Source organism: Bordetella tumulicola, from assembly GCF_054779135.1.
In genome coordinates this window covers 976372-1032494 of sequence record NZ_BAAGYU010000007.1, presented here as the reverse complement: position 1 = coordinate 1032494, position 56123 = coordinate 976372, and the positions used below count along the sequence as shown (strand labels likewise).

The 56123-nt window shown below is 58.6% G+C and carries 57 protein-coding genes and 1 pseudogene (2 of these 58 only partly in view); 22 read left to right on the top strand and 36 right to left on the bottom strand.

Annotated features, from left to right (window positions below):
- Positions 1-802 carry the 5' portion of a LysR family transcriptional regulator gene (locus ACYVDM_RS13140; protein WP_415785099.1) on the bottom strand. The gene continues 143 nt to the left of window position 1, outside the view, so only the first 802 of its 945 coding nucleotides appear in the window; its start codon is at positions 800-802; its stop codon lies beyond the left edge, outside the window.
- A gap of 144 nt (positions 803-946) precedes the next feature.
- Between ACYVDM_RS13140 and ACYVDM_RS13135 the strand changes: the two genes are divergently transcribed.
- Positions 947-3067, top strand: coding sequence for a hydantoinase/oxoprolinase family protein (locus tag ACYVDM_RS13135; RefSeq protein ID WP_415785101.1), 2121 nt, complete (start codon positions 947-949; stop codon positions 3065-3067).
- Positions 3064-4632 (top strand): hydantoinase B/oxoprolinase family protein, encoded by a 1569-nt coding sequence (locus tag ACYVDM_RS13130; RefSeq protein WP_415785103.1) that lies wholly within the window; start codon positions 3064-3066, stop codon positions 4630-4632. The genes ACYVDM_RS13135 and ACYVDM_RS13130 overlap by 4 nt, the downstream gene beginning before the upstream one ends.
- Positions 4633-4747: 115 nt before the next feature.
- On the opposite strand, the gene ACYVDM_RS13125 is transcribed toward ACYVDM_RS13130, so the two are convergent.
- The 8 genes from ACYVDM_RS13125 to ACYVDM_RS13090 form a co-directional block, all read right to left on the bottom strand.
- A complete protein-coding gene (locus ACYVDM_RS13125) occupies positions 4748-5980 on the bottom strand; it encodes an alpha/beta fold hydrolase (RefSeq protein WP_415785105.1) in 1233 nt (410 codons plus the stop codon).
- Positions 5925-6668, bottom strand: a complete 744-nt coding sequence (locus ACYVDM_RS13120; protein WP_415785107.1) for a GntR family transcriptional regulator — start codon at positions 6666-6668, stop codon at positions 5925-5927. The genes ACYVDM_RS13125 and ACYVDM_RS13120 overlap by 56 nt, the downstream gene beginning before the upstream one ends.
- Before the next feature lie 119 nt (positions 6669-6787).
- Positions 6788-7501, bottom strand: coding sequence for an ABC transporter ATP-binding protein (locus ACYVDM_RS13115; protein WP_415785109.1), 714 nt, complete (start codon positions 7499-7501; stop codon positions 6788-6790).
- A complete protein-coding gene (locus ACYVDM_RS13110; protein WP_415785111.1) occupies positions 7498-8238 on the bottom strand; it encodes an ABC transporter ATP-binding protein in 741 nt (246 codons plus the stop codon). The genes ACYVDM_RS13115 and ACYVDM_RS13110 overlap by 4 nt, the downstream gene beginning before the upstream one ends.
- The gene (locus ACYVDM_RS13105) at positions 8231-9205 is read right to left on the bottom strand and encodes a branched-chain amino acid ABC transporter permease (protein WP_415785113.1); all 975 of its coding nucleotides are present in this window, start codon (positions 9203-9205) and stop codon (positions 8231-8233) included. Before ACYVDM_RS13105 ends, ACYVDM_RS13110 begins: the two co-directional genes overlap by 8 nt.
- The gene (locus ACYVDM_RS13100; protein WP_415785115.1) at positions 9202-10065 is read right to left on the bottom strand and encodes a branched-chain amino acid ABC transporter permease; all 864 of its coding nucleotides are present in this window, start codon (positions 10063-10065) and stop codon (positions 9202-9204) included. Before ACYVDM_RS13100 ends, ACYVDM_RS13105 begins: the two co-directional genes overlap by 4 nt.
- A 31-nt stretch (positions 10066-10096) precedes the next feature.
- Positions 10097-11317: an ABC transporter substrate-binding protein gene (locus ACYVDM_RS13095; RefSeq protein WP_415785117.1), complete on the bottom strand. Its 1221-nt coding sequence runs from the start codon at positions 11315-11317 to the stop codon at positions 10097-10099.
- A gap of 234 nt (positions 11318-11551) precedes the next feature.
- Positions 11552-12391: a metallophosphoesterase gene (locus tag ACYVDM_RS13090; RefSeq protein WP_415785119.1), complete on the bottom strand. Its 840-nt coding sequence runs from the start codon at positions 12389-12391 to the stop codon at positions 11552-11554.
- A gap of 411 nt (positions 12392-12802) precedes the next feature.
- Here ACYVDM_RS13090 and ACYVDM_RS13085 point away from each other — a divergent pair, with 411 nt between their 5' ends.
- Positions 12803-13489, top strand: coding sequence for a dienelactone hydrolase family protein (locus ACYVDM_RS13085; protein WP_415786989.1), 687 nt, complete (start codon positions 12803-12805; stop codon positions 13487-13489).
- 77 nt (positions 13490-13566) lie between these two features.
- Here the strand turns inward: ACYVDM_RS13085 and ACYVDM_RS13080 are convergent.
- Positions 13567-13752, bottom strand: a pseudogene (locus ACYVDM_RS13080) (arsenical resistance protein ArsH); the annotation flags it as partial.
- Between the two features lie 9 nt (positions 13753-13761).
- A complete protein-coding gene (locus tag ACYVDM_RS13075) occupies positions 13762-14472 on the bottom strand; it encodes a GntR family transcriptional regulator (protein WP_415785121.1) in 711 nt (236 codons plus the stop codon).
- Positions 14473-14721: 249 nt separating this feature from the next.
- Between ACYVDM_RS13075 and ACYVDM_RS13070 the strand changes: the two genes are divergently transcribed.
- Genes ACYVDM_RS13070 through ACYVDM_RS13055 form a run of 4 tightly spaced genes read left to right on the top strand, consistent with a single transcriptional unit; the run spans position 14722 to position 18607 of the window.
- Positions 14722-15264 carry a TRAP transporter small permease gene (locus ACYVDM_RS13070; RefSeq protein ID WP_415785123.1) on the top strand — a complete coding sequence of 181 codons (543 nt, stop codon included), beginning with the start codon at positions 14722-14724 and terminating at the stop codon, positions 15262-15264.
- Positions 15261-16550, top strand: coding sequence for a TRAP transporter large permease (locus ACYVDM_RS13065; protein ID WP_415785125.1), 1290 nt, complete (start codon positions 15261-15263; stop codon positions 16548-16550). Before ACYVDM_RS13070 ends, ACYVDM_RS13065 begins: the two co-directional genes overlap by 4 nt.
- A gap of 26 nt (positions 16551-16576) precedes the next feature.
- Positions 16577-17602: a type 2 periplasmic-binding domain-containing protein gene (locus ACYVDM_RS13060; protein ID WP_460475397.1), complete on the top strand. Its 1026-nt coding sequence runs from the start codon at positions 16577-16579 to the stop codon at positions 17600-17602.
- A gap of 12 nt (positions 17603-17614) precedes the next feature.
- On the top strand, positions 17615-18607 hold the full coding sequence (locus ACYVDM_RS13055) for a C-terminal binding protein (protein WP_415785127.1): 993 nt from the start codon (positions 17615-17617) through the stop codon (positions 18605-18607).
- Between the two features lie 217 nt (positions 18608-18824).
- On the opposite strand, the gene ACYVDM_RS13050 is transcribed toward ACYVDM_RS13055, so the two are convergent.
- From ACYVDM_RS13050 to ACYVDM_RS13025, 6 genes are all read right to left on the bottom strand, one after another.
- Positions 18825-19511 (bottom strand): HAD family hydrolase, encoded by a 687-nt coding sequence (locus tag ACYVDM_RS13050; protein ID WP_415785129.1) that lies wholly within the window; start codon positions 19509-19511, stop codon positions 18825-18827.
- Positions 19512-19700: 189 nt separating this feature from the next.
- On the bottom strand, positions 19701-20165 hold the full coding sequence (locus ACYVDM_RS13045) for a DUF6644 family protein (protein WP_415785131.1): 465 nt from the start codon (positions 20163-20165) through the stop codon (positions 19701-19703).
- Positions 20165-20548 (bottom strand): DUF6152 family protein, encoded by a 384-nt coding sequence (locus ACYVDM_RS13040; protein ID WP_415785133.1) that lies wholly within the window; start codon positions 20546-20548, stop codon positions 20165-20167. The genes ACYVDM_RS13045 and ACYVDM_RS13040 overlap by 1 nt, the downstream gene beginning before the upstream one ends.
- Positions 20549-20643: 95 nt before the next feature.
- Positions 20644-21714 (bottom strand): RpnC/YadD family protein, encoded by a 1071-nt coding sequence (locus ACYVDM_RS13035; RefSeq protein ID WP_415785135.1) that lies wholly within the window; start codon positions 21712-21714, stop codon positions 20644-20646.
- A 205-nt stretch (positions 21715-21919) separates the two neighbouring features.
- Positions 21920-22555 carry a Vgb family protein gene (locus ACYVDM_RS13030; protein WP_415785137.1) on the bottom strand — a complete coding sequence of 212 codons (636 nt, stop codon included), beginning with the start codon at positions 22553-22555 and terminating at the stop codon, positions 21920-21922.
- An 80-nt stretch (positions 22556-22635) separates the two neighbouring features.
- Complete coding sequence (locus ACYVDM_RS13025) at positions 22636-23856, bottom strand: helix-turn-helix domain-containing protein (RefSeq protein ID WP_415785139.1); 1221 nt, start codon at positions 23854-23856, stop codon at positions 22636-22638.
- Between the two features lie 123 nt (positions 23857-23979).
- On the opposite strand from ACYVDM_RS13025, the gene ACYVDM_RS13020 reads away from it, so the two are divergent.
- Both ACYVDM_RS13020 and ACYVDM_RS13015 read left to right on the top strand, forming a co-directional pair.
- On the top strand, positions 23980-24837 hold the full coding sequence (locus tag ACYVDM_RS13020) for a DUF899 domain-containing protein (protein ID WP_415785141.1): 858 nt from the start codon (positions 23980-23982) through the stop codon (positions 24835-24837).
- The gene (locus tag ACYVDM_RS13015) at positions 24834-25109 is read left to right on the top strand and encodes a hypothetical protein (protein ID WP_415785143.1); all 276 of its coding nucleotides are present in this window, start codon (positions 24834-24836) and stop codon (positions 25107-25109) included. Before ACYVDM_RS13020 ends, ACYVDM_RS13015 begins: the two co-directional genes overlap by 4 nt.
- Positions 25110-25135: 26 nt before the next feature.
- On the opposite strand, the gene ACYVDM_RS13010 is transcribed toward ACYVDM_RS13015, so the two are convergent.
- The gene (locus ACYVDM_RS13010) at positions 25136-26338 is read right to left on the bottom strand and encodes a M20 aminoacylase family protein (RefSeq protein ID WP_415785145.1); all 1203 of its coding nucleotides are present in this window, start codon (positions 26336-26338) and stop codon (positions 25136-25138) included.
- A gap of 221 nt (positions 26339-26559) precedes the next feature.
- Here ACYVDM_RS13010 and ACYVDM_RS13005 point away from each other — a divergent pair, with 221 nt between their 5' ends.
- Positions 26560-27681, top strand: coding sequence for an NADH:flavin oxidoreductase/NADH oxidase (locus tag ACYVDM_RS13005; protein ID WP_415785147.1), 1122 nt, complete (start codon positions 26560-26562; stop codon positions 27679-27681).
- A gap of 80 nt (positions 27682-27761) precedes the next feature.
- Here ACYVDM_RS13005 and ACYVDM_RS13000 read toward each other — a convergent pair whose 3' ends face one another.
- From ACYVDM_RS13000 to ACYVDM_RS12985, 4 genes are read right to left on the bottom strand one after another with little or no spacing between them, the layout of a single operon-like run.
- On the bottom strand, positions 27762-28778 hold the full coding sequence (locus tag ACYVDM_RS13000) for a Bug family tripartite tricarboxylate transporter substrate binding protein (protein WP_415785149.1): 1017 nt from the start codon (positions 28776-28778) through the stop codon (positions 27762-27764).
- An 18-nt stretch (positions 28779-28796) separates the two neighbouring features.
- Positions 28797-29714, bottom strand: a complete 918-nt coding sequence (locus ACYVDM_RS12995) for a polysaccharide deacetylase family protein (protein ID WP_415785151.1) — start codon at positions 29712-29714, stop codon at positions 28797-28799.
- A gap of 18 nt (positions 29715-29732) precedes the next feature.
- Complete coding sequence (locus tag ACYVDM_RS12990) at positions 29733-30473, bottom strand: SDR family NAD(P)-dependent oxidoreductase (RefSeq protein ID WP_415785153.1); 741 nt, start codon at positions 30471-30473, stop codon at positions 29733-29735.
- The gene (locus tag ACYVDM_RS12985; protein WP_415785155.1) at positions 30470-31498 is read right to left on the bottom strand and encodes a ketopantoate reductase family protein; all 1029 of its coding nucleotides are present in this window, start codon (positions 31496-31498) and stop codon (positions 30470-30472) included. The genes ACYVDM_RS12990 and ACYVDM_RS12985 overlap by 4 nt, the downstream gene beginning before the upstream one ends.
- Before the next feature lie 141 nt (positions 31499-31639).
- On the opposite strand from ACYVDM_RS12985, the gene ACYVDM_RS12980 reads away from it, so the two are divergent.
- Positions 31640-32560, top strand: coding sequence for a LysR family transcriptional regulator (locus ACYVDM_RS12980; protein WP_415785157.1), 921 nt, complete (start codon positions 31640-31642; stop codon positions 32558-32560).
- A gap of 237 nt (positions 32561-32797) precedes the next feature.
- Here the strand turns inward: ACYVDM_RS12980 and ACYVDM_RS12975 are convergent, their stop codons facing one another.
- Together ACYVDM_RS12975 and ACYVDM_RS12970 are read right to left on the bottom strand one after the other, a co-directional pair.
- Complete coding sequence (locus ACYVDM_RS12975) at positions 32798-33094, bottom strand: putative quinol monooxygenase (RefSeq protein ID WP_415785159.1); 297 nt, start codon at positions 33092-33094, stop codon at positions 32798-32800.
- A 71-nt stretch (positions 33095-33165) separates the two neighbouring features.
- Positions 33166-33819 carry a hydrolase gene (locus ACYVDM_RS12970; protein ID WP_415785161.1) on the bottom strand — a complete coding sequence of 218 codons (654 nt, stop codon included), beginning with the start codon at positions 33817-33819 and terminating at the stop codon, positions 33166-33168.
- A gap of 230 nt (positions 33820-34049) precedes the next feature.
- Between ACYVDM_RS12970 and ACYVDM_RS12965 the strand changes: the two genes are divergently transcribed.
- Positions 34050-35069 (top strand): helix-turn-helix domain-containing protein, encoded by a 1020-nt coding sequence (locus tag ACYVDM_RS12965; RefSeq protein WP_460475396.1) that lies wholly within the window; start codon positions 34050-34052, stop codon positions 35067-35069.
- Positions 35070-35105: 36 nt separating this feature from the next.
- Here the strand turns inward: ACYVDM_RS12965 and ACYVDM_RS12960 are convergent, their stop codons facing one another.
- Positions 35106-35837, bottom strand: coding sequence for a class I SAM-dependent methyltransferase (locus ACYVDM_RS12960; protein WP_415785163.1), 732 nt, complete (start codon positions 35835-35837; stop codon positions 35106-35108).
- Between the two features lie 260 nt (positions 35838-36097).
- Here ACYVDM_RS12960 and ACYVDM_RS12955 point away from each other — a divergent pair, with 260 nt between their 5' ends.
- From ACYVDM_RS12955 to ACYVDM_RS12935, 5 genes are all read left to right on the top strand, one after another.
- Positions 36098-36286 carry a hypothetical protein gene (locus ACYVDM_RS12955; RefSeq protein WP_415785165.1) on the top strand — a complete coding sequence of 63 codons (189 nt, stop codon included), beginning with the start codon at positions 36098-36100 and terminating at the stop codon, positions 36284-36286.
- 46 nt (positions 36287-36332) lie between these two features.
- Complete coding sequence (locus ACYVDM_RS12950) at positions 36333-37682, top strand: citrate/2-methylcitrate synthase (RefSeq protein WP_415785167.1); 1350 nt, start codon at positions 36333-36335, stop codon at positions 37680-37682.
- Between the two features lie 345 nt (positions 37683-38027).
- Positions 38028-38864 (top strand): tripartite tricarboxylate transporter substrate binding protein, encoded by an 837-nt coding sequence (locus ACYVDM_RS12945; protein WP_415785169.1) that lies wholly within the window; start codon positions 38028-38030, stop codon positions 38862-38864.
- Positions 38865-38959: 95 nt separating this feature from the next.
- Complete coding sequence (locus tag ACYVDM_RS12940; RefSeq protein ID WP_415785171.1) at positions 38960-40741, top strand: thiamine pyrophosphate-binding protein; 1782 nt, start codon at positions 38960-38962, stop codon at positions 40739-40741.
- A gap of 30 nt (positions 40742-40771) precedes the next feature.
- On the top strand, positions 40772-42244 hold the full coding sequence (locus ACYVDM_RS12935; protein WP_415785173.1) for an aldehyde dehydrogenase family protein: 1473 nt from the start codon (positions 40772-40774) through the stop codon (positions 42242-42244).
- Between the two features lie 70 nt (positions 42245-42314).
- Here the strand turns inward: ACYVDM_RS12935 and ACYVDM_RS12930 are convergent, their stop codons facing one another.
- Complete coding sequence (locus ACYVDM_RS12930; protein ID WP_415785175.1) at positions 42315-42578, bottom strand: hypothetical protein; 264 nt, start codon at positions 42576-42578, stop codon at positions 42315-42317.
- Positions 42579-42679: 101 nt separating this feature from the next.
- Here ACYVDM_RS12930 and ACYVDM_RS12925 point away from each other — a divergent pair, with 101 nt between their 5' ends.
- Positions 42680-43462, top strand: a complete 783-nt coding sequence (locus ACYVDM_RS12925; RefSeq protein ID WP_415785177.1) for an AraC family transcriptional regulator — start codon at positions 42680-42682, stop codon at positions 43460-43462.
- A 54-nt stretch (positions 43463-43516) separates the two neighbouring features.
- On the opposite strand, the gene ACYVDM_RS12920 is transcribed toward ACYVDM_RS12925, so the two are convergent.
- A complete protein-coding gene (locus ACYVDM_RS12920; RefSeq protein WP_415785179.1) occupies positions 43517-44398 on the bottom strand; it encodes an EamA family transporter in 882 nt (293 codons plus the stop codon).
- Between the two features lie 76 nt (positions 44399-44474).
- On the opposite strand from ACYVDM_RS12920, the gene ACYVDM_RS12915 reads away from it, so the two are divergent.
- Positions 44475-44996, top strand: coding sequence for a MarR family winged helix-turn-helix transcriptional regulator (locus ACYVDM_RS12915; protein WP_415785181.1), 522 nt, complete (start codon positions 44475-44477; stop codon positions 44994-44996).
- 37 nt (positions 44997-45033) lie between these two features.
- Here the strand turns inward: ACYVDM_RS12915 and ACYVDM_RS12910 are convergent, their stop codons facing one another.
- The 3 genes from ACYVDM_RS12910 to ACYVDM_RS12900 are packed head-to-tail and all read right to left on the bottom strand — an operon-like array spanning position 45034 to position 47729.
- Positions 45034-46251 (bottom strand): NAD(P)/FAD-dependent oxidoreductase, encoded by a 1218-nt coding sequence (locus tag ACYVDM_RS12910; RefSeq protein ID WP_415785183.1) that lies wholly within the window; start codon positions 46249-46251, stop codon positions 45034-45036.
- Between the two features lie 12 nt (positions 46252-46263).
- Positions 46264-46590: a non-heme iron oxygenase ferredoxin subunit gene (locus ACYVDM_RS12905; protein WP_415785185.1), complete on the bottom strand. Its 327-nt coding sequence runs from the start codon at positions 46588-46590 to the stop codon at positions 46264-46266.
- Positions 46587-47729 carry an aromatic ring-hydroxylating oxygenase subunit alpha gene (locus ACYVDM_RS12900; RefSeq protein ID WP_415785187.1) on the bottom strand — a complete coding sequence of 381 codons (1143 nt, stop codon included), beginning with the start codon at positions 47727-47729 and terminating at the stop codon, positions 46587-46589. The genes ACYVDM_RS12905 and ACYVDM_RS12900 overlap by 4 nt, the downstream gene beginning before the upstream one ends.
- A gap of 126 nt (positions 47730-47855) precedes the next feature.
- Between ACYVDM_RS12900 and ACYVDM_RS12895 the strand changes: the two genes are divergently transcribed.
- Positions 47856-49166: a citrate/2-methylcitrate synthase gene (locus tag ACYVDM_RS12895; protein WP_415785189.1), complete on the top strand. Its 1311-nt coding sequence runs from the start codon at positions 47856-47858 to the stop codon at positions 49164-49166.
- Here the strand turns inward: ACYVDM_RS12895 and ACYVDM_RS12890 are convergent.
- Positions 49158-50048: a LysR family transcriptional regulator gene (locus tag ACYVDM_RS12890; RefSeq protein ID WP_415785191.1), complete on the bottom strand. Its 891-nt coding sequence runs from the start codon at positions 50046-50048 to the stop codon at positions 49158-49160. The two genes, ACYVDM_RS12895 and ACYVDM_RS12890, sit on opposite strands and share 9 nt — an antisense overlap.
- Before the next feature lie 97 nt (positions 50049-50145).
- On the opposite strand from ACYVDM_RS12890, the gene ACYVDM_RS12885 reads away from it, so the two are divergent.
- Both ACYVDM_RS12885 and ACYVDM_RS12880 read left to right on the top strand, forming a co-directional pair.
- Positions 50146-51777, top strand: a complete 1632-nt coding sequence (locus ACYVDM_RS12885) for an FAD-dependent monooxygenase (protein WP_415785193.1) — start codon at positions 50146-50148, stop codon at positions 51775-51777.
- Positions 51778-51815: 38 nt separating this feature from the next.
- Positions 51816-52814: a Bug family tripartite tricarboxylate transporter substrate binding protein gene (locus ACYVDM_RS12880; protein ID WP_460475395.1), complete on the top strand. Its 999-nt coding sequence runs from the start codon at positions 51816-51818 to the stop codon at positions 52812-52814.
- A gap of 20 nt (positions 52815-52834) precedes the next feature.
- Here ACYVDM_RS12880 and ACYVDM_RS12875 read toward each other — a convergent pair whose 3' ends face one another.
- The 5 genes in view from ACYVDM_RS12875 to ACYVDM_RS12855 are tightly spaced (at most 15 nt apart) and all read right to left on the bottom strand, a layout consistent with a single transcriptional unit that may run on beyond the window.
- Positions 52835-53992, bottom strand: coding sequence for a thiolase (locus ACYVDM_RS12875; RefSeq protein ID WP_415785197.1), 1158 nt, complete (start codon positions 53990-53992; stop codon positions 52835-52837).
- Positions 53989-54393: a Zn-ribbon domain-containing OB-fold protein gene (locus ACYVDM_RS12870; protein ID WP_415785199.1), complete on the bottom strand. Its 405-nt coding sequence runs from the start codon at positions 54391-54393 to the stop codon at positions 53989-53991. The genes ACYVDM_RS12875 and ACYVDM_RS12870 overlap by 4 nt, the downstream gene beginning before the upstream one ends.
- Positions 54393-54857 (bottom strand): MaoC family dehydratase, encoded by a 465-nt coding sequence (locus tag ACYVDM_RS12865; protein ID WP_415785201.1) that lies wholly within the window; start codon positions 54855-54857, stop codon positions 54393-54395. The genes ACYVDM_RS12870 and ACYVDM_RS12865 overlap by 1 nt, the downstream gene beginning before the upstream one ends.
- A 15-nt stretch (positions 54858-54872) precedes the next feature.
- Entirely contained in the window at positions 54873-55841 is a 969-nt protein-coding gene (locus ACYVDM_RS12860; protein WP_415785203.1) for an NAD(P)H-dependent flavin oxidoreductase, read from the bottom strand.
- A 1-nt stretch (position 55842) separates the two neighbouring features.
- Positions 55843-56123, bottom strand: partial view of a 3-oxoacid CoA-transferase subunit B gene (locus ACYVDM_RS12855; protein ID WP_415785205.1) — the 3' end only. The gene runs 403 nt beyond the window's last position; 281 of the gene's 684 nt are visible here — the last part of the coding sequence; its start codon lies beyond the right edge, outside the window; the stop codon is at positions 55843-55845.

Sequence of the window (56123 nt, the reverse complement as noted above, 5' to 3'; positions counted from 1 at the left end):
CGGGTTCGGCCAGGGGCTGAAAGGGCAGCGTTTCCAACTGATGCGTCTTGGCGGTGAGCGTGGGTAGGACGCACAGGCGCTGGCCCAGTTGCAACATGGGATGCAGGGTGGCGGAACTGGACACCTCTTCGCGGTATTGCGTCAGTTGGTATTCCTGCAACGTGCGCCGGTGCATGCTGCCAACCAGCGTGTCGGAGGCCAGACCGACCAGGTCGTCCCGATGCGCGGACACCTGCGACCAGTGCAGCGGTCCTCGGAGCGCAGCCAGCGGATGGTCCTTGCTGCATACCACGCCATAGCGGTCTTTCAAGAGCGGGGTGTAGGTCAGCTCGGCGTAATCGGCCAGACGGCTCGTGATGGCGAAATCGACCTCGCCGTCGCGCACGCGCCGTTCGATCTCGGCCGATCCCGCCTCGCGTACCGACAGCGTGACGTTGGGGTAGTTTGCCTGAAAGCGCGGCAATGCGGGGATCAGCAGCCAGGCCACGATGGACGGCGCGGCGGCAATGCGCAGGTGACCATGCTGTTGCAGTGCCACGGCCTTCAGATCGCTCACGATGGCATCGAACTGCAGCAGCAGCGCCGCGGCCTGCTGGTGCAAATGGCGCGCGGTGGGCGTCAGGCTCACGCTACGCGTCGTGCGCTCGAAGAGCTTGACGCCCACGTCTTCTTCAAGCTGGCGAATGGTTGCGCTTAGCGACGATTGCGTCAGGAATAGGCGCTCGGCGGCGCGAGTGAATGACTCGGTATCGGCAACAGCGACAAAGCTGCGCAAGTGACGCAACGTAATGATGGTGGACATGGCGTGAGCTCCGGCAGCGACCGCGCAGCGCCAAGAATATATTGGTGCTACGAATGAATCAACCGGAATGTTTCATTTGTAGTGGTTAATAGACTTTTCTATCATTTTCTACATCCTCATCACCCAGAAAAAGCGAGCGGGATCTTGAAAAACACCTCTGAAACACAGCCATCCTCGGGGCTGCGCATCGCGGTCGATATTGGCGGCACGTTCACCGATGGCGTGGCTACGCGCCAGGCCGACGGCCGCATCTGGGTCGGCAAGGCGCTGACCACGCCCGACGATCCGGGCCGTGCGGTCTCCACCGTTGCCGAGGACCTGCTGCGCCAGGTGCGCGAAAGCGGCCAGGGCGCCTTGGGGCTGGACGAAGTGGTGCACGGCACCACGTTGGTCACCAACACGCTGATCGAACGCAAGGGCGTGCACACGGCCTTGGTGACGACCGAGGGCATGCGCGACGTACTCGACATCGGTCGTGAATGGCGCTACGACCTATACGACCTGGAACTGGCGTTGCCGCAGCCGTTGATCGCGGCGAAAGACCGCGTGGAGCTGCGCGAGCGTCTGGGCGCTAGCGGCCAGGTGCTCACGCCACTGGAGGCGGACGCGCTGGCCGGTGTGGCCGACGCCTTGCGCGCGCTTGGTGTGCGCTCCGTCGCGGTGTCGTTGCTGCACTCCTACGTCAACGATGCGCACGAGCGCGCTGTGAGCGCCTACCTGGGCGAAGCGTTGCCGGGCGTGGAGATATCGCTGTCCGCGGATCTGGCGCGCGAGGTCAAGGAGTTCGAACGCACCTCCACCGTGGCGGCCAACGCCTACGTCAAGCCCATCGTGGCCGACTATCTGCGTCAGTTGGAGTCGCGCATCGCGTCGCTGGGCGCGGACATTCCCTTGCGCGTCATGGTGTCGAGCGGCGGCTTCACCTCCGCGTCGGCCGCTGCGCATACGCCGATCTTCCTACTGGAGTCGGGTCCGGCCGCCGGCGTGCTGTCGGCGCTTAACACCGCGCGGGCCCAAGGCCTGACGCGCGTGCTGGCCTTCGACATGGGCGGCACCACCGCGAAAGCCTGTGTGGTGGCAGATGGCGAGCCGCCGGTGGCTTACAGCTTCGAGTGCGCTCGCGTGCACCGATTCAAGCGCGGCTCGGGGTTGCCCATTCTGATTCCCAGCATCGACCTGATCGAGATCGGCGCAGGTGGCGGTTCCATCGCCCATGTCAGCCGCTTGGGGCTGCTGAATATCGGCCCGGAGTCTGCCGGGTCCGTGCCGGGGCCGGCCTGCTATGGCACGGGCGGCACCGAGGTGACAGTAACGGACGCGGATCTGGTGCTGGGTTACCTGAATCCCGACAATTTCCTGGGCGGCGAGATGCGCTTGCAAAAGGAGGCCGCCATGGCCGGCCTGCAACGCCTGGCTGACCAACTGGGCATGGCCGCGCTGGATGTGGCCTGGGGCATTCACGACATGGTCAACGAGAACATGGCCAGCGCGGCGCGTATTCACATCGCGGAAAAAGGCCATGACCCACGCGACTTCACGTTTGTTGCGACCGGCGGCGCCGGACCCGTGCACGCGGCGGAAGTGGCACGAAAGCTGCGTATCCCTCGTCTGCTGACGTCCATCGCCGCGGGTGCTGGTTCCTGCCTGGGCATGCTGGCCGCGCCAGCGCGCGCCGACCGTTCCTGGTCGCAGCCGGCGCTGCTGGACGAAGTGCAATGGAACGAGGTGAACGCGCGTTTCGCCGCGCTGCGCACCGAGGCCCAGGCCGAACTGGACGCGGCGGGTGCGTCGCAGACGGCGCTGGAATGGGTGATCGGCGCCGAGATGCGGTACGACGGCCAGGGCGAGAACGTGCCTGTTTCCGTACCGATGCAGGTTTTCGGGACCGACGCACAATCCCTGATGCTGGACGCTTTCGAGGCTCGCTACCGCGAACTCTACGGCCATCTGGTGCCGGGCGCGCGTCCTCAGGTGTTGACCTGGCGGTTGACCGGTAGGTCCGTGAGCGAGGCGCACGGTTTCAACTGGGGCGAATCCCGCGAAAAGGCGGTCACCGCAGCGAGCCAGCGCGACATTTATCTGCCGCTCAAGCGTGCCTTTGGCCCGGTCAATGTCTACGAGCGCTACAGCTTGCCGGCCGGCACGCGGCTGCAAGGCCCGCTGGTGCTGGAAGAGCGCGAGTCAACACTGGTCGTGCCCGTGGCGGCCGACGTAGAGATACTGCCCGACCTGACGGTCTCCGTGACGATCAAGGAATTCGAATGACGCAAGCTTGCACTTCCCCCGCCGCCAAGTCCGTGGCCTGCCGTTTTGACCCCATTGAGCTGGAGATCCTCTGGCGGCGGTTGATCAGCATTGTCGACGAAGCCTCCACGGCATTCGTGCGCACCTGCTTCTCGACCTTGGTGCGCGACGCCAATGACTTCGCCGTGGTGCTGACGGATGCGCAAGGCCGCTCGCTAGCGCAGTCCACCATGAGCATCCCGTCGTTCATCGGCAGTCTGCCGGCCACTGTGAAGCACTTCCTGAAAAAATTCCCAGCTGACACGCTGCGCCCAGGCGACGTGCTGGTCACCAACGACCCCTGGATGGGCACGGGCCACATCCACGATGTCAACACCGTCATGCCGTTGTTCTTTCGGGGCAAGCTGGTCGCGTTCGCCGCGCTCGTGTCACATCTGCCGGACATAGGCGGGCGGCTGCGCAGCAATGCCAACCGGGAAATCTATGAAGAGGGGCTGCAGATCCCGATGCTCAAGCTGTTGGACGCGGGGCGAATCAATGAAACGCTGGTCGACATGATTCGCCAGAACATCCGCGTACCGGAGCAAGGCCTGGGTGATATCTGGGCGCAGGTCAGCGCATGCCGCATGATGGAAGAGCGCTTGGGGCCGCTGTTGGAGTCGGTCGATCTGGACGCGCTGGGCGCAGCCATTCGTCACCGCTCCGAAGCCGCTATGCGTCAGGCTATCTCCGGACTACCCGACGGCGTGTACGAATCGGAGGTCTACCACGATGGCTTCGAGGAGCCCATCCGCATCTGCTGCAAGCTGATCGTCAAGGGCGATGCGATCGCTATCGACTACGCCGGCTCCAGCCCGCAGCAACCGCGGGCGGTAAACGTGGTGCCGATCTACGCCTTCGCCTACTCAGCCTATCCGATCAAGGCCTTGCTGTGCCCGGATGTGCCGAACAACGAGGGCGGTTTTCTGCCGATCACCACAGACGCGCCACTGGGCTCGATCCTGAACCCGACGTATCCGGCGGCCTCGGGGGGCCGGGGTGCTATCGGGCATATGTTGTCGCCCGCCATTTTCATGGCCCTGTCCAAAGTGCTGCCCGACCGTGTCTGGGCCAGCGGCTCAGCCAATTCGTCGGTGACCATGTTCGGCCGCTATCGCGATCGTCCCTTCAACGTGGTGAATTTCATTAATGGCGGGCAGGGCGCGACCGCCAGGCGCAATGGTTTTTCGGCCTTGTCTTTTCCGGCCAACCTCGGCAACACGCCCGTCGAGATGATGGAGGCGCTAGCGCCGATTCTGGTGCATCGACGCGAGATCCGGCGCGGCAGCGGCGGCGCGGGCCGTCAGCGTGGCGGCGAGGGTCTGACCTTCGAGTTCGAGATCACGCAAGAAGCCTCGAGCGTGGCGACCTCATTTCTGATGACGCGGCTGAAGTTTCCTCCGCCAGGCCTGAATGGAGGGCAGGACGGCGCGCGAGGAAAACTGCTGATCAACGGCGAGCCCAGCGATCCTACCGAGCAACGCATTCTGAAACCGGGCGACCGGATCGTGATGGAGAGCGCGGGCGGCGGCGGCTATGGCCGGTGACGTCATCGACGGGCGGTAGTCCAGAGGGATTGAACAGCGAGCCATCAATGTTCGGCAGATCGACCTGACAGTCAGACAGGGCCGTCCCGCCTATGGGCCACGATACCCAACGTCTCTAACCCGTCGACCGGGCAGCGAGAATGAGATCGAGCTCGGGCTTCAAGTAGTGCATCAGGCGTTGCGGATTTTCAACCATGGGAAAGTGGCCCAGATCGGGCATGGTAGTGAAACGGGCGCCGGGAATCATCGCGGCGACGCGACGTGAATCTTCCGGGCTAGCCGAATAGTCGTACGCGCCCGTCAGCAGCGACACGCCGAACGTGCTGGTGTCCAAGCCGCTCAGGTGTTTGCCTGCGTCGAAGTCTTCGCTATAGAACCAGAGATCATTGGCATACACGTTGAATCCGCCTTGCGCGTAGATCCAGGCCGCCTCGCGGCGTGCTTGTAGCATGGACGACGGACCCATCAGCCCACGCACGTAAGCGGGGTTGTGAGCAGCCTGGTTGACCTGGGGATGGCACAGCATCGGGGTGCGTCGGCCGGTCGCCTTGAAAGGTGCCTCCAGTGCTACGACACCGGTCACGTCCGCGGGGTGGGTGGTGGCGATGACCAACGCCATCGCCGCGCCCATTGAGCAGCCCAGCAGAGCGGTGGGCGCGCCCACCACTTGGTGTATGACTGCGAGGCAAGTCTGCAGATAGGTGTCGCGGGTCAGCCCGGTTTCGGTCCAGGCCTGGCCGGGTAATGGCATGCTGCGGCCGTGGGCGGGCATGTCGAAGGCGATCATGCGCCATCGGCGGCGCAGGTCCGGGTCCGCCATCAGCGCGTGATACTGGCGGGAATCGGCGCCCGCGGTGTGCAGCATTAAAAGCGGCGGACCGTCGGCAAGGCCGCTGGTCTCGTAGTACAGAGAGGCCTGCGTCGTTCCGAGATCCAACGTGGCGTATTGGCCGGTAATCGCACTGCGGTCGAGCAAGGCGGGCGCGGCGTCGACTTGCCCGCGCAAGAGCTCAAATAGCCGTTCCAGGGCGTGTAGGGCCTGGGCGATGGACAAGGCGTCGCCCTTGACCTGCAAGCCTTGCGCATAGCGGTGTGCCGCAGTGAATGAGTGGTAGCCGACAGGAGGATTCGGATCCAGTAGCTTGCGCCATGTGTCAGGGGAGGCCATGATGACGATACGTTGCGAGGGCGCCGCGGGTTGGCCGACCCACGCACTGACTTTCTCGTTTGGGTCGGTGCCAACCTGCAGCCAAATGGCGCACGGCAGGCCTCTGGCCGCGGATTTGAATTCGCTATCCTGGTGCGCCAGGGTCACGCCGGCTTTCAGTTCCTGCACGATCGTGTTCACTTGTGGAGGTCTCCTCTTGTTGGCGTCTGAGCACATCGAGGGCGGTGCGTTGCGCGTTGACGATGTGACTCTGGGCAGCCGCTTGGGCGCCTTGTGGGTCCCGATTCAGGATGCGTTCGAAGATGTGATCGATCTCGGCCATACTTTCGGGCAGCCGCTCAGGCCGCGCAAAAGAGGTGGCGCGCAGCAAGTTGATGCGCGACAGCAGGCCGGGCAACATATCTTTGACCAGGTCGTTTTCGCAGCCCGATAACAGTACATCGTAGAAGTCGCGCTTGGCTGCGAGCAGGGCGGATTTATTGCTGCCCTTGGCCTGGCGGTTCAGGGCTTGAACGGCCTTTCGAAGCCGTTCGACGTCCGAGTCGCTGGCCAGCCGAGCGAATTCATGCGCGGCGAAACCTTCGAGCAGCGCACGCAGGGCGTACAGGTCGCGCGCCGCTTTCTCCGTGATGCGCACGACCGTCGGTCCACGGTGTGGTTCGATGGAGATCAGCCGTTCGGCTTCCAGTGTGCGCAGCGCCTCGCGCAACGTGCTGCGGCTGATGTTCAGTTGATCGCAGAGTTCAATTTCACGCAGGCGTTCACCGCCTTTGATACGGCCGTCCATGATGGACGCGCGCAGGAACTCCTCGACGCGAGTGCGCAACGTGGAAGGTTTCTCGAAGATTGCGCCGGTGCGGCTGGGCATGATGGGTGTTTCTCGCTTAGCTTGGCGGCGGGCTCAAACAGCCGTTCAGGCTTCTGCTTGGCCAGTGCAAACCGCCGGTTCAACGTAAAGACGCAATATATCTCGCCGGCGGATCATGTTCACAATCCCAGGTAAGCGGCACGCACTCGGCTGTCTTCCAGCAACTCGCCGCTGGGGCCCGACAGCACCATCGAACCAGACTGCAGCACATAAGCGTGTTCGGCTACCGATAGCGCCAGCCGTGTATTTTGCTCCACCAGCAATATCGTCAGCCCACTGCGATGGATGTCGATCATGGCCTGGTGCATTTCTTCGACCACCATGGGCGCCAAGCCGTGGCTGGGTTCATCCAGCAACAGCAGCCTGGGCTTGAGCATCAGTGCGCGACCAAAGGCCACCATTTGTTGTTCACCGCCAGACAGCGTGCCCGCTTGCTGCCGGCGGCGTTCCAGCAGTCGGGGAAACAGGGCATAGACCTGATCGAGGCCGTGCTTGAGGGCCGCGGCGTCCCGACGGCGGGTGTATCCGCCAATGGTGAGATTCTCCTCAACGGTCATCTCGGGGAAAACATGGCGGCCTTCTGGCACGTGGGCGATTCCCAGCTCTGGAATCCGGTGCGGCGGCAGACGCAGAATGTCCTGGCCATCGAAGACGATATTGCCGTCGACCTTGTCCAGCAGGCCCGATATACAGCGCAACAGCGTGCTCTTGCCCGCAGTGTTGGCGCCGACGACAGTGACGAAGCCGCCTTCTGGCACCTCTAGCGATACGTCATGAAGTACCGGGCTGCGGTCATAAGAAGCCGTCAACGCCCGAATCTGCAACAGACTCATGTCGTGGCCTCCGCCTGCTCCATCGATTTGCCGAGGTAGACCTCGATCACCGTGGGGTTCGCAGCGATTTCGGCGGGGCTGCCTTCGGCGATTTTCTGGCCGAATGAGAGCACCAGGATGCGATTGCACAGCCGCATGATGGCACGCATGTGATGCTCCACTACGATGAACGTGATGTCCGACTCATCGCGCAGCGCGCGGATCAGGTCTAGCAGCGCATCCATTTCGGATTCGTTCAGCGCTGCCATCACTTCGTCCAGCAGAAACACTTTAGGGTCGGTACATAGCGCGCGTGCCAACTCCACTCGCGCCTGCTCGGGAAACGATAGTTCGCCGGCCGGTTTGGCCGCGATGGCGGACAGGCCGACGCGATCCAGGTTGTCGCGGGCGATCTGACGGGCGCGCGACACATTATGGCGCAGCAGGCCGCCGACCAGCACGTTGTCCAGTACGGTCATTTCGGGAAACAGCGCCACGTTCTGGAAGGTCTTTGTCATGCCCAGTGCCGCGATCTGATGGGGCCGCAGCCCTCTGACGTCGCGGCCTTCGAGTTCGATGCTTCCGCCTTGGCTGGTATACAGGCCCACCAGCAGGTTGAACAGCGTCGTCTTGCCCGCGCCGTTGGGACCGATCAATCCCAGGATGTCGCCCCGAGCCACACTGAACGACACGTTGTCTACGGCCTTCAAGCCGCCGAAACGGCGTTGGATATTCGATACCGTCAGGATGTCAGGCATGCTGGCCCCGCGTCAGGTTGCGCAGCCGTGTCCACAGTGCCGACAGGCCACGTGGCTCGATCAGAATGATGGCGATCAGGATCAGGCCAAATGCCAGTTGGGACACGCCCGCCGTATGGCCCGATAGCAAGTCGTTAAACGCCTCTTCCAACAGAATGATGACCAGTGCACCGATCAACGGACCCGCCACCGTACCCACGCCGCCAATGATGCAAATCAGCGCCACGCGCACCGATATGCCCACCAGCGAGAACACCGTGTCCGGATCAAAGAAGTAGATGAACTGCGCATACAGCGTGCCGCAGGCGCCCATCAGCGCGGCTGAGATCACCGCGGCCAGGATGCGCGTTTGCGCGGTGTTCACGCCGATGACTTCCGCCGCTTGCGGGTTGGCTTTTACGGCACGTAGCCGGTAGCCCAGGCGCGAATGGCTGATCAGCGCGAACACGACCGATGTGACCAGCGCGGCGCCCAGCATCAGGTAGTAATACGGGATGCTGGACTTGAACTGCATCTGTGCAAAGCCTTCCGAGAACGGGATGGACAGGCCGACCGGCCCACCCGTGACCGACGCCCAGGTGTTAGCAATGGCGCGCAGCACTTCGCCGAACGCCAGCGTGGCAAGGGCGAAGTAATGCCCGCGCAGTCGCATGGTGGGCAGGCTGAGCAGCGCGCCCGCCACGGCCGCCACCGCCATCGCGGCCACGATACCCAGCCACGGCGAAATACCGTAGCGCATCAGCAGCAGGGTAGAGGTATAGGCGCCCAGCCCAAAAAAAGCAGCATGACCGAGCGAGATCTGATTAGCCAAACCACCGACGATGTTCCAGGACTGGCCCATCGCTGCGAACAACAGCACCAGCGTCAGGACACGGATGCCATAGCCTTGATCTTCCAGCATCCAAGGCGCGGCCAAGGCGATCATCAGCAGTATTACCCACGGAAGAGATTGCCGAGCCCACGTCATGATGCTGCCCTTTTCAAGAGACCTTCCGGGCGCACTGCCAGGACAAGAATAAAGATGACGAATAGGACCAGGTTCTGAAGTTGCATGGGCAGCACCAGCGAGGACAGCGACTGGATCACGCCGACAGCCACGCCGCCCACGACCGCGCCCATCACGCTACCCAGTCCGCCCAGCACCACTGCCGTGAACATCAACACACTGAATTGCGCACCGACGGTGGTCGATGCGGTGAGATAGGGCAAGATGATGCCACCGCCCAACGCGGTCAGACCGACACCCAGCCCGAAGGCTAGTTGGTGCACGCGATGAGTCGAGATACCCGATAGCCGGGCGGCCATCGGGTCTTGCGCGGTGGCTCGCACCGCCATGCCCCACCAGGTTTTCTTCAGTACCCACCACAGCGTCAGTCCAGCCACCGCCGCCACCACGAATGCCAGTAAATACGGCGCGCTCAACAAGAGTGGACCGACCTGGAAAGCCATCATCTGATAGGGCGTTTGCACCGAGCGGAACTCCGATCCGAATAGAATCAGCGCCAGGTTCTCCATGACGATGAGCAGCCCCACCGTCAGGAAAATTTGCGCCACCGCTGGCGCCTTCAGCACCCGATTGATCAGGAATTTCTGCGTCAGCACCCCAAGCACGAAGGCCACGGCGAACGACAGTAACGACCCCAGCAACGGGTCCAGCCCCAGCAATTTCCAAGCGAAGTACGCCACGAACATGCCCACCATCAGGAATTCGGCCTGGGCGAAATTGATAATGGAGATCACCCCGAAGACGAGCGTCAGCCCGATCGAAATGACCGCGTAAACTCCGCCCAGCAAAATGCCGTCCACCAGTGCCTGCAAGAATTGCATCACAGTCCTCCGTATCGCACGCGTGGCACGCTCAGCTAGCGGTGATGACGGGGCCCTTGGCCAGCGCCTTCGGCCACACCGAGACCAGTTCGTTGTTCTGCCACTGGACCATGATGGGCTGAGCCAAAGTGTTCAGGCCACTGGCGTCGAAATGCACGCCGCCGCCGGACATCACACTAGACCAGCCCTGGTCGTACTTCTGCGCGCGTAGCGCCGTGGTTACCGCCTCGGGTTTATCCGATGCTGCGACTTCAAGGGCCTGGGCCAGCACGCCCAGGCAGACGGCGTGCTCTAGCGCCTCGTGCGGCATGAAGGTGCCAAAACGTTTGCGGTAGCGTTCGGTATATTCCGGCGCCTGGTCGTAATTGGCCGGCGCGATTGACAGCACGGCTTCGGCATACTGGCCCAGTGCCTTGGCAAAGTCGGGAATCACATAGCCCGCCGCGCCGCCCACCACGGGTACGGTCAACTTCTGCTGACGCATCACACGGATAATCAGCAAGCTGTCGTTCAGATACGAGATCGGGAATACGATCTGCGCGTCCGAGCCGCGTAGCTTGCTGATCAGCGGCGTGACGTCGGTGATACCCAGCGGATAAGCTTCATCCAGCACGATCTGGGCCCCCGCGGCCTTGGCGGCGTTGCGCACACCCACGGCCTGCGAGGTCCCGTAGGCCGTATCCTCGTACAGCAGCGCTATCTTCTTGATGTCAGATGCGCCCGCCACGACCGAGGCCGCGTAGTTGTATTGCGCCTTGCCCAGCACGGAGCCCTTGGACACCACCTGGAAGATATGTTTGAAGCCACGTTCGGTCAGCACGTCCGAGAACGACATGGTAAGCAAGGGGATGCCGCGGCGTTCGGTCACCTCAGAGACAGCGAGCGTCAGCGACGACGCATAAGCCCCGATGATGGCCACGCAGCGATTTTGCGTAATCAGTCGTTGTGCCACCGTGGCAGCCGTCGTCGGTTGCGAGGTGGCGTCCGCGATGATCAGCTTGAGTTTGGCGCCGCCCAGCGACTTGATGCCCCCCGCAGCGTTGATCTCGTCGGCGGCCAATTCCAGCCCCTGGCGCGAATTGATGCCGAATTGCGCATTGGCGCCAGACAGCGGCAAGATAACGCCGACATTGAGCTCCGCCGGGGCGGCGAGTACGCGAGCGGGTAGGGAAGCCGCCAGCGCGACTGTGCCCAGTCCCGCAACAAATTCCCGACGCCCGTGGCGTACGACCTGTTTGGATTGTTTTTCCATGCTTGTCTCCTGGCTTTTGTGGGTGTGGGCGCACGGCAGCCAGCCCGGCGCTTTGCGGCATTATTGTGCTCAAGTTTTTAATCCGTCAAGCATATTGTCTGACAAACAGATTGTTGGCGATTCGCAAGCTACCACTCGACAATCGGACGAACGACAGCCAGCGGCTTAGGCGCCTTCAAAGTGGTCAGTCAAGTGCTGGAACACGAGGGTTACGTACTGGAAGAAGAGGGGCCTTCAAGAAGCCACTTCCACCACGAATCCTTCGCGGAAGGTTTCTTGCTCGCCTTTGCTGTCGTACCCCAGTGGGTTCGCGACGATCCTGCATGCAAAATCCTGCCCTTGCGCGACGCCGTGCACCGTATAGTCGTTGATGCAATGCAGATGACCGTGCATCCACACCTGCGCGTGGGGTAGCAAATCGTCCAGGTCATTGCAGAAGCCCGCCGTTCCTGGCGTCAGCCCATAGCGGGGATCGGCGCTTCGCAGCGTTGGCGCGAAATGCGTCACAGCGACGGTTGTCCCATCAAAGGGTGTGGCCAGCGCATCACGCAACCATTCCTGACATTCCTGAAACAGGTCCCGAATGGTTTGGGCGAGCATCGGCTCGCCTTGACGGAGGGTGGTGTTCTTGCGCAGGTAGAAGTTGGCAGCTCGATAGGCCTTATCCCTTTGCCGCATCTGCTTCGTGAGATTGGGCTCAATCCGGGCAAGTGCTTCGAAGTCACTCCACAACGTGGTGCCAACAAACCGAACCGTACCCAACGTGACGGTCTGCCGTTCCAACCACGTGATCCCCAGGCGGGCACACACATCCTGCAACCGCCGGTACGCCACCTCGTACTCCAATGAGTCAAATTCATGATTGCCGGGAACATAAAGGACCGTTGGCCAGGGAGCGCCGGGTTTCAGCGGTGAAAACCGCGCGAGGCCGAAGTCGTCATCGACCAGCCTTGAGCCGGATTGGTATGAGCCGATGTCTCCTGCCAGGACCAGTACATCCACATTGCTTGCGGCTCTGGGTTGGAAGTCAGGGTGTTGCTCAAGATGAAGATCGGAAAGGAGCTGTATGCGCATGGAGTCTACATAGAAGAGCAGGGCAGGCGTACGCCCATCCCGCTACCACCGGCAATGACAAGGGCAACTTTATCTGCTGTCATGGTGACTCCGTTCAACTTCGTGTGGCGTTGATCCTAGACTAAAAACGGATATCGTTGTGGGAAGGCGTGCGGATTGACATGGTTTCCTATGCTTGAACGTCACGCGGATTGCCGTCAAGCGTTCCTGATGTGCCAGGTGCAAGAAGGGCTGCCGCACCAGGAGACCGCGTCGCGCCTGGGCATCTCGCGCACGATATGATGGGATACTGATTATGCTGTGGTTGGCCCCCTGGGCACTGGCTTGTCATACGCGCAGTGCCGCTGTTATGCGTATCCGTTTGGGGTGAGCCGACATCGAATTTCTCAAGAGGAGTCATTGATGGGAACTATGATCGAATTCAAACGTCCAGACGGGCAAACGCTTCAGGGCTACCTGGCCGAACCCGCCGCAGGGCCAAGTACGGCCGCAATCGTCGTGATCCAGGAATGGTGGGGGCTGAACGGGCAAATCCGTGGTGTCGCGGATCGTCTTGCGCAAGCGGGCTACCTTGTCCTGGTGCCGGACCTTTACCGGGGACAGTCGACTGTCGAACAAGAAGAGGCGAGCCACCTCATGAACGGACTCGATTTCGCTGACGCATCCAACGAGGACATCCGTGGAGCCATTCAATTCTTGAAGTCACGCTCGGCGAAGGTTGGCTGCGTCGGATTCTGCATGGGCGGAGCGCTGACGCTGCTGACCGCGGCAAACAACCCGGATCTGGACGCCGCCGTCACGTTCTATGGGTTTCCGCCTCTGGACTACCTCGACGTGGCGAACATCGCGACGCCGCTGCAAGGCCACTGGGCGACGCAGGATCCGCATTTTGACATCAACGTTGTCGATGAATTAGAAAAGCGTCTCGTTGATGCAGGTACGGCATTCAAGTTCTATCGGTACCTCGCGCTGCATGGATTTGCCAACGAGGACGCGACCGGGCCAAATCGTTTGCCGACCACGCAATACGATCCGATATGGGCACAGCAGGCTTGGGACCGCACGTTGACATTCTTTGGTCGGCATCTCGTGGCCTGATGCCGAATCCGCGATCAGCATCGTTGACCCATTGTCGATCAACTGCGTGCGTTGCCGTATCGCTATAAATCGAGTGCTCAGATGGATTGTTGATTCAGTCGCTTTGAGAGCTCATTGGGGGTTCCGTTACGCTCGCTATAACGGTCCAACAAATACGGCTCGATATTGCGTGTGAGCAAGGTGAACTTCATCAATTCCTCCACGACCTCGACGATCCGGTCATAGTACGGGGACGGCTTCATCCGCCCGGTGTCATCGAACTCTTTATGACATTACCGAGTATCGGTAAAGTTCAATAGCCGCTGCGGATTATCGGGATCTAGATGCTCCCAATACGAGCCTTCCTTGCGGGCGATATGACTCACCAGCACGCGTGTCGCTTTACTCAGATCACGTTCCCGAATGGCATTGGCGATCTCGATGTGTTCGCGTTTCGATTTTTTCATGTGATGGGGATCTCGCCCCAAACGATTGCGCAATGCGGCCATCTTGGCACTAATGAGTGCATAGGCGCTGGTGATATAGGGATTGTTTGCCGCCGCGATAATCGTCTCGTGGAACTCTGTGTCGAGCGCCAGATAGTCCTGCACGCGATTCTCCGAATGGGCCGTCTCCATCTTTTTCACGATAGTGGCCAGGCTGGCTGCCAATCCCGATTGCGGATCGTCCAACGCCAATTGAATCGCAGCCGGCTCCAACGCGAAACGTAGTTCACAAAGCTGCTCCAACTCTCCTGGTTGCAGCTCAAAAACGTAAGTCCCCGACTGGGGTTGAACCGTGACCAGGCCTTCCTTTCTGAGCAAGGCAATCGCTTCTCGCACGGGGGTAGTGGAAACCCCTAGTTCATTGGCCAGGGCATTTTCCGACAGCCGTTCGCCCGGTAGCACGCGCCCCTCGACGATCATCCCGCGAATCGCACGTATGACTTCATCGACGAGCAGCTTGGGACGCGCGATACGGTTGACGCCTTTTGCGTTCTGCATAGTTGTTTTCATCCTCGACGACGAATGCTCCGTTGATCCCATCGCACACCCTTTACAACGCCGGCCAAAATGCTATTCTAATCTCATTGATGCCTAAGGTAGCAGTTTGGCATCAGGAGAGGAAGACATTTCCCGTAAGGGAAAACATTAAAAAATCAAGACGGTATAGGCGGCTATCGGCGCAATGCCTGGTTTGGCACTGCATAGTGGTCGTCCCGACGATAAGGTCCGTCTGGAGGAGACACTTGCATGCTTGCGCGAATCGATAGCGCTTTAATCTGGCTGAATAAATTCATCCTTGGCACGCTAGTGCTAGGGATGACTCTGCTGGTGTTTGCCAACGTGGTGCTACGTTACTTGGGCGGCTCTTCGCTGTCCTGGGTCGAAGAGCTCACTCGCTACATGATGATCTGGTGCGTGTATCTGGGAGCCGGCTTAGCGTTACGCAACGGCTCTCATGTCGCGGTCGAGCTCTTGCAGGACGCACTGCCCAAGCGCGCAATGCACGCGCTACGGGTTGCCGTAGCAATGGCCATTTTGGCGTTTCTGTTGACCATCGCCTGGTACGGATTCGCGTACTCAAGCAGGACCATGATGCAATCCTCAGCCGTCATGAGTCTGCCACTGGGCCTGGTTTATCTCGCTGTGCCGGTGGGCTGTGTGCTGTCGACCGTGCACCTGTTGTTCGGATTTCGCCGCTACGTCACCCGTCAGTTTGATTCGGAGACCCCAGACGAGACGGTAGACGGCCCCGTGCCGCTGATGACCGCGCCAGAAGGTGGTCGGCCATGACTGCAATACTGGTATTGGTCTTTGCTGCCACGCTCGTGGCCGGCGTGCCGGTGGCCATGTCGATGGGTGGGGCAGGGCTCGCCGCCCTGCTATGGGGCGGCACGACGTCTCCCATGTTGGTTGCACAGCGACTGTTCAGCGGTCTGGACAGCTTTCCCATGATGGCCATTCCGTTTTTTATCTTGGCTGCGGAATTGATGACAGGCGGGCGCCTGACCGATCTGCTGGTCAAGTTCGCCTGCCAATTGATTGGTAACGTACGTGGCGGGCTAGGCTACGCCAACGTCGGCATGGCGATTTTCATGGCGGGTCTCAGCGGGTCGGCGCTGGCCGACGCTGCCGGCCCCGGGTCCGTCGTGATTCGGATGATGCGACAAGCAGGCTATCCACTGAGCTACGCAGCCGGGTTGACCGCGGCTGGCGCCATCATCGCACCCATCATTCCACCATCTATCATCATGGTGATTTATGCGTTGACGGATAACAGCGTCAGCGTCATGGGCTTGTTCATGGCCGGCATCGTGCCGGGGATAATGCTCGGCGCGTCGTTGCTCATTCTGAATTGGTGGATCGCCAAGCGCGAAAACTTCACCTTCCCGCTGCCGCGTCCCTCGTGGGGAATCTTTCTGTTGTCATCATGGAAAGTACTCCCAGCCGCGCTGATGCCGATCATTATTCTCGGCGGCATCCATGGCGGCCTGTTTACCCCTACCGAGGCCGCCGCCGTGGCTGCTGTGTATGCGTTCATCGTGGGGCGCTTCATTATCGGCACGCTAACAGTGAAACAGATTCCACGGATCCTCGTGACAACGGCGTTGATGTCCTCGGTTGTCTTGCTTGTCATCTCGATGGCGACCGTGTTTGCCTACATGCTGACCGTGCTGCAGATTCCACAGTCGGTGAGCCAGGCGATTGTGGGCTTGGGCCTGCCACCTTTGGGTTTGCTGATCGCAGTGTCATTGTTCTTGCTCGCCTGCGGCTTGTTCCTCGATACGCTACCCGCAGTCATTATTCTGGTACCGATCTTGGCGCCCGTCGCCCAGGCCGCTGGCATCGATCCACTGCATTTCGCCATGGTCGTCATTCTGAATCTAACGATAGGGATGATCACGCCGCCAGTAGGGGGCGTGCTGTTCGTCGTCTCGGTCATTACGAAGCTGCCATTGTTCACACTGGCGCGCGCCATCATGCCCATGTTGATCGTGGAGCTGATCGTTTTCGCATTAATTGTTCTATTCCCAGGGCTGAGCACTTGGTTGCCTAATCTTGCCGGATACACCCACTGACTTCGCGCACAAATGAAGGACAAAAAATGGAGAAGAGACATATGTTCGGAAAGTTTCTACTGGCTGCGTCGACCGTTCTCTCGCTAGGCAGCGCGCCGGCGATGGCCGCCCCAAAGGTAATGAAGTACGCGCATTTCCAGCCCGCTCGCGAAGACCAACCCATGCATGCGGCCGCGCTGAAGTTCAAGGCGTGTATGGAGCAAGCCACCAGTGGCTCCGTCACGGTACAAATCTTTCCGGCAGGGCAGTTAGGCAGCGCGACCAACGCGTTAGAGGGACTGAAATTCGGCACTGTCGAAATGGTCGTCTCGCACGACGGGGGCATATCGAGCGTTTATCGTCCGTTCGATGTCTTTGCGATACCGTATTTGTTTCCCGACCATGCGACCGCCTACAAAGTGCTGGACGGCAAATTTGGAAAGGATTTCGCCGATGAGATGCTGAAACAAACCGGGATACGGTTACTGGCCTATGCAGACAATGGCATCCGCCATTTCACCAACAGCAAGCACCCGATCAAGACCCCCGCAGACCTCAAGGGATTAAAAATCCGCGTACAGCCGGCACCTGTCTTTTTGACCATGATAGAGGCATTAGGGGGGAGCGCCTCTGCGATAGATTGGGGCGAACTACCGGCCGCGCTTTCACAGGGTACGGTAGATGGGCAGGAAAACAGCGTCACCAACATCATGGCGGGCAGCCTTTATCAGAGCCAGAAATATGCGACCCTGGACGGACACGTATATAGCCTGCATGCCTATCTGGTCAGCGACACTTTTTACCAGTCGCTGACCGACACCGAGAAAAAGGCAATTGACGATTGCGTGATCCCAGCTCGCGACATACACCGGGATATGACGCGTGCACAGGACCTCTCTGCACAAAAGGTGCTCACAGGCGTTGGCATGGAAGTTTATGTCCCCACTGCTGCAGAAATAGAACAATTCCGCTCGGCTGCTCAGCCCACTGTCGTATCGCAACTCAAAAAGTCCGCGGGCGAAAAATGGGTCGACGGACTGCTACAGGCGGTTAAAGAAGCGAAAGGGCAATAGTTGATGCGTGTCATGAATACCGTCGCGAAGCAGCCTCTATCGACGTCCCCGCGCGTTGTCATCCTGGACGAAGGATATGGTGGGACCGATGTCGAAGCACGTACGCTGGCGTCGTTTGGCGCACAGGTTATCGAGATGCCCTGTAGAGGTTCTGCCGACGTCGTTCGTCGGGCGGTGGTGAACGCGGATGCGGTCTTAGTGCGCGAAAGCCCCGTCGACGCCGTCGCGATAGACGCCATGCCGAATTGTCGTGCCATCGTGCGCTACGGCGTGGGGGTAGACAATATCGATCGCGTTCATGCCGCAGCTTGTGGCGTCTATGTGGCCAACGTGCCAGATTACGGGGTAGAAGAGGTTAGCGACCATGCGCTGGCGTTGCTTTTCGCCGTCGCGCGTCGCATCGTGACGCGCGACAACGCCGTGCGGCAGGGGGCCTGGAACGTAGCGCGCACAGAGCCGATGTATCGCATGCGCGGTGGAACCCTGGGATTGATCGGCTACGGCCGCATTGCCCGCGCCTTGCATCGCAAGGCCCAAGGTCTCGGTTACGGGCGATGCTTGATTTTCGATCCGTATTTGCAGGCAATCCCAGAGGGTGCCGAGCAGGTTGACCTGACGCGTCTAGCGGCCGAGTCAGACGTCGTGTCGGTGCATGCGCCGCTTACGCCCGATACGCACCGCATCGTGGACGCTGAGTTTGTTTCCCGTATGAAGCCGACCGCCATTCTCATCAATACGTCTCGCGGCGGCCTCGTTGATAGCGTGGCATTGGCAAGCGCGTTGCATGACAACCGGATTTTCGGTGCCGGCCTGGACGTTTTTGAACATGAACCTCCAGGCACTGACAATCCGTTCTTTTCTCTCGATAATGTCGTCGTCAGCGACCACACCGGTTGGTATTCGGAGCAATCCGTTGAGGACCTGCGACGCAAAGCCAGCGAGGAAATCGCGCGCGTATTCTCTGGGCAGGCGCCGCTCAATTGGGTGAATCGCTGGGGCGATTAGTGCATTTTTAGTGCCCCCATAGTCCCGCGGAGCGGGCGGGCTGAATCCTGGCCATGCCAGCGACGCAGGGTGCCCAACAGAACCGGTCAGGTTGGCAAGGCTGGTGAACGTCAATCCATTACTTTACATAATACACATTATGCGGTTATTTAAAGTATCAGGCTGCCCCCCTGTGGCCATATGAAATGATCCGCTAATGCGTCGTCATGGCCCGGTATCAAGAACTGAACGTTGCGTCGTGCACGGTTAGCAACTCGGCATAATCATCAAACGCCAAGGCCTGAGGATGCTCGTGCACCAACTCGCCACCATAACCTGCCCGGAACCACACGAACGGCACGCCGGCGTTGTGGGCGCTGATCGCATCCACGTGCGTGTCGCCGACGTACGCGCCCTGCGCGGGGGCCACGCCCATCGCCTCAAAGGCCTTCAGTAATGGCTCGGCGTCAGGCTTGGGCCGGCTGACCGAATCACTGCCCAACACAACCGAAAAATACGGCATCAGGCCTTTTTGCTCCAGTGCCTTTAGCGCCGAGGCGTGCAATTTATTGGTGCAAACGGCCAGTTTCACCCCCCGGGATTGGCAATCCTCTAGGAAGTCCACCACACCAGGATACGGTTGCGAATTGCGGTGAGCCAAGTGCGCATAATGCTTCGCATAGGCCTTTATCACCGCATCCAACACGGACAACGGTACGTTCCGGTCCTGCATGACGGCCACCAGCACGGCGGGAAATGCCCCATGCAGATTGGGCATGCGATAGTCCTCGGGCAATTCGCCGTAGCCACAATCGCGTAGCGCCACACTGACGGATGCGCGAATGTCTTGCATCGTATCGAGCAACGTGCCGTCCAGGTCGAAAGCAATGGCTTTGCAGTCAGCGAGCAGAAAAGGTGCAGTCATGGTCGGGATATTCAGGCAAATGAAAGTTAAACGTGTCGATTGGAACACGTCTACAAGACGAGCGCATTGCACGGGAATAACCCGCAGTGCCAGCGCCCGGTCAGCAGAGGACAGAGCCTCGGCGGCGGGATTCGTATAGGTCACTTTCGATGCCGGAAGCCAGACAGAAAGGCGCACGACCCAGGGGCACTATAAAAAACCGATCCAACGTCCCGCCACGATGGCGCCCAGCCAGAGAAGCAGCGACATCGCCGCGTGCAGCTTGATTCTTGTTGGTGTCGACTCGCCTTGCAAGGCTCTGTTCCACTGGCCCCGACAGTGCAGCCACAGGACATTAACAACGCCTAAGGCCAGCAATCCCAGTTTGGTGAGAAACGCAGGGTTATCCAGGTAGTCCTGAGGGTTCACGGCGAACAGGCACGCCCCCGTTAGCAGCGCCAGTATGAGTCCCACAGCCGCCAGGCGCGACAGATATGGCCCTGCCGCCGCCAGCGGCAAGGCGCGTGCGGCTCCCAGCAAGCGCAAATCCAGCGCCGTGATAGCACCAAAAAGCAGACCAATTGACGCGATGTGTCCTGCGTTGACCAGCAAATAGGCGGTGCCGGAATGCCGCAGCAAACCGGCCAGAGGCCAGCCAGCAATCCAGTCGAGCATTATTTTTTAATGCGGTCCGGATAGATATCGTAGGTTTTGTCACCTACGGTGATTTGCACGGCTTTCATGCGTTTTTCCGCATGGTCCTGGGCGCGGTTACCTGTCGCGGTAATCGTATCGCCCGGTTTGGCGGAAGACTCATCAAATCCGGCACGGCTGGTCTGGTTGGGATTGCCCAGCTCTACCCGCCACAGACCGTCCTGCGTTTCGACATCCAGCCAAGGGTGCGGCGGCGCGACCTGCACTTGCTTAATCGTGCCCTCAAGCTTGATTTGCTCGGCGTCGGCCCATGACCAGCCGTGGTGGGCGACGGCCTGGGGCATGGCAATGAAGACAGAGGCGGCCGCGCACAGAGTGCTGGCTGCGATGATGCGGTGGGACATGACGACACCTTTGACGTTGCGCTTCACTATCCATCAGCTGGCGATGATCGCCACCAGCCAGCATGTGAGTGACTATAGCGCAGCCTCTTCCCGGATCAAACAAACACGTCTTCGACACGCTTGGCATCCAGGATGCGTAATAGCCATTGATTCAACGTGGCCTCGTCTGCCTGCTCCATACGCGCCTTTGCCCAATCAGGAAGCACGCCGAACTTGAGTACTGTCAATTCTGTCAAGGATTTAGCAATGCCTCTGAGTTGGCCCTCCTCTCTGCCCTCCTCTCTGCCCTCCTCTCGCCCCTTCTTTCGTCCTTTGTCTTTCGCGCGCCGCAGCTCCACGCGTTCGACGCTAGTCACATAAGTCATTTCATGTTCCTGTTCAATTTTCTTTAGAGCGGTCGCAAATGCCCGCTCTAAATGCTGGGGTAAAGACATCATCGCGTCGATTACTCGAAATAGCATTCGTCTATTATCGCGCTTGATTCCCCATTGCTCAAAATGCCTGACCAACTCGACTTTGCGGGCCAATCGTTCCTCGGGATGCGTTCTACTGGTCGCCTCCAACTGCGCCATTACCACCACGGCAAACGGGTTACTCGACGCCAAGCCACTCAGTTCAACTATACGCGGACGCCACCATTCCAAATGCATCACGGGAAACTTGAAAGTCAGCCCGCAATCCTCTTCTTCGTATGTATAGGACATCAAATCAGCGCCTAAACAGCCGTAATCCAGGCCGCGACGGCTACGTCCCGTCAGTACTGCTAGATCCAGCAATCGACTGCCAGGATAATTCGCTTTCAGCCGTACGTGATAATCCAGCATACGCATCGCAAAATCAGGGTCGCATTTCGTCTGAATCTCGACGTGAATCAGCAGCAACGCATCCTGGCCATCCTGTAGCCGAACCGCTACCAGCTTGTCAACGAGCAATCGCCCTCGTGCCGAGCTACGGATCAACGCCTGCAGCTCTTTGTCTAGAAATTTCGGTGGATGTGTCCAATCAATCCGTGCGTGCGTCTGGGGGCGCAACATTTGCAAAAACTCGGGAAAGTACACGGCCAATGCGTCTTTCCAAGCGCTGTCATAATCCGAACGCGTTGCCATAAAGAGAATTCGCGAGCCTGTTAAAACGAATCCTCTACTATCGGCATCATCACTTTTCAACGAAAGATGCAGTGAACGCTTATATCCATGCGTGGTTGCCGCAAGGTTGAATCTGCCTTGCAGCGTAGGATCGACGGCCCATAATGCACTGCATCAAACTTCGTATAGTTTGTATCGGCCCGCGAAATCGGCCAAGCAATGCTTTGGCTCTCAATAGCAGCGACAAAGCTTGCTTAGCGTCTATCTGGGTGACTCGGGATGCTGGCTACTCACGCAAACGCACCACACGCAATTTACCGCTAGCGCCGCCACCGCAAAACAACTGGCCATGTCCGTCGGTCTCCAGGCCGGACACACCTGTGCCAACCGGCATCTCTATCGTTTCGAGAGTCTCGCCTGTTTCCGGATCGATGCGTCTCAGGTCACTTTCTTCGCCTTCCCACGTTCCGTGCCAGAGCTGGCCGTGAACCCACGTTACCCCGGTGACGACACGCCTGGATTCAATGGTTCGCAGGATTTTTCCCGTGTCCGGATCAATCTGATAAATTTTCCGATCGCGATATTGGCCGACCCAGAGCGTGCCTTCGGCCCAGGCTAACCCCGAATTGTTGCCCCTGCCCCCCGGTGATGGAATCGTGGCGAGCACATCACCGGTCGCTACGTCGATTTTGTGAATCTGGTCGCCGGTGATCTGAAAGAGATGCTTGCCATCGAATGCCGTCCCCGCGTCTCCTTTGACATCGACCTGACGCAGCATCGTGCCCGTGTCGGGATCGAACGCATTGAGTTTGTCTCCCGAGGCGAACCAGACATGTTGCCCGTCGTAGGTGACCCCATGGACTTCGCCTGCGCCCTCGAAGGGACCGTATTCGCGGATAATTTCTGCGTTGGAATGTTTCATCTGTGGCTCCGGATTCCGCCCGCTCAGGTAACAGCTGCCCCATGAGCCGCGCTGGTTGATTAGATTCTGACCAACATAGTCTACCCATCGTGTAACAAATCGGGGAGTAACAAGGCTGTCGGGAATCCTGGCACGGAGGCAACCGTCCAGCGGCGCGCTCGGCCGTCTCCGTAGGCTTGGACTTTGCCCTCGGCGCGTAGCGGTTCAAGCGCCCGCTGTACGGTGCGCGCGCTCATACCAAGCGCGATCGCCAGGGCCGAGCTCGACCACGCCTCGCCGTCGGCGAGTAGCGCCAAAATGGCGACGTTTCGCTCGTCGACGAGCGGTGCCAAGACCACCACGGCTTGTCCGTCGCGAGGCGCCAGAACAAAGCCTCGTTTGGTCGCGCGTACTTTGGCTACATCACCTAGCGCCACGCGCAAGCGCCCTATTTCCACGCGCAATCGCGCGCGGTGTGATTCATCGCTGTGTTTTGCCCGAAATGCCCGCAGCATTAGGGTTTCTCTGGGTACGTCGCTCGGGGATGCTTCGCCTAGACAGCGCACCAGGGTGAACAAGACTGGACGTTTGGCCAGCCGAACTGTCGTGTCATCGCCGCGTACGAGGCCGCGGCATGCATCGATGACGAGCGCCCCTGATGTCAGGAGTGATTCGACTTCGTCGAGTAAAACGACACGCTCCGCGCCGCAAGTGATCGCGCGTGCGGCGGGCTGGTCCAGAATGCCGGTCGCGCTCTCAACCTCTGCTGTCAGTGCGGGGATATCCGCCCGCCGGGCGGCTTCGGTTGCATGGGCAAACGCCGAACGCGCGGCGGCCGTGTCCAGGCGACGGATGGCGATGCCCGCCATCGTCAACTCGACTGCGGCGCGCAACGCAGGCGCAAGCCGGGTGGGATCCACGCCGGAAAGCGCCTGCGCCGCCTCGTCCACCCGGCCGATCAACAACAGGCGACGGGCAGCGAGATTGCGCGCATGAGCGGCGTTCATGAGGTCGCCATGCATTTCGAGCGTCGCGCACGCGGCGTCTAGCGTCTGGGCGGGCCAGTTCAGGTCGCGCGAGACCAACGCGATCTCGGCCTCGGCGACAACGCAACGCGCGCGGGCGACCTCGTCGGTCTGACCAAATGCCGTCGCGGCGCGCTTGAGCAACACCTTGGCGCGGCTGAGCTCGCCCAGTTGCGCCATGGCGATGCCGCGTAGCGCCAGGGCTGCCGGTTCGTCACGCAGTGCGACGTGCTTGAGCGCATCAAGGACATCGCCTTTGGCTAGGGCTTGCGCCGCCGCCCGGATCAACGCGTCCATTGGATTCCCGTCACATTTGTCACTCCCATGGTGTCAAGGCCTGGTGCGAATATGGTATCCAGCCCTGCCCTGACGGTCGATGATGCAGCGCAGTTTGTCAATAAGCGAACGAGGAATCAAACCATGAATGAGATCACAGCCAATCAGGTCGAAAGCGCCAAAATCAATGCCGGCGACCATCGCATTGTTTCCCGAGAGGAATGGATTGCCGAACGTAAAGCCTTGCTGGCGCACGAAAAAGAACTGACGCGTCTACGCGATCAGCTCGCGGCCGAACGGCGTACCCTGCCCTGGGTCCGTGTCGAGAAGGACTATGTTTTCAATACCAGTAAAGGCCCCCGCCGGCTGATAGAGTTATTTGACGGCCGCCATCAGCTGATTGTCCAACACTTTATGTTCGCGCCCGGGTGGGAGCAAGGCTGCCGGAGTTGTTCCTATATGGCCGACCATAGTGACGGGATGACGGCGCATCTGGCGCAGCGTGATGTGACATTTGTCGCGATTTCGCGTGCGCCGCTGGCGGATATCGAACGTTTTCGTGAACGCATGGGATGGAAATTTAACTGGGTGTCATCCCATGGCAGCCCGTTTAATTACGATTTCGGCGTGAGTTTTTCGCCGGAAGACGTCGCACGAGGAACGCTGCAGTACAACTATGGCGATTGGCCCTATGCGTCCGAGGAATGGCCGGGAATCAGTGCCTTTCTAAAAAGCGACACAGGCGAAGTTTTCCATACGTACTCCTGCTATACCCGCGGCGTGGAGATCATGATGGGCACGTATAACCTGCTGGACATCACACCCAAGGGACGCGATGAACGAGAGGGGGTCGAGAACAAAATGGAGTGGGTGCGGCATCATGATCGCTATCAAATGGAGTCGGCGAAAACGACCCCGTCCAATGGTACGGTCGCGGAGTTGCTCGATACCGTCAAATCGGCGTGTTGCCACGCCGACCTCGCCACTGAAGCGAAACAATGAGCGGGATCAGCCAAGACGAATGGACGAACGCGCGCCGTGCAAAGGGCGTGCGCGAGGCTGCGCTGGGAGCGGTCCGTTGGTTACACCTGGCCGCCGCCCCGATCTTTGCGCTCATGGCGGGGTTGACGTTTGCGCTGGGCGGCGAGGCGCAGCCGATGACGTGTCTGGGTGGCGGCGATGCCTCGCCTATTAGCGGCATGGGTCTGATGTATTTGCTCATGAGCGTATTTCACGCGGCGCCCTGGCTGAAGTTCGTTGCGTACCGTCGGTAAGCCGGACGCCATTGACGCACGACGATCTACGCTTTCTCTGAACACGCCAAATAGGTTTCCACCAAACGGCTCCAATAGGCGGCCCCGATGACCAGATTGTTGTCATTGAAATCGTATTTGGGGTTATGCAGCCCGCGACCGTCAGTGGCGGGACCGTTGCCCAGACGCACGAGCGCGCCGGGGCAACGCTGCAGCATGTAGGCGAAATCCTCGCTGCCCATCAATCGCTTGGTTTCAGCTACGACTTGATCGGCCGGCAGCAGTTCGCGCGCGACCGAGATGGCTAGTTCATTTGCTGCCGCGTCGTTGACCAACACGGGATAGCCTTCGACGTAATCGATGTCGGCGCTGACGCCATGGGCTGCCGCCGTCGATTCGACGATTTCATTAATGCGTTTCTTTAGCAGCACGCGGACTTCTGTGCTGAATGACCGCACGCTAATACCGATCTCGGCAGAGTCCGGGATGACATTGAGCGCCTGCCCCGCCAGCAACCGACCGACGGTAACGACAGCGGCCTCGTCAGGATCGACATTCCGGGACACCACGGTCTGCAGTGCTACGACGATGTGCGCCGCGGCGACCAGCGGGTCGGCAGCCTGATGAGGCCTGGCCGCATGCCCGCCCACGCCTTTCACTTTAATGAACACTCGGTCGCCCGCAGCCATGAACGGCCCTTCGCGAAACAGCATCTGGCCCAGGGGCATGCCAGGGTGATTGTGAATGGCAAAGACATAGTCGCAAGGAAATTTCTCGAACAAGCCGTCGTCCAACATGGCTGTCGCGCCGCTATCAAATCCTCGCTCTTCTGCGGGTTGGAAAATGAGATGTAGGGTGCCGTCAAAGCGGCGGGTCTGCGCCAAATGCCTGGCCGCACCCAACAACATCGTTGTGTGGCCATCATGACCGCAGGCGTGCATCACGCCCTGATGTTGGCTCGCGTAGTCGAGACCGGTTTCCTCCAGGATGGGTAACGCATCCATGTCGGCACGAATACCAATGCTGCGCCGGCCAGCGCCCACCCGCAACGAGCCCACCACGCCGGTCTGCCCGATCCCGGTAGTGACCTCGTATCCCCAGTCCTTTAGCTTGTCTGCCACGAACGACGCCGTTGCTTGCTCGTTAAAGGCAAGCTCCGGATGCTGGTGAATATGATGACGGATCGCGCGCAGATCTTCATCAAACGCGTGCAAGTCGGAAAGTTCGGTTGGATTCGCGGTGTAAGCCATACGTGAGACTCTGTAAAAGGACGCTCGAGGGTAAATCATTCTAGACTGCATTGCGGGGCAAGCGCCGATACGCCCGTCGCTACGCGACTGGCAGCCCTCAAATGCGGTAAAACTTACCTAACATGCAAGTGAATGACGAATTTTGGAAATTGACTGACAGTGCTTCACCCTTGGATCATTCGTAGTACAACTCTACGACTTATTGCCTTCAGGAAGGAACGATGTCCCAAGACCGCCTCAGCAGCGACACCCCCCTACTCTTTCAGCCCATCTCCATCAACCGGCTAACGCTGGCCAATAGAATTACCGTTGCGCCGATGTGTCAATACTCTGCCATCGACGGCTGTGCCGGTGATTGGCATCGCATGCATCTCGGCATGCTCGGCAGCAATGGCGCGGGCCTGGTCATGATCGAGGCCACGGCCGTCACCAAGGACGGTAGGATCAGCCCGGGATGTCTGGGCATTTGGGGCGACGATCAACACCGCGCCCTGACCGCTACGATCGAAGCCACTAGAACCTTTTCGACCGGCGCCCTGGGCATTCAGTTGTCCCATGCGGGGCGCAAGGGTTCTACACAGGCGCCTTTTCATGGCGGCGCGCGGCTATCCGACGCACAAGGCGGTTGGGACACGTTGGCGCCTAGTGCGATCGCTTCCAGACCGTCCGATACGGTGCTGCCTGTCGCGATGACGGCTGACGACATCGCAGACGTGCGAAACGCCTTTGTCCAAGCCGCCCATCGCGCAGTGGCGGCAGGCATTGATCTCATCGAGATCCACATGGCTCACGGATATCTGCTGCATCAGTTCTTATCTCCTCTTGCTAATCAGCGACAGGACAACTACGGCGGGTCGCTGGAAAATCGGATGAGATTTCCGCTGGAAGTCTTTGACGCGGTACGACAAGCGCTTCCAACCGATTTCCCTCTGGGCGTACGCGTGTCGGCCACCGACTGGGTCGACGGTGGTTGGAACGAGGACGAAACAGAGGCCCTGTGCCAGCGACTGCAGTCCATCGGCTGCGACTTCTTTGACATTTCAAGTGGTGGGCTATCTGCTGCACAGAAAATTGCCGTCCGCCCCGGATACCAAGTTCCCTTCGCCGCGCGGATCAAGAAAGCCGTCACCGCACCGGTCATTGTTGTGGGCATGATCACCGAACCAGACCAAGCAGAGCAGATACTTAAAGAAGGCAGCGCCGATATGATCGCGCTCGCACGCCAAATGCTGTTTGAACCCCATTGGGCGTGGCGAGCCGCTCAGGTCTTGAACGGAAAACTGCAGATTCCCCAGCAATACCTGCGTTCACTGCCTGCTTCACCCGACATCGCATTGGCTTAAACCATAGCGTCGACACCGGATCGCAGCCTTGCTCTTGCGATCCGGTTTATCGAAGTCTGGGCTGCGCATACGGCGAATGCTTACGAGACTCTCGTGGCCCCGACCAGCTTTACCAATTCGCCCCACTTTTCATACTCGTTCGCAAAGAAGGTACGCGTCTCTTCGGCCGTCATGGGCGCGTAGGCGGGAACGCCCTCGTTTTCGAGGCGCGCGTTAATGGTCGGATCCTTGAGTGCCGCCTGGATAGCCTCTCGCAACTGTGCCGCGATTTCCGTCGGCAAGCCGCTGGGAGCAACATAGGCATTCCATGTCACGACGCCGAAATCCGTATTCAACAATTCGTCGATCGTCGGGACATCCGGCGCGGCCTTTAGACGTTCCTTGCTGGACACGGCCAGTGCCACAAGACGCCCCGACCTGACTTGCGGCCCAACCACCGACCACGCATCGAAAGCATAGGTCAACTGCTTCCCTACCAGATCCGTCAGGACTTGAGGCCCTTGTTTGTAGGGCACGTGCACAGCTTTGGGTACACCTAGCTTTTGCGCCAGTACGTGGCATGCGATGTGGCTAGATGTCCCCGTGCCACTAGATCCATAGGCTGCGGTGTCAGGATTTTCGCGCAAATGCGCCGCCAACTCGTCAAGCGTCTTGATGCCAGATTCGGCAGTAACGACCAGCACCACCGGGACTTGGATCGTGACCGCCAGCGGCTCGAACGCCGTGCGAGGATCGAAGGGCAAGCTCGAATAAACGTGCGGGTTGATGGCGAACGAGCTCGCCGTGCTGTAGAGCAGCGTGTATCCATCTGGTCTAGCCCGGGCGACCGCAGCAGCCCCGATATTGCCCCCTGCCCCGGCTTTATTCTCAATCACGAGATTGGCGTCAAGCTGCTTGGACAGCGTCGTTCCGATCATCCGCGCAATGATGTCCGTATTACCGCCCGGTGCGAATGGAACAATAATGGACATAGGTTTATTAGGATAAGTAGAGGCGGCTTGCGCACCACGCCAGGGCGCGATTACGCCGGCGCCAACCGCTGACAGCAACGGCACGCTGGCTAATTGCGCACAAAAGGCGCGACGATTTTGGTTCATGGATTCCCCTTTTATTGGTTATTTAGTCACGCTGGGGGCAAAACGCCCCACATGCGCGCTCACATCAAAGAGCCCCGCGTTGATAGACGAGCGGTGATAGTCGGCTATCTGCATGGGCGTCGCCCACCAGACGTCTTTCGCCGCCGAGAGATGGGCAAAGAACTTGTCCAGCAGGCGCAGTCGTTGTGGTCGGCCCGAGATCCAGTCGTGGACCGTAATCATGCAGAGCCCGCCCCATTCTCGTACGCCCTCGAACTCCTCGATCCAGGTTTCCAGGACAGCATTGGGATTTGCAGGGTGCGTCTTGTCGCGAGGGCTATTGGTATAGCGAAAGTACAACGCATCGTCGATCGTCCATGTGACCGGTACCTGCACGAGGCCATTGATCGTGTACGGATGATCGAACCCCATTAACGAACTGTCATAGGCGATTCCTGCGCGCGCCAGGGCAGCCAGGCTTTTCGGTGAATGTTCAAAGGACGGTGCACGATAGCCTCGAATAGCCTCGCCCGTCTGCGCTCGAAACACGTCAATGCTGCGTTGCAGATAGTCATCCAACAGCGCATCGTCTAGCGTGTCTAGCCGCTCGTGAAAATAGCCGTGGTAACCGACCTCATGCCCTGCCGCCAATAACGTGGGAAGCAAATCGGGGTAGGTCGCCGCCACCACGCCGGGTACGTAGAAAGCCCCTTTGATATTCCACTTGTCTAACAATGCCAGAATCCGTGCGACCCCTTGCCTAGGACCGTAGCGACGCTGTTCCAGCTCTCCGAGCGACTCTGCCTGCTGCTGACGCGTGACCCAGAAATACGGCGATTCCGCATCCAGATCGAGCGTAAAGGCGACCGCACTACGCTTGCCCTCCGGCCACTGATAGGTTGGAAAGGAAATGCGACGGTCCTCGTGCATGCTCACGCTGGGCGGTGTGTTGTTCATAGGTTGACTCCTAGAGGATTAGATCTGGGCGCGTCGATTGATGCCGCCGCCGCCGTCCACGGACAGTATCTGGCCCGTTGTAAACGATGCCGCGTCGCCCGCAAGAAACAGCACGGCGTTGCTCAGTTCACCCGGAGCAATCATGCGGCCCAATGGAATCGCCGCAGAGAGCGATTTCAGATGTTCCGGCGGCAGCTCAGGGCTATTCTGACCCTGAGCCAATCCGGGGCGCACGGCGTTGACGCGAATCCCATGTGGTGCCAGCTTCAATGCCAAGATACGAGTCATTTGCTCGAGCGCGGCCTTCGATGGCCCATAGATCGCGCCGTTGGTCCGTGCGACCTCTGCCGACGCTGAGCTGACATTGACCACTGCTCCTGAAATGCCCGCAGCGATCCAGCGTTTGGCCAACGCCTGCGTCAACGCCAAAGGCCCCAGGACATTCACCGCCAGGATGCGATGACACAATTCGGCCGACGCATCCAGAATGTCCACGAACGGGAAGATTCCTGCGTTATTCACCAACACGCGCGGCAACTCCTCGTCTGTCCAGCTCGAGATCAATTGCTGCACAGCGGTTTCATCAGTGACGTCCAGTACCACAGGATGAATACCCGCGTCTGACCGTTCGGATGGCCCACGGTCGACACTCGTGATGACAGCACCCGCGTGCAGAAAAGCGTTCGCCAGCTCTTGGCCGAAGTGACCATTGCCCCCCGTTAACAGGACGTGCTGCCCCTGATAGGAATTCTGTTTCACTGGATACCCTCCATGAGTTCGTCGAGATTGGCGAGACCAAAGTCGCGAGTCCCGGCTTCCATCTCGCGAATCATCGCGATCATGCGCGCGACCGTCGGCGTTTGAATATTGGATGCCTGACCATGAGCGACGATGTCGGTGATCTGGGGATCGACCTCCGTGCGGCGCTTGCGCACTGCCAAGTCACGCCATACGCCGCTACGTGGTTTTCCCACCCAGCGGCGGCAGTGATCCACGATGTGCTGCATCTGTAGGCACGCATCCGCGACGCTCGCCTCTGATGAAAATGCCTCGGGTGCAAATCCATCAAACGGGACAGGCTTTACACCGCTCGCATAGGCCACCCGCACGACCTCTTGGCATAGCGCACGCCACAGCGGCAAATACTTGCGGTTGCCCAACTGCTCGACAATGGTGTCATTCGATAGCGCCGTCGTGAACAACAGCGCGCCGATGGCCACCTTGCTCCACTTATAGCCCAGCAGTTGCGCTGTCCAGCTCGATTCTGGATCGACCAGCCGTACCAGGGACTCCGCCTCACGAGAGCGAGCCGTGTCGCGGCCGTCCAGTTCGCCGACGCGAATACACCCTACCCCACCAAACTGAATCCGCCCGGGGCCAACATAATCCGAGGCGAAATTGACCAATGCGCCCATGGTGCGCTCCGCGCCCACCAGCTTCGCAATGATGGATTCTGTCAGGCCATTCTGCAGCGCCAGCACCCAGCCGTCGCTGCGCAGATGCGGGCGCAACATGGTGACCGCCTGCTCGGTATGCTGGCCTTTGACCGAAAGCAGGATACGTCCGTACTGCCCCTGGATTTCGGTGGGTAAACAAGCGTCCATGCGAGAAAACGCGCTATTGCCGTCTGGGCCGATAATCTCCAACCCATTGGCTCGCACGGTCTGCACGTGCGCCGGCACTACATCTACCAGCAATACAGCTTTACCTGCGTCGGCCAGCTTTGCCGCCACGACACCGCCAATGGCGCCGCCGCCCCAGACAACAATCGGTTCCTCAGTCACTGCGTTACCACTCCTACATTTCAATCGTGCACCGACGGCGCGTCTCAGACCGAAATTTTGGGGCGGACCAACATATAATTCAATTTCTTAATTTGGCCGAATACTTGTGAAAAACGCAAGTAATGACATTGGAATTTCGACATGAATTACCGCGCGTTCGAGGCCCTTCACGCCTTTGTCGAAGGAGGCAGCATCGCGCAAGCCGCCTTGCGTCTAAACCGTACGCAACCTCAGGTCAGTCGACTCCTGAGTCAACTGGAAGAAGACGCAGGCTTTGAAATCTTTACCAAAGTCGGTCGGCGGCTGGAATTAACGGAAGACGGCCAGGCACTTTATCAGCGGGTATACGGGCTACTACGTGCTCAGGATGCCGTGCACGACTTCGCGGAAGACATGCGCCACGGTCGGCGAGATCGTGTGCGTATCATCGCCGCCAACCACATCATTGACGGAATGGCGGCCGAAGCACTAGGGCATTGCCGCCTGCAAACGCCCGATTTTTCAGCCGCGCTGACCGCTCGTATGCCCGCGGAACTGCAGTGGTGGCTGGCTCAGCAGCAATTTGATGTCGCTTTGGTGCAGCTCCCACTTGAACATCCAGCCATCGAGACCGAGCTATTCTGCCAGAGTGAAATCGTAGCCGTGATGCACCCCGATCATCCCTACGCGGGTCGTGCCCAGATCGAGCCGAAAGACGTTCAGAAAGAGTCCTACATCAGTCTAGGCCGTCGCAGCATTCTGGAGCAGCGCTGTTTGGCCTCGTTTGAGGCGACCAATGCCAGCGCCAACAGCGACTTGGAGGTGTCATTCAGCACCACCGCGATCCAATTGGCGGCAATGGGTTGCGGCATTGCGCTCGCAGAGCCCATGGCCGCCCTCGCGCAGCGGCATTTGGACATTGTCATCAAGCCATTCCGTCCGATCACCAAACTGCATTACGGTATGGTGTTTCCCAAAGGAAAGCGCCGCAGCCCTGCCACTGAACAATTTGTGCAAGCGCTGCGACGCTGCGCGGATCAAAAGGCGAAAGAGATGCAAGAGGTGCTGGCGACCGCCTCGTGAATCTGCATCCTGTTGCCCCATTACCTGTACTCGGGCAGGCCTATTCCCCTACGCAGCTTCGGTTCAGGGACGATTTTTGTTCTAGCACTGGTCGGCATTGTGGCGCTGTGCAGCACCCTCTATTTTGTTTATTGAATCTACCGCATACAGGGTGAATTGGGATCGCCTGTTGTGTAAATCGCTGCTTTCACGATGGTGTCTTCGTTCGATGCACGCGTGTCGATGGGGTCAATGGGATCACACGACGCGTTTCAACAGATGCGCGAACTCCGCTTTCTCGACGTTGTTCATGCCATTGGCATGGAAGTACTGGACGTGCGGACTATGCTCGTGATGTCGGGTGCGCGTCTCGAGGGACGACCATTCCTCCACAAACACGAATCGTCCAGGTTCGTCCTGGTCCCCGAGCAGCTCATAGCGGATACTGCCCTCCTCCCTACGCGACGCCTCGGCGACCACGGATAGATCGCGGCGTAGCTCGTCCTCTTTGCCAGCCTTGGCCTTGAGGCTCACGACAATGAATAGTTCGCTCATTCGTGTTTTCTCTTTGTAGGATTGGTGGCGGCGATATTCACAATCGCCGCCACCATCATCATCATCGGAAATCAGCCTTTCGCTGACCTTTTTGCCGCTTCATTGGCTTTCTCGGGGTTGAAGCCGTCGGCGCTCTCAAAGACGTCCATGAAACCGGGGACAGTCGCCTCTCGTGCCCAGTCGCGTTGGAGCTCGCAGTACATCTGAACGCGACTGATGAGCTTGCCCCCGGCCTGCTCGATTCGGCGCAGCGCGGCCTCGTGTGCGGCGGACGACGTGCCGCCAACCGCATCCACTGGCACATAGACCTCAAAACCCTCTTGGATCGCGTCCAACGCGGGGAACGTCAGGCATGCTTCGGTCCAGAGCGCGGTCATGATGAGTTTGCGTCGCCCGATCGCCTTGACCGCTTCCTTGAACTCGGTGTCCTCCCAACTGTTGATCGAGGTGCGGTCATAGGTCGGCAAGTGGCCGAGCACGTCTTGCAACTCTTGGATCGGCGGCTTGTTGCGACCGGTCGCCACGTTGACTGTCGAATGGATAATCGGCAGGTTGTAGTTGAGGGCCGCTTTGGCAACGCCCGTGATGTTGAACACCAACTCATCACGCGGCATCGAGCGGATCGATGACACTTGGATCGGCTGGTAGTCGATAACGATGAGTGCCGAATTCTCGGGCGTCAGAAGCTGGTCTGTCTGGGGATTGCGGATCGTTTCGCTTGTCATAATGCTCTGCTGTGATGAGTAAATGGGATTGCATTCCCAGAAAAAACGTCTGTGAAGCGGCGTTTGGAGCGCGGTATTGTGCGGTTTCCTGCGTGATGAGGTAGAGCCATCTCGTGTTGAACTGTGTCGCAAAAAGAGCAACGCGGAATCAACGTCGAACACGCTACCCGTCCCCATGGAAGCTACCGACCGAGCAGGTAATATGATGTATTCACAGTCAGTCAGAAACAATGGCTGAGCGCGCCATCCCTATGACTGAAAGCGCCATCATCGGTCGAGCTTCTATGCCTAGCGACGAAACAGCCCCTATTTTTCGTTGGAATACGGATGAAATTCCGATTCACCATCGTTTCGATCAATATGTCGAGATGGTGAGAAAGAACCTCATCTGCGTGACAACCTATTGTGATGATCCACGCGATTTCATAACCGACATGCAAATGACCCAGTTGGGCCGTTTGCGTATCGCATCGATCGGTGGTTCAGCCAAACAGTCAGCCCGGACATCGCAAAACATCAAGGCCAGTGGCGACAGGGCTTTTCATCTGGTGTCGGGACGCACGGGCTGGGACTTTCAGTGCAAGGAGCAGCGGATCAAGCTCAATAGCACAGATCTTGTTCTCATCGATACCGAGCTTGAATATGCGTCGCAATTGCCCGATGCATTTCGCAACCACACGATTTCAATTCCTCCCGATGTCGTCCGGAAATGGTTGCCGGACCCAGACCGAGCCGTGGGAATGAGACTAGAGGGCGACAACGGCTGGGGACGGGTTCTGTCCGCCTACGTTGATCAATTGATTCATCTCGATGAGGCTCAACTGCCCTTGCCTGTCGCTGTCCTCGAAGATCACCTCGGCGCGCTTATTACGTTGGCGGTCCCTGGTGGCGCTGAAGACAGCGTGATAAAAAAGTCGACACACGAGGACTTGCGTAACAGAATCGTCGAATCGCTACGCCAACGCTGCACGGAACCGGGTCTGACGGCGGCACAAGTCGCCGCCGACGCCAGAATCTCCCCGCGTACATTGCACAGGGTATTATCGGCGGGCAAGGAAACCTTCGGTACCCTGCTGATCGCAGCCAGAAGCGATGTCGCGTATCGACTGCTGCTCTCGCCACAGTTCGACGCATTCATCATCGCTGACATCGGATTCCGTGCGGGCTTTGCCGATGAGTCGCATTTCAGCAGGACAATGCGCGCGCGCTATGGGTATCCTCCCGCGCAATTGCGACGCATGCGATCATAAATTTGCTGTTTTCCCGTCGCCTTGGTACCGAGTGATCTACCCCCGCCCTTCGCCCAACCGTTGAGGCGACATCGCAGACATAACCAACCACCGGCCATGAAGAGATTGAGCACTTGCCGCCTGGCGCCAATAGATCGCCTCGGCGGTGTTTGCCGCATTCGCGGCGCGTCGACGGCAGTACATCCGGCCGGGCCAAGCCAACACATGTTCCAACGCGTGCTTGGGCTTGGGTTCATCGACATCGTGGAGGGTTATGTTTTCGAACCCATAACGCTGCAGCAGCAGATGCAATTGCGGGAACGAAAATGGGAAATAAGTGATGTAGTCACCGCGCTGCTTCCCGATCATTGGGCTAAAGCCGGAATGGAACCCCCTGAGCAGGAACTGCCCACGTGAGCGCGAAAACCAGGTATTGGGCGTGGTGATAATCAGCTTTCCCCCTGGGTTCAAGACATCACGAAAACCCTTGATCAATAGGCCAGGATTCGTCACCAAATGAATGGCCTCGCCGCAGACGACGGCATCGTATTTTTTCCCCAAATCCGGAAGAGGCTCGTCAAGATCATGTTCCTTGACCGACTGATAAATGGGAACGTCTTCGGGGAATTCCCATAGGCCGACACCGTCCAAATGAACCTCGGGCTTTACGCTTTGAAGCGCATGCCCGAGCCATCCATGGCCGCAAGGCGCGTCAAGAATGCTGCTGACACCGCTTTCGGCCAGTATTGCGAGCACAACGGAATGGTACGGCTTCGTTTTAGGGGACATCTAATCAGCTTCGCATTGATGAATGAATTCAACGTGAATTCTGGCCTTTCCTCTCTGTCATAAGCGTGACAATGTCCTGACAAAAGTGACAGCAATGCAAAAACTGTTGCCTTCTTGTATTCAGCGTCCCTCAGCCCTGCGGGACCGATCCCGATCGCTTTGACGTTTCTTGAACGGAAGGCTCATTCATCGCTATAGCGTGCCTACTGAGGTAGACTTAAAAAGTCAAGCGAAAGGTATGCAATTGGGTTTTACACGGTATGTTGTCCGTGCCCGACTGGACCGTTCACAACGACGCGTCCTATGACGACTATGGTTATGAGCTGATGGTGCAGGACCAACCGCTAAATATCTTCATGGAGTCACTTTCGTGGACAGAAAGCCTGCATCATCCTATCGAAGTGCCAGGCAAGCAGGACGGCCTAACCACCAAACGCAAGGTCGCCTGAGCCTTCAAGGCAAGACAACGCCTGGTCGGTTAGGCCTCGTACCGCAATGACCACGATCTCCTTCTCATCGGTTCCCCCTCTGCCGGAACGGGGCGAGGACGCATCGGCCAATGCTGGTTATGCGTCAATCGCAACACAGGAGAAGGATCTGCCTTCGCTTGGCGATTATATCGGGGCCGCAGAAGCGATGGCCGTGCTAAAAGTAAGGCCACAGACCTTGTACGCGTACGTAAGCCGTGGTTGGATTTGCAGTGTGGCGCAACCTGGCCAAAAAGAAAAGCTCTACCGCCGAATCGACGTTGACCGCCTCAGGAAGCGTTCGCAAGCCAGATCAGGTCATGGCGCAGTTGCGGCCTCGGCAATGGATTGGGGCGAGCCAATACTCGCCACTTCCATCACCGAGATCACTCCCCAAGGGCCGCGATACCGAGGCAGATTGGCCGCAGATCTTGTGAATTCCGGCGAGTCATTTGAAGCCGTCGCCGAATTGCTTTGGACTGGCCAGTTGCCCCCTGAACCTCCCCGTTGGTCCGTGCGCCGGCAAGAAACTGCCCTGTTAGCGCTGACTCAGGCCATGTCTACTTCGAATCCTCGAAGCAATGTTTTGGAGGTCTTTGCCATTGTCGTGTTGATGCTGGGGCTGAATCAGGGATCGACCGAACAGCGCCTAGCTCGGAACAGCACCTTGTCTGCGGCCCGGGAGATTATTCAGGCGATGGTGTCTTGCTGCGGATTTATAGGACCCACTCAATGCTATCGACCGATGCAACGTGGCGAAACAATCCTGGAGGCGCTTACGCGATCGTTGGGAATGGTCGCAACCGCGGAGAACATTGACGCGCTGCGCGCCCTATTGATCCTCCTCGCCGATCACGAATTGCCTCCCGGAACCCTTAGTGCCCGTATCGTAGCGTCCGCGGGAGGTTCATTACAAAGCTGCCTGGCGTCTGCATTCTGCGCAACATCCGGGATTGAGGTAGGACGTATGTACGAGCGTGTCCAGGACTTCCTCGGACATTGGAAATCGCGCGCCGCACTCATGCGACGTGCGCATGAGCGGCTGTCACAGGGCTTGGATGTACCGGGCTTTCATCATCCCTTGTATCCGGATGGAGATCCTCGAGCCGCGCAGTTGCTCGACATGGTGCGCGGTCGTCGTACCCAGACGCGAGAATCACGCGCAATATTCGGCTTTCTTGATGAAATGCGAACGCGTTTAGGTCAGCATCCCAGGCAGGAGCTTGCACTAGTGATGTTGACACGTGCGATCGAACTCCCTGCCCAAGCCGCTCCAGCTCTGTTTGCCTTGGCTCGTTTAGCAGGCTGGGTCGCGCACGTGCGCGAGCAACACGCCAACGGATCCCTCCTGCGTCCGAGAGCTAAGTTCGTGCCCTAAGCCCGGTCCCTAAAGGGCCTGCGTGTTTGCAAGCTCATAAATCGCCCTGCCAGAACACACTTTCTCCCGCAATTGAGGGTCAATTCCCATTGCGTACCGATCGTTGCTAGCTGACCTCACATTGATTCAATGATCAAGATTGAAGGAGTTTGGCGTTCTCAATAGGATGCACTCTCAGCCTATAAAACAACGGAGACAAGGATGAGACATCAACGCCGCACCCTGTTGGGCGCAATATGCGCAGCCGCAGCTGCAGCCAGCTTTTCGCCCTTAGTTCGAGCCGATAGCTTCCCAAGCAAACCCATACGGATCATCGTGCCACTTCCGCCTGGAGGTTCCAACGATGTGCTCGCACGAGTTCTTGGGCAGAAGATGTCGGAGACTTTTGGCCAGCCCGTCATCGTTGAGAACAAGCCTGGTGCTGCAGGCAATATCGCCACAGACTATTTGGTGAAATCGGAAGCTGACGGTTACACCATTGCGATTGCACCCAATCAGACGGTATCGGTCAATCCGGTGCTGTATCCCACACTCCCGTTCGACGTCTTAAAAGATATTCAAGGGATATCGATGCTCGGTCGCGTTCCTATGGTCCTACTCGTATCTCCAAACATCAAAGCCGCGTCCGTCAGCGAACTTATCGCGCTGGCCAAGGCAAGCACCGAGGAGCTGTCGTATGCCTCTGCAGGATCGGGCAGCCCTCAGCATATGGCCGCCGAGGTTTTTAAATCGATGACGGATGTCAATTTGATGCATGTTCCGTACCGGGGTACGGCGCCTGCGATGGTTGATGTGCTGGCCGGCACCGTTGACATGATGTTTTGCCCATTGAATTCCGCGTTGCCCCATATCCGCAGCGGGAAATTGCGTGCCCTAGGGGCTAGCGGCCAGAGCCGCATCCCCTTGTTGCCCGATGTCCCCACCGTTGGAGAAACGGTCAAGGGTTTTGAAAGCGATATCTGGATAGGCATGGTGGCACCGGCCGGAACGCCGCCGGCAGTTGTGAACAAGCTCAACGCCGAATTGCGACGCGCACTGGATCTGCCGGATGTAAGGGAGACGCTGGCGGAGCAAGGTATCTTCGCCGAAAGCAGTACCGCCGACGAGTTCAACAGCCTAATCGCGAGCGACCAGAAGCGCTGGGCAGCCGTGATCCAAAAGGCTCACATTAAGCCCGACTAAAGCGTTATGCGCTTTGACGTATCGCTGTCGCCTCTCGTCACCTCGCCGCGATTCGATCTTTCGTTTCTTAATCCGCCCTTACTGCTGGAGCGTTAATGACCGTACCCTCTCCCACCTCCGTGCGTCGCGATATTCCTACCCCTTTCGTACCAGACCAGACCATATGGTGCAGCGACGCCATCGCTGACATTTTGCGCGCGATGGATATGCCGTACGTTCTGCTCAATCCCGGCGCCAGCTTTCGCGGCTTGCATGACAGCATCGTCAATCATTTGGGCAACGACAAGCCCCAGATGATTGTGGTACTGCATGAAGAGCATGCTGTCGCAATCGCTCACGGCTATGCCAAGGTGACGGGCAAGCCCCTGGCCGCTATTCTGCACAGTAATGTGGGTTTGATGCATGGTTCGATGGCCATTTTTGATGCTTGGGTTGATCGAGTCCCTGTCATCGTGTTGGGTGCAACCGGGCCTGTCGATGCTGCGAAGCGGCGCCCTTGGATTGATTGGATTCACACCGCTCAGGATCAGGCGGCTTTGGTACGCCATTTCATCAAATGGGACGCACAACCCACGTCCATCGGCGCGACACAAGAGGCGATGCTGCGCGCTAAGCAGATTGCGACTACCGCACCACAGGGGCCGGTTTACATCTGCTTTGACGCGGCCCTGCAGGAATCAAAGTTGCAGACAGTCCCACCCCTGCCCGACCCATCTCGTTACTTGGCCCCACCCCCTGCACGGCCTGCCGACGACATCATTCGGCAGGCGGCAGAGATGTTATCGGCTGCACGACGGCCTGTCATCCTTGCTGGCCGTGTCAACAGAGACGAGGCAGGTTGGCAACAGCGAATTAAGTTGGCTGAAACGCTGAACGCCGAAGTCTTGACTGACCTGAAAGTTGGCTGCGCATTCCCCACCGACCATCCTCTGCACGCCGCACCTAGTGGACATTTTCTGAATGCCCGCGCGCAGGAAGTACTTCATCGTGCGGACGTAGTGCTGAGTCTGGACTGGCTGGATCTGGCGGGAACGCTCAAGCAAGCCTGGGGCAATGACATCGTCACCAGCAAGATCATCCAAGTATCAGTCGATCATTACAGCCATAACGGTTGGAGTATGGATCACCAGGGGCTTCCACCTGTCGATGTCTTCCTGTTAAGCGAACCTGAGGCAGCGGTCGAACTCCTGAACCAACATGTCAAATCGCGACCGTCGTCGGTGCCTATTCAGGCTCCTGTTCGGCCGAAGGTGATGCCACTTGGAGCATTGACCGTACCGATGTTGGCATCTGTCCTACGAGACGCTATTGGAGATCAAAAGACCTGCTTAATGCGCCTTCCGTTGAGTTGGAGCGGTGACATGTGGGACTTTCGCCATCCACTGGACTTCCTGGGTTACGACGGCGGTGGGGGAATCGGCTCTGGACCAGGCATGTCGATTGGGTCTGCGTTAGCGTTGAAAGGCTCCGACCGGCTACCTGTCGCTGTCATCGGCGATGGCGACTACATGATGGGTGTCAATGCACTTTGGACAGCGGCAAATGCGCACATTCCGATGCTCATGGTGGTATGCAACAACCGCTCGTTCTTCAACGACGAGATTCATCAGGAGCGAATGGCGCGCCAACGCAATCGCCCTGTCGAGAATCGCTGGATTGGGCAGCGTATCGCCGATCCAGAGCCTGACCTCGCCTCAATGGCGCGAGCTCAAGGGCTCACGGCGTTTGGCCCCATTGACGACGCAGAAATACTGGCGAAGCTTCTGCCTCAGGCCATTGAGGCCGTTAAGACTGGTGCGACAGTCGTAATAGATGCTGTCGTGCAAACAGGCTACGGCCCGGCCATGACGGCAGGACTAACGCGCTCCGACGACTAGTCGCCCCCTTTCTCCACACAGGTACCTGGAATGCGAACCAAAGATATCCCCGATGGCATCCTGCCCAAGCAGCGAGAGCTCTACTATGGTGGCGCCTGGCATGCTCCCATATCGGGAGCGTACGCCGACACGATTAATCCCGCTTACAACGAAGTCATCACCCAGGCGCCGGTCGCCGTTGCCGCGGACGTCGACGCAGCGGTGCGGGCTGCGCACTTGGCATTTCCCGGGTGGGCCTCCATCCCGCCTGCCGAGCGTGCGCGCTACCTGCGAAGAGCCGCAGCCGTGCTGCGTGATCACGCCATGCCTTTGGCTCAACTGGATGCATTGAATAATGGCAATCCCGTCTCTGCGCTGATCCAAGATGCTGGATTCGCGGCCGATTGCCTTGAGTATTTCGCCGGCCTTGCCGCTGAGATAAAGGGCGAAACCATCCCCATGGGTGACGGCAACCTCAATTACACAACCCAAGCGCCGCTTGGTGTCGTCGCCCGTATCGTCGCGTACAACCATCCGTTTATGTTTGCTGCCGCTCGGCTTGCCGCACCTCTTGCCGCGGGTAACACCATCGTCGTGAAGGCGCCGGACCAGGCTCCGCTATCGATTCTGCGGCTGGCTGAACTCGTGGGGGAAATATTTCCCCCGGGTGTGGTCAATTTCCTATGTGGTGGGCGCGAATGTGGCGATGCGATGGGTAAGCATCCTTTGGTTCGCAAAGTGACTTTGATTGGCGGTGTGCCAACCGGTAAAGCCGTCATGAGAACCGCCGCGGAGCACCTGAAACCGGTATTGCTTGAGCTTGGTGGAAAAAATGCATTGATCGCCTATCCAGATGCGAACCTGGATTGCCTTGTGGATGGCATTATCGGAGGTATGAACTTCACCTGGTCAGGGCAAAGCTGCGGATCGACAAGTCGAGTTTTTTTGCACGAGTCGATTCACGATCAAGTATTGGACAGCGTCATCCGGCTTCTTCCGGAGCGCCATAAGCCTGGCATTCCTACTGACCCGAAGACGACCATGGGATCCCTTGTGAGTCTAGCGCAGTTGCAGAAGGTAGAGCATTACGTGAAGGTCGGACACGAAGACGGCGGACGATTGGTCTGCGGAGGTAAGCGTCCGGTCGATCCTGTCTTAAAAGATGGATTTTTCTACGAAGCCACGATTTTCGCGGATATGCACCCGGAGATGCGCCTGGCGCGTGAAGAGGTTTTCGGACCCATTATGTCGGTGTTCAAATGGACGGATGAGAACGTCCTATTCGATCAGGTAAATAGTGTTGAGTTCGGCCTTACCGGCTCGATCTGGACGCAAAATCTGAACATCGCTCATCGAGCGGCCAAACGCATGCAGGCCGGCTATGTCTGGATCAACAATGCGAGTCAGCATTTCATGGGGGCACCATTTGGCGGCGTGAAACAATCGGGAATGGGTCGCGAAGAGTGCTTTGCGGAGCTACTCGAGTTCACTGCTACGAAGAATGTGAACATCAAACTAGGATGACGTAAGGCATTTCTCTTTAGAGGGTGTAGGGTGTTTCACCCGCCGTCGCAGCAATGCTCCCGTGTCTCACTCAGGTAGTCGGGTAGTGTGTGTCAATCAATGTGCGCAAGGCTTCGTCGCGGATTGAAAACACGTCGAATAATCCAATGGCGCGTAATCCTGGCAGCAGAGCGCGCATATCGCGCTCCGCGCGCTGCCGCTGCTCGCTCGTTGCCGTCTGATCGCACCAGATGGTGGCGTTCGCCAGGAAAGCGCCCACGCTGCCTTTGCGGATAACGACGCCATCGCGTTCGACGTGGTTTTGACTGTCGTTCAGAATGTCTTCGGCACGCATAAAAAAGCTCCTTGTCATGATGGTCGATGTCGTCATCGTAGGCGTAGTGCTTTAGCCCGAGTACGGTATAAAGGACATTAAATAGCTCTGTGACGCCATCCATGACGGATCCGTTGATTTCTCTTGAATTAGCCTCCACCGCTGGCGGACCGCTGGTGTATGCCGCGATTTCGCATTCGGACTCGGTGCGGGAGACACCCGCTCACCGCCATGCTCGTGGCCAGTTGCTCGGCGCAACACAAGGATTGCTTTCTGTTGACGGGGGTGGCAGCCGTTGGGTTGTACCGGCAACACACGCTGTCTGGATACCCCCTGACGTACCACATGGCCTGCGTTCTCACGGGCCGTTCTCTGGCTGGAGTGTTTATATCGTGGCCTCAGCTTGTGACACGTTGCCTCCAGCACCCTGCATTCTGTCGATTTCAAGTCTGCTGCAGGCCGCTGTGGCGCGGGCGGCGTCGTGGCCGTCGAATACGACGCTTAACATCGTCCAAACCCGGTTGGCGGAAGTCATTCTGGACGAAATTCGCTTGCTGCCGCAAGTCGAGCTCGGCCTGCCCATGCCCCAAGACGCGCGTCTACTTAAGATCGCACAGGCCTTATCCGATAGACCCGATGACGAACGCCATATGCAGGCTTGGGCCCAATGGGCGGGCATCGCCCCTCGCACACTGACGCGTCGTTTCGTGGCCGAAACGGGATTCAGTTTTACCGAATGGCGTCAACGCGTGCGGCTGCTTAGAGGACTCGAGCTACTGGCGGCGGGCAAGCCGGTAACGGCGATCGCACTGGATTTAGGCTACGACAATGTCAGCGCCTTTATTGCATTGTTTCGTCGAACATTCGGTATGACACCGGGGCAATATGCGGCCGCAATGCGTTGAACGAGCACGACGAACTCACTCTTGATGATTCGCCGCGAGGCGGATGAAAGGCCCCTATGCTCTGGTTGGTCGGTTTGTCGCCCATTGAACGGCCAGGATGCTGGCCAGCACCATGACGAATCCGATGGCCGATACACCTGTCACGGATTGCCCTAAAAATACCCAGCCCAGAATCACGGCGGTTAGCGGGCTGAGTAATCCAAGCGATACGACCGCCACCGACGGTAGTCGCGCGACGCCGCGGAACCACAGCGCATAGGCCAACAAGGCACCCGCGATCGATAAGTAGGCATAGGCCAGGGTTTGCATCAGCGTCAAGGAGGGCAACGGCGCGTCCGCCAGCCAGGCAACGGGCGCCAACATCCCTCCTCCCAACAGCAGTTGCCAACCTGTTAACGCCAACACCGGCATATCCGTGCGCCAACGGCGTGTCAGATAGGTTCCGGTCGCCATGCAGGCGGCGCCCACTAACGCCGCCACAATGCCAACAGGGTCCCAAACCGTGTTCGGTGACAGCAACAAGACCGCCATGCCGAATACCCCCAAAATACTGGCCCAGAGCGCCAGTCTGACTGGCTGACGATGATCGACGGCCCATACCAGCGCCATCATCAATAGCGGCTGGATTGCGCCGACGACTGCGGCCAAGCCACCCGGCAATCGATACGCGGCGATGAACAACAAGGCCTGGAAAAAACCGATATTCAGCGCCGACAGTACGAGCAGCCGCCCCCACTGCCCTAGGCTCGCCGGCCAACGGCGTGTGAACAAAATAAGCAACAGGCCCGCGGGCAATGTCCTGATCAGCGCCGCCGTAAATGGGCGGTCCGGTGGGAGCAACTCCGTGGTGACGATATACGTCGATCCCCAGATGACAGGGGCGAGTGCAGTCAACGCAATATCGCCCCAGATGGCGTGATGTGAGGGATTGGACATAAAATAATCTTGAGTTCAAGATAAAATCCAATGGTGATGATATTTTATCTTGATGTCAAGATAAATGGAGCGGACGGTGGGAAAAACACGGCAATTGGATTCGGTGGACGTCATTCTTGAACAATGGCGCCGTGAACGTCCCGATCTGGACGTCATGCCGATGGGTCCGATCGGGAGGCTCAAGCGTTGCACCGCTCTCGTGCAGCGCAAGCTGGATCAGGTCTTCTCGGAATTCGGGCTAAGTAGTTGGGAGTTTGACGTGTTGGCCACGCTGCGGCGCGCCGGGGCGCCCTACTGCCTGGCGCCGACTGTGCTGTTTTCGGCGTTGATGGTCACGTCTGGCACGATGACCCACCGGCTCAAGGGATTGGAAACGTCCGGTTGGGTGGCGCGTTTGCCGAATCCCGTCGATGCTCGCAGCATGTTGGTCAGGCTGACACCGGCCGGGCTTGCGTTAATTGATCGCGCCGTGGTCGCTCACGTGAAAAACGAACGGGAAATCTTGGCGTTGATACCGGCAGACACGTTGACGTCATTGGATGAGCGTCTCGCGGAATTGCTCTGCGTGCTGGAGGATACGCCTTCGGCTACGTCCTAAGGATGTCGCACGACGCCCGCTCCCTACGGCTGTCTGGCTAAAGCCGATCCAGTCGCGTCGCTAAATCCTGCAATTCGGTGGCATTCGGACATTGCCCTCGTTTATGCCAGCGCTTTGCCAGCTTTAATTCTTTTGCCATATTGACAGCGATGACCGAGTGCAGGCTGCCGTCAACGACCTGGAATACGCAGAATTTTGCACTCTCGGCGGATCCTCGCAGGATGTGGGCGCCAGCTTCCGAAGGTATTCCCAATACTTGCAAATTGACATCGTATTGATCTGACCAAAACCAAGGAAGGTCCCGCTGCAAATGCATCTTTCCCGCTAGGACTTCGCCAACGGCGATGCCTTGGTTCTGGGCATTGGCCCATGATTCGAGCCGTATGCGCGCCTCTGTAGGAGCGCCAGACCAGGTGCACGGTTGATTCGCCACGTCGCCAACTGCGTAAATGGACGGATCCGACGTCCGGCCGTGGGCATCGACCACAATTCCGTTTTCGACCAATAGCCCACAAGCCGTCGCCAACTCGGTATTGGGTTCAAGGCCGATGCCGAATACCACCACATCAGCCTCCTGGACACCCTGATGAGTGTGGGCCAGCAATGGGCCCGCGTTTTCGGATCGATCGATCGCGGTTACTGCGCCCTCCAACTGAACATCCACCCCTTGACGCCGATGCAGGCTCAACAGAAAGCCAGATACACCGACCGGCACCGAGCGCGCACAAAGCCTCGAACCACTTTCTATCAAAGAAACCTCTAACCCAAGTAGACGAGCCGTTGCCGCTACCTCCAAACCTATCCATCCGCCACCCACGACCAGCAGGCGAAGGCCTGGCCGTAATGCGGCGCGTATGCGGGACGCATCATCCAGCGATCGCAAGGTATACACGCCGTCCAGGTTGCCGCCCGCTATCGTGGGTTTGCGCGCCCTTCCCCCCGTGGCCAGGACCAGCGAGTTATAGGTTAACGATTCCCCTTGCTCCAACAGAACATGACGGCGGTTGCGATCAATCTCGACCACCGTCGCACCCAGCTTGAGTTGTATGTCGAGTTGCCGTGCTTGTTGGACGGACAGCAGGCACGGCGACTCGGATTGTGCGCCAGACATGACTCCTTTGGACAATGGCGGGCGCTCATAAGGAGGATGTGCCTCTTGTCCGAGCAGCACTATCTCAGCCTCAGGAGCATGCTGTCGTAGCGTGCGCGCTACCCACGCACCCGCTTGTCCGGCGCCGACGATGACGGTTTTCATGGCTTAGATACCTTATACGAGCGCAACCCGGATATAGATGCCCCCGTCCTCTACTCGCGCAGGATAAGAGCGCAGGTTTTCCGTACAGGGTGCACTCACCGCTTTGCCGCTGCGTATATCGAACCTACCCTCATGCAAGGGGCATTCGATTTCACAACCGTCCTGTATCAGCCCTTCCGACAGGTCGGCATCACCGTGGGTACATTGGTTATCAGTGGCATATATTTCGCCATTGAGCTTGTACAAGCAAATAGGCAGGTCGCCCACTCCCACGCCCAGGGTGTCTTCTTCGTGTACGTCGGTATAGTCTGCCACCCGAATCCATTGCTCCGTCGTCACGCTGACCTCTCCATCAGATCAATGTAGTGGTTCTCCATATGGTGGAGCGCCTCCTCCATCGGTGCCATGGGGCCAGGCTGAAAGAACTTGGAACCCGACGCATTTTGTAGCGACTCAACCATGACAGCGTCTTCAACGATGATCTGACGAACGAACTCTCGATATTTTTTCAGCTCCTCGTCGTAATTGGGAATAGAAAAGGCCGCTGGCGGGAATAGCAGATAACAGATCACCCGTGTTTCATTGGGAGAGATTGGCCATACGTGCCACATGCGCAAACTGTCGGACCGCATCGACATGTTCAGATTCGGATAGATGCCTGCCTTGCAGGCGATGCCTGATGATTTGTCTTGTGCCCAAGGTAAGGTGGGAAACACCTGTTCGCCGCTTTTGGAGTGCGGTCGGGCTTCGTACTGAGTGTGCCAACCACCGTTTTTTTCGAGGTGAAACTTCAGCTTTTCACCCTTGACGAAGCCGCCGAACGTGCTCTTGTGGATCACGCCCACGTGATAGATGTCGATCAGATTTTCGACCAGAAATTTCCAATTGCACTTGACGTCGATCTCGACTTTGTCGGCCAGCTTGCATTCGCCCGATTGGAACCACCACAGATCCTCCTCGTACGGTGCGATGTAGTCCTCGAATGAGGATGGTTGTTCGGCAAAGTTGATGAAAATCCACCCCCGCCAGATCTTCACTGCTAGAGGCTTCATCCGGGCACCGCTCATGTCAACTTCAGATTCCTTCATGCCCGGTGCCGCAATCAGTTTGCCGCCGACGTCGAACAGCCAGGCATGATATGGGCAACTGAAGTCCTTGGCATGCCCACAGCCGCTTGCCACGGCCACACCTCGGTGCAGGCACATGTTCATGCAAACCTGAATCTCATTCTCGGCGGGTCGCGAGATGAGAATGGGTTCGCTCATGACGCTAAACGTCATGTAATCGCCGACATTGGGGATTTCCTCGACGCGACCGACCGAGAGCCAGTGTGTCATAAAAATCCGCTCTTTCTCCATGGCGTAAATCTCTTCTGAGCTGTATACGCTGCCCGGCAAGTGACGGGCGCGCAGCAAGCTTTCCCGCGTCTTCTCGAGTCTGGGGGAAAGCTCACGTAATTGGATCGCGGCGGTGTGCATGAGGTGTGTCTCCGGTGGTATGAATTCAGTGCTGAACAGTTTATTATCGACATTGATCGATGTATAGATCGACTATAAAATCGATCTAATGACGAATCGCCATTTAATAAATTCGAGGCTATTTCTGTGATCAAGCGGCACGAACCATCGAGCGACGCTATCGCACATGCGTCAAGCGACACAGGCCGTCGCGTTAATGATGTTGACTACGTGCGCCGTGACGAAGCCTTAGCGATGTTGGGCATTAAGAAAGAGTCGCTGTACACCTATGTCAGTCGAGGTCTCATCAAGACGCTGCCCGAACCAGGCAAGCGCACCAGCTTGTATCGCAAGTCTGATTTGGAAAAGCTGAGCACACGAGCTGGCGCCAAAGCCGGCGGGGCACCCGTGGCCCAGGCGCTACGCTATGGAGAACCTGTGGTGCAGACCTGGATCTGCGACATCAGTCCTGCGGGGCCGCATTATCGTGGGCTACTTGCGACGACGCTAGCGCGCGAAGGACGGTCTCTGGAATACGCGGCAGACTTGCTCTGGGGCGGCCTCCCCCCGGGACGCGATCGCCCGTGGCCTTGGGCGAAAGACGATTCGGCTGCGACACCGTATGGCCTTGCAGGGCAAGATAAAAAAAGCGATTTTTCCCCCATCCGGATTTTGGCTATGGCGGCCTTGCAATTGAGCACGTTGGAGACGGCTGAAGACACGGCTGGCCGAGGTGATGTGCGCATGAGCGGCGTGCGACTCATTGGTACTTTCGCGGGAGTCTCCGGGTATTTCGGGCCTGGGCGCTCGTACGAGCTTGGGAGAGACGAGGAATTCGTCGCCCAGCGACTACTGCGCGGTTTTGGCTTATCCGAGCGGTCGGATCAAGGCACGTTGCTGGCCGCGATGAATGTCGCTCTCGTGCTCAGCGCTGATAACGAACTGTCGGCGCCTACATTCTGCGCACGGGTTGCGTCCTCCGCTGGCGTTGACGTACATGCATGTGTAGCTTCAGCCCTGATGGCTCAAGCGGGTCCCATGCAGGCGGGTGGCATGATGGATCTGGGCCAGTATCTGGAAGATATTCTGACTGCGACTGATCGACCACTGGCATATTCTGGTATCCCCTGCTTCGGCCACCCTTTGTATGATCGCGACCCGCGCGCCGAATTGCTGCTCGGCATGATTCGAGATCTGCCGGGCGATAGCGTCGCAAAAGAGCGCCTGCTATGGTTTGTCAACGCAGTTCATCAACAGACAGGGTCCTATCCCAACTTGTTCGGCGCATTGGTGATTCTGTGCCGGGTATTGGGTCTGCCTGCGACTGCAGCCGTATATTTGCATTGTGTAGGCCGTACCGCCGGATGGATAGCGCACGCGGCCGAGCAGCGCTTGTCGGGCGTGATGCTGCGTCCGCGCGCACGCTATATGGGGCCCTCGCCACACCCTTCAACCTAAGATTAACGCTGCGATCAACTGGCGCAGCCACTTGTGAGCCGTATCGGTGTGAGCACGGCGGTGCCAGAATTGACGGACGCGCGCTTGGGGCATTTTGAACGGCAGCGCGTAGGTCTTTAGTCCGTCCATACCCACTACCGCGTTACCTGGTACGGTCGCTATCAGGTCTGATTGAGCGACGATGACGGCGCTGCGATGGTAGTGCGTAACCGTCAGTTTGACGTCGCGCCGTTGCCTACGGCTCAGTAACGTTTCTTCAACCAGGGCGTCGGTGCTTCCGGCGGTGGACACCACGTGTCCCTGTGATAAATAGCGCGTCAACGTCATCTTGCCTGTTAGTCTTGGGTGATCCGTACGTGCAATACATAAATACCGATCATCGAATAAATGCTGTTGATAGAAGCCAGCATGCAGGAACCCAATATTGCCGATGGCCAGGTCTGCCTGGCCGCTGCGCAATGCCGATGCATAGTCGGCGTGGGGTAACCGCGACGCTTCAATGCTGACGCTTGGCGCGGCGGATGACAAAGCGAGCATCAGACGCGGTAATACAACCATTTCGCCGACGTCCGACATCAGCAGACGGAACGTCCTGGTACTTGACTCAGGGCTAAACGCGGTGGCGTGTGCGAAGCAGGTTTCGATGCCGCTCAATGCCGCTTCCAGTGGACCGAAGAGACTATTGGCGAGCGCCGTAGGCTCCATTGTTCGCCCCGAACGGGTGAACAACGGATCGTTGCACTGTTCGCGCAATCTGCGTAGTGCATTGCTCATCGCAGGTTGCGTCAAGCCAATCGCATTTGCCGCATACGAAACGCTGCGCAGTCGATACACGACGACGAACACGCGCATTAGATTCAAATCGAAGTTTTTTATATTCATAGCGTGAATTTAGAAACTCTCAATCATTGATTTGACTGTATTAGCAGTGTGGCATGACTATGTTCTCCGTGCATAGATTCTCTTGAGGGAAAGATTCATGTCGAAAACACTAGCCAAGGTCCAGGTCCTTATTGTGGGAGGAGGACCTATCGGCCTGGCCATGAGTATCGATCTGGCACGGCGGGGAGTTCGTTCCGTGCTATTGGAGCAAGGCGACGGTACGATCGAGCACCCTCGCACGGGATTGGTCGCTATTCGTACGATGGAGGCCTTTCGCATATGGGGGATTTCTCAACAGGTGCGCGATTGTGGCTTTCCTGAAGACTACGATCTATCTATGGTGTTCTGCACGTCCCTCAATGGCCTGCTACTGGATCGCGAAACGTATCCAAGCATGCGTGACAGTCCGACGCCGCCCGAGACGCCAGAAAAGAAGCAGCGCTGTCCGCAACTGTGGCTGCAGCCAATCTTGACCGAAGCCGCTCTGGCGAGTTCGGAGACAGAGATATTGTTCCAGCACCGTTTCGTCCGTCTAGAGCAGGATGATGAATCGGTGCGCGTGGAAGCCCTCGATCTGCGCACTGGCCATAAGAAGCTGTTTCAGACGCAATATTTGCTTGCCTGCGACGGCGCTTCAAGCTTGGTGCGGGAACAGGCCGGAATCACGATGCAGGGCCGATTGCTGAGCTACTCGGTCAACATTCTCATCAAGGCCGCAGGCTTGGCAGGCAAGCATCCCATGGGGCAGGCCGAACGTTATCTGTTTGTTGGCCCCGAGGGAATGTGGGGCAACCTCACTGTTGTCGATGGTGCTGACATCTGGCGTCTAACAGTGCTGGGCTCTCAGGAAAAAATGGATCTGTCATCGTTCGATGCCACTGTTTGGGTGCGCCGCGCGCTGGGCGGCTCCAAGGGGCCGGAAATCGATTTTGAGGTGCTGTCAGTGACACCTTGGCGACGTAGCGAGATGCTCGCGGACAACTACGTTAAGGCACGCGTGCTACTGGTGGGAGATTCCGCTCATACTATGTCTCCGACCGGAGGTATGGGTATGAATACCGGCATACAAGAAGTGCTGGATCTAGGGTGGAAACTCCAAGGCGTCTTGCAAGGCTGGGGAGGACCTGCCCTGTTACGAAGCTACGAGATCGAGCGTCGGCCCATCGCACAACGAAATACCAGTTTCTCCACACAGAATTTTCAAGCGTGGCAGGACACACCAGACTCTCGCGCCGTATGCGACGAAACCCCCGAAGGCGAACGCACCCGGGTAGCATTGGGTAAACGGTTGCGCGATTCAACACGCGTCGAATGGGAGTCGATGGGACTGCAGATTGGACACAGGTACGATGAATCGCCGATCTGCATCTCGGACGGCACTGCGCCCGTACCGGATGATTTCAGGATCTATGTGCCCAATGCTCGTCCTGGTGCCCGAGCGCCACACGTCTGGCTGAAGGACGGCAGATCGATCTTGGATTTATTCGGCAAATCGTTCGTCTTGCTCAGTTTTACCGACGACAACGAGGCGAAGGCCGAGGCGATGCGATCCGCGTCCACGACAAAGCACATACCGTTCGAAGTGGTGACGCTCGACGACGAACCCGAGGCGGCGCGCATCTATGCCGCAAAGCTGGTGCTGGTGCGTCCCGACGGACATGTCGCATGGCGTGGCGACGGAGTGGACGACCCACACCATATTCTTGACGTTATACGCGGTGCTGCCTGACGGCACAAACACCAAAACGAAAACTAGGAGACAGAATGATGATGCAATCCTGTAAACGTCGGCTCTTTCAAGTGGCCTTTTGTAGTTTGTTCACTGGCGCGTGCTTGTCCACGGCGCAGGCAGCCGACGAGGGCTATCCAAACCGGCCCATCAAATTCGTGGTTCCCTACACGGCCGGCGGTAGCAACGATGTCGTGGGCCGCGTGCTCGCACAGAAGCTGTCCAGTGATTGGGCTGTGCCTATCATCGTCGAGAACCGTCCCGGTGCAGGCGGCAATCTTGGGGCCGCACAGGTGGCGCGCTCGACAGCGGACGGTTACACGTTCTTGATCACGCCCAACAATCTTCTGACAATGAATCCCTACGTCTATAAAAAGACCGGTGTCGGGTACGATTCGATCAAGGATTTCCAACCGGTCTCCTTGATTGCCACCGGACCAATACTGCTGGCGGTCAACGCGGAGTTGCCAGTGAATTCGGTCAAAGAACTCATTGCCTACACAAAAAATAATCCAGGCAAACTCAGCTACGCCTCAGCAGGAGTGGGCACACCCCATCACTTGACTGCGGAACTGTTCAAGTCCATGACGGGTATAGAAATGCTGCACGTGCCGTACAAGGGTGCGGTATCCGCCGTCAGTGACTTAGCCGCCGGACGAGTACAGGTTATGTTCGGCATTCCCAACAGCCTGATGCCCTTTGTTAAGACGGGCCAACTCAAGGCGTTGGCTGTGAGCAGTTTGGCGCCGTCCCCAGAGCTGCCAGATCTACCCACGATAGACAAGGCGGGTGTGCCCGGATTTGATTCTTCACTGTGGATCGGACTGACGGCACCAACCGGTACGCCAGCAGCGATCATCACGAAGGTCAATCAAGGGATCAAACAAGCGATGCAAGATCCCCAAGTGAAAGCCAGCCTGCAAGCGCAAGGATTGATGCCAGAGTCGAATAGTCAGCAGGAGTTTGCCAAGCTGATCAAGCACGACGCGGATCGCTGGTCCAAGCTGGTCGACGAGCGACAACTGTCCGCGGACTGAAGTCGCTAGCCTGCCCCCCCCTACACCGTCGACGCCCCTCCCAAGATCACGGTGTACTGCGACGACAGTACACCGCCATTCCCATGGGCCAATGCGACTTCTGCGCCGTCGACTTGGCGTTTGCCGCATTCGCCGCGTAATTGGCGGATGGCCTCGATCAACAGGAAAATCCCGTACATGCCCGGATGGCAGTACGACAGGCCGCCGCCGTTGGTGTTGACCGGCAGCGTACCGCCGGGCGCAATGCGTCCGCCGCTGACGAACGTACCGCCTTCGCCTTTGGCGCAGAAACCCAAGTCCTCGAGAAACAGAATCGTATTGATGGTGAACGCGTCGTATAGCCCCACCACGTCGATATCGGAGGACGTCAAACCGGCCTGGGCATAGGCGGTCGAGCCCGAGATGCGCGCGCCGGTGTTCACCAGATCGGGCATGTTCGAAATCGTTTGATGCGTGGTGCAATGCCCCGAACCCAACAAGTAGACAGGCGAGTGTTTGAGTGCCTTGGCGCGAGCCGGCGTGGTCAGCACGACGGCGCCGCCACCGTCGGTGACCAGGCAGCAATCGCGGATCGTCAACGGGTAGCTGATCATGCGCGACGAGAGCACCTCGTCAACGGTCAACGGGGTTTTTTCCCAGGCGACAGGGTTCATCAGCGCCCATTGGCGAGCCGCGACCGCGACGTCGGCCAGTTGCTCTCGTGTGGTGCCAAACTCGTGCATGTGACGGGCGGCGGCCAGGGCATAGGCGGTCGGCGGAAGGAACGGCTTGAATGGGGATTCGTAGGGATTCCATTCCGCTTGACTGGTGTTTTTGCGGCCTAGCGAGCGTTGTGTGCTGCCGTAGGCAACGACAGCGACCTCGCATAAACCTGCCGCAATGGCTGCCTCGGCCCGCACGAGATGACCCATGAACGAGGAGCCGCCGGTCGACGTTGAGTCGATATAGGCTTCGGGCAGATTCAGGTACTCGGCGAGGGCCAGGCCTGCGAGGCGGCTCTGCGAGGTCGCGCAGAATAGGCCATCTACCTCGTTGATGGACAGGCCGCAGTCATCCAGCGCGCGATAGACGCCCTGCGCCATCAGGTCCATGGCCGAATAGGCTTCGCCCACAGCGCCCAGGTCGGATTCGGCGGCGCCCACGACGACGGCACGACCGGGTCGGAAATCGGTGCTCATTGGCGGGACTCCAGGGATACGAAAACGGGGATCGGGTCATCCAGACCCTCTTGGGCTGCGGCTTGAAAGCGGACGCGTTGGCCGATACTGACCTGCATGGGATCGTCGGTCACGACGCGGCTCATCAGTCGAAAACCTTCGTCGAGATCGATCAGCGCCACGTTATACGGGTCGCCTTTACGCGGGTGTACCACCGACGTGCTGTAGACGGTGCCCAGGCCGGCGCTGAGTCGCCATTCGAGGCAGTCTTGGCCCGAATACGGGCAACGCACGCGCGGGAAAAAGACCGCACGCTCGGCGACGGGGCTGAATTGATAGGCCAACTCGCCTGCCCTTAAGTGCGCGACATAGCGCGCGTACGGTACGCCATCGCGCGATATGTCTTCCGTCTGAATTTCCATTATTTGCCCTTTTCGTACATCAAGTTCAAGGTCTCGGCGATCATGACGGGGCGGTCTTGGCCCTCGCGGTAGATAGTGTTGCCATAGGTCAGGCGAACGGCGCCGTCCATGCGTTCAAACGCTATCAGGCTGCGTTCCAGACGGATGCGGGAGCCCACCTGTACGGGCGAGGTAAAGCGAACTTTGTTCGAACCATAATTGATGCCACGGCCCCGTTCGCGGACGGCGACGATTTCTCCGCCCATGCCTGTCAACAACGAAAACGTCAGCATGCCGTGGGCAATCGTCTTGCCGTCGGGCAGTTCGCGGCGGGCGCGTTCGACGTCGATATGAATCCAGTTGTGGTCGCCCGAGAGCCGGGCAAAATCGTTAATCATTTCCTGGGTGATCTCCACCCATTCTGACTGGCCGAGGACTTTGCCCACGTAGGCTTCGAGATCATCAGGCGTATCTAGCGTCAACATAGTCTTTCCTTTGCGTTAGGCAACAAGAGACGACAGGCGTCCGGAAATCAAGGAATGCGCCTGATCCATGATACGGCCTACCAGGTCGCGGCAATTGGGGATGTCCTGGATGAGACCCTGGATCATGCCCACGGTCCAGATTCCTCCTTCGACATCGCCGTTCTCATAGACGCCACGCCCCTTGGCACCCGCGACCAGCGGGCCGATCTGATCAATGCCCGCCCCCACCTTCTCCAGGCTGACGACTTCGCCTGACAGGGCGTTTTTCCAGACCCGGCTGGTGTTGCGCAGGCTACGCAGGATCAGGCGCGTATCGGTTTCGCTCGAGCGCGTGATAGCTTCCTTAATGGCGTGGTGCACCGGGGATTCTTGGGTGCACATAAAGCGCGTGCCCATGTTGATGCCCTCGGCACCCAGGGCCAACGCCGCGACCAGGCCCCGCGCATCCCCAAAGCCACCCGATGCGATCACGGGGATGGTGACTTGTTCGACGGTGGCCGGGATCAGGATCAGTCCGGGGATGTCGTTTTCGCCGACGTGGCCCGCGCATTCAAAGCCATCGATCGAGACGATATCCACGCCGATCTCCTGGGCCTTGCGCGCATGGCGCGGCGTGGTGCATTTGTGAATGATGCGCACACCGGCGGCCTTGAAGGCCGGCATATGTTCGCTCGGGTTGTTGCCGGCGGTCTCGACGATCTTGACGCCCGATTCGATGATGGCGTCACGATACTCGGTGTAGGGTACGGGCTTGAGCGTCGGCAGAAAGGTCAGGTTGACGCCAAACGGGCGATCCGTCATCTCTCGTACACGTGCGATCTCGGCCCGTAGTGCTTCGGGGCCGGGTTGAGTCAAGGCCGTCAGGACGCCCAGGGCACCGGCATTTGAGACGGCGGCGACCAGTTCGGCACGCCCTACCCATTGCATGCCCCCTTGTACGATGGGATGCTCAATGCCGAGTAAACGGGTAATTGCGGTTTGCAACTTATGCTCCTGATGCGTTGGGTTTGCGATAGACCGACCAGTCTGGCGCCAGCGTGAGTGCGGCACCGGTCACGGCCTGCAGCGCCTCGAGTGTCCACCCGTCGGCCATGCGGTTGACGACAAGCCCCTTGTCGGTGACGTCGATGACGGCAATGTCGGTGTAAATACGATCCACGCACTCGGGCGCGGTCAAGGGATAGGTGCATTGCGTCAAGATGCGTGGCTGGCCATCCTTGGTGCAGTGTTCCATCAATACCCACACTTTCTCGGCGCCCGCCGCGA

Coding starts and splice junctions, on each gene's coding strand:
- ACYVDM_RS13130 (WP_415785103.1), top strand. CDS start 3,064: ATGACGCAAGCTTGCACTTCCCCCGCCGCCAAGTCCGTGGCCTGCCGT.
- ACYVDM_RS13120 (WP_415785107.1), bottom strand. CDS start 6,668: ATGCCCAGCCGCACCGGCGCAATCTTCGAGAAACCTTCCACGTTGCGC.
- ACYVDM_RS13115 (WP_415785109.1), bottom strand. CDS start 7,501: ATGAGTCTGTTGCAGATTCGGGCGTTGACGGCTTCTTATGACCGCAGC.
- ACYVDM_RS13110 (WP_415785111.1), bottom strand. CDS start 8,238: ATGCCTGACATCCTGACGGTATCGAATATCCAACGCCGTTTCGGCGGC.
- ACYVDM_RS13105 (WP_415785113.1), bottom strand. CDS start 9,205: ATGACGTGGGCTCGGCAATCTCTTCCGTGGGTAATACTGCTGATGATC.
- ACYVDM_RS13100 (WP_415785115.1), bottom strand. CDS start 10,065: ATGCAATTCTTGCAGGCACTGGTGGACGGCATTTTGCTGGGCGGAGTT.
- ACYVDM_RS13095 (WP_415785117.1), bottom strand. CDS start 11,317: ATGGAAAAACAATCCAAACAGGTCGTACGCCACGGGCGTCGGGAATTT.
- ACYVDM_RS13090 (WP_415785119.1), bottom strand. CDS start 12,391: ATGCGCATACAGCTCCTTTCCGATCTTCATCTTGAGCAACACCCTGAC.
- ACYVDM_RS13085 (WP_415786989.1), top strand. CDS start 12,803: ATGATCGAATTCAAACGTCCAGACGGGCAAACGCTTCAGGGCTACCTG.
- ACYVDM_RS13075 (WP_415785121.1), bottom strand. CDS start 14,472: ATGCAGAACGCAAAAGGCGTCAACCGTATCGCGCGTCCCAAGCTGCTC.
- ACYVDM_RS13070 (WP_415785123.1), top strand. CDS start 14,722: ATGCTTGCGCGAATCGATAGCGCTTTAATCTGGCTGAATAAATTCATC.
- ACYVDM_RS13065 (WP_415785125.1), top strand. CDS start 15,261: ATGACTGCAATACTGGTATTGGTCTTTGCTGCCACGCTCGTGGCCGGC.
- ACYVDM_RS13060 (WP_460475397.1), top strand. CDS start 16,577: ATGGAGAAGAGACATATGTTCGGAAAGTTTCTACTGGCTGCGTCGACC.
- ACYVDM_RS13055 (WP_415785127.1), top strand. CDS start 17,615: ATGAATACCGTCGCGAAGCAGCCTCTATCGACGTCCCCGCGCGTTGTC.
- ACYVDM_RS13050 (WP_415785129.1), bottom strand. CDS start 19,511: ATGACTGCACCTTTTCTGCTCGCTGACTGCAAAGCCATTGCTTTCGAC.
- ACYVDM_RS13045 (WP_415785131.1), bottom strand. CDS start 20,165: ATGCTCGACTGGATTGCTGGCTGGCCTCTGGCCGGTTTGCTGCGGCAT.
- ACYVDM_RS13040 (WP_415785133.1), bottom strand. CDS start 20,548: ATGTCCCACCGCATCATCGCAGCCAGCACTCTGTGCGCGGCCGCCTCT.
- ACYVDM_RS13030 (WP_415785137.1), bottom strand. CDS start 22,555: ATGAAACATTCCAACGCAGAAATTATCCGCGAATACGGTCCCTTCGAG.
- ACYVDM_RS13025 (WP_415785139.1), bottom strand. CDS start 23,856: ATGGACGCGTTGATCCGGGCGGCGGCGCAAGCCCTAGCCAAAGGCGAT.
- ACYVDM_RS13020 (WP_415785141.1), top strand. CDS start 23,980: ATGAATGAGATCACAGCCAATCAGGTCGAAAGCGCCAAAATCAATGCC.
- ACYVDM_RS13015 (WP_415785143.1), top strand. CDS start 24,834: ATGAGCGGGATCAGCCAAGACGAATGGACGAACGCGCGCCGTGCAAAG.
- ACYVDM_RS13010 (WP_415785145.1), bottom strand. CDS start 26,338: ATGGCTTACACCGCGAATCCAACCGAACTTTCCGACTTGCACGCGTTT.
- ACYVDM_RS13005 (WP_415785147.1), top strand. CDS start 26,560: ATGTCCCAAGACCGCCTCAGCAGCGACACCCCCCTACTCTTTCAGCCC.
- ACYVDM_RS13000 (WP_415785149.1), bottom strand. CDS start 28,778: ATGAACCAAAATCGTCGCGCCTTTTGTGCGCAATTAGCCAGCGTGCCG.
- ACYVDM_RS12995 (WP_415785151.1), bottom strand. CDS start 29,714: ATGAACAACACACCGCCCAGCGTGAGCATGCACGAGGACCGTCGCATT.
- ACYVDM_RS12980 (WP_415785157.1), top strand. CDS start 31,640: ATGAATTACCGCGCGTTCGAGGCCCTTCACGCCTTTGTCGAAGGAGGC.
- ACYVDM_RS12975 (WP_415785159.1), bottom strand. CDS start 33,094: ATGAGCGAACTATTCATTGTCGTGAGCCTCAAGGCCAAGGCTGGCAAA.
- ACYVDM_RS12970 (WP_415785161.1), bottom strand. CDS start 33,819: ATGACAAGCGAAACGATCCGCAATCCCCAGACAGACCAGCTTCTGACG.
- ACYVDM_RS12965 (WP_460475396.1), top strand. CDS start 34,050: ATGGCTGAGCGCGCCATCCCTATGACTGAAAGCGCCATCATCGGTCGA.
- ACYVDM_RS12960 (WP_415785163.1), bottom strand. CDS start 35,837: ATGTCCCCTAAAACGAAGCCGTACCATTCCGTTGTGCTCGCAATACTG.
- ACYVDM_RS12955 (WP_415785165.1), top strand. CDS start 36,098: ATGTTGTCCGTGCCCGACTGGACCGTTCACAACGACGCGTCCTATGAC.
- ACYVDM_RS12950 (WP_415785167.1), top strand. CDS start 36,333: ATGACCACGATCTCCTTCTCATCGGTTCCCCCTCTGCCGGAACGGGGC.
- ACYVDM_RS12940 (WP_415785171.1), top strand. CDS start 38,960: ATGACCGTACCCTCTCCCACCTCCGTGCGTCGCGATATTCCTACCCCT.
- ACYVDM_RS12935 (WP_415785173.1), top strand. CDS start 40,772: ATGCGAACCAAAGATATCCCCGATGGCATCCTGCCCAAGCAGCGAGAG.
- ACYVDM_RS12930 (WP_415785175.1), bottom strand. CDS start 42,578: ATGCGTGCCGAAGACATTCTGAACGACAGTCAAAACCACGTCGAACGC.
- ACYVDM_RS12925 (WP_415785177.1), top strand. CDS start 42,680: ATGACGGATCCGTTGATTTCTCTTGAATTAGCCTCCACCGCTGGCGGA.
- ACYVDM_RS12920 (WP_415785179.1), bottom strand. CDS start 44,398: ATGTCCAATCCCTCACATCACGCCATCTGGGGCGATATTGCGTTGACT.
- ACYVDM_RS12910 (WP_415785183.1), bottom strand. CDS start 46,251: ATGAAAACCGTCATCGTCGGCGCCGGACAAGCGGGTGCGTGGGTAGCG.
- ACYVDM_RS12900 (WP_415785187.1), bottom strand. CDS start 47,729: ATGCACACCGCCGCGATCCAATTACGTGAGCTTTCCCCCAGACTCGAG.
- ACYVDM_RS12890 (WP_415785191.1), bottom strand. CDS start 50,048: ATGAATATAAAAAACTTCGATTTGAATCTAATGCGCGTGTTCGTCGTC.
- ACYVDM_RS12885 (WP_415785193.1), top strand. CDS start 50,146: ATGTCGAAAACACTAGCCAAGGTCCAGGTCCTTATTGTGGGAGGAGGA.
- ACYVDM_RS12880 (WP_460475395.1), top strand. CDS start 51,816: ATGATGCAATCCTGTAAACGTCGGCTCTTTCAAGTGGCCTTTTGTAGT.
- ACYVDM_RS12875 (WP_415785197.1), bottom strand. CDS start 53,992: ATGAGCACCGATTTCCGACCCGGTCGTGCCGTCGTCGTGGGCGCCGCC.
- ACYVDM_RS12870 (WP_415785199.1), bottom strand. CDS start 54,393: ATGGAAATTCAGACGGAAGACATATCGCGCGATGGCGTACCGTACGCG.
- ACYVDM_RS12865 (WP_415785201.1), bottom strand. CDS start 54,857: ATGTTGACGCTAGATACGCCTGATGATCTCGAAGCCTACGTGGGCAAA.